Source organism: Mesorhizobium delmotii (assembly GCF_900149755.1).
Taxonomy (GTDB): Bacteria; Pseudomonadota; Alphaproteobacteria; order Rhizobiales; family Rhizobiaceae; genus Mesorhizobium; species Mesorhizobium delmotii.
This window is the reverse complement of sequence record NZ_FUIG01000046.1, coordinates 57,967-114,510: the sequence shown is the minus strand read 5'-3', so window position 1 is coordinate 114,510 and position 56,544 is coordinate 57,967. Positions and strand designations below refer to the sequence as shown.

Genomic DNA, 56,544 nt, shown 5'->3' with positions numbered 1-56,544 from the left:
CTGCGTGATTTATGTGCTTGGTCCCCATATGGACGCAGAAAATGCCGTAGAGACGTCCGCGAATGCTCTTCGCCTAATCGTCCATGCACTAGACAACGGCGCTACCGCCGCGAAGGGAGAGAGTGCTGGCGTCGCGCACGGTGCCGCCCGGTGGAAGCAGCTTGGTCGCGATGCTGAACACCATAAGGAAGGCGTGGCTTTGGCTCGCCTCTGCCGCCTTGCCTTCAGCAGGCGGCCTTTAAGTGACGGAGAGTTCCTCTGCAGCGTCGGCTTCCACCTTATCGGGCTGCCAGAGGTTTTCGTGCCAAGGAGCCTCTCGGATGATGAACTGGTGCTCAGCTCTATAATTGACAGCATTGCCGAGGAGATATTCACTGAAGGCGTTGAGATGGTTTTAGCCCGCCACGGTGCGATGTTGCTACCAATCGACGAGTATGACGAACACGACTTCAAATATAATCCCTACGGTGCCATCTACCTGAGCCCTGGCATCAAACTGGATTCCCAAATCAATTGAGCCATGGAGGAGGGTAACGCTGATGCGCGCCGACGTGGTGTCATGAGTAACCGAGGGCTGCCCTTCAAAACCCCGCCTGGCCGCGAAACAGCTCGGCACTGTCGAGCTTCGAAACCTCGATGACGGCTTGCGTCCGGCTGTAGACGTTGAGCTTGCGCAGGATCTCGGAGACATGCGCCTTGACGGTGGTTTCGCCGACCTGCAGCTCGTAGGCGATCTGCTTGTTGAGCAAGCCCTGGCGCAGCATCTGCAGCACCCGCAATTGCTGCGGCGTCAGTTTGGCAAGGCGCTGCACCATCTCGGCGCGGTCGGTGCTGTCGGCGTCCGGCGGCTGGCCTTCATAGGTTTCAGGCACGTAGATCGCACCGTCCATCACCGAGCGGATGGCAGCGGCCAGATCGCTCTTGCGCGCCGATTTCGGGATGAAGCCGGCCGCGCCATAGGACAGCGCCTCGGAAATGATCTTGGGCTCCTCATGCCCCGAAACGATGACCACCGGCAGGCGCGGATAACGGGTCCGAAGCTGCAGCAGCCCGTCGAAGCCATGCACATCAGGCATGCTGAGGTCGAGCAGCGCGAGATCGAATGGCTTCGCATCCGCCAGAAGCTCAAATGCCTCGGTGATCGAACGCGCCTCGACAGTATCGACATCCGGATAGGCCATTTGCACAGCGCTGTGCAGCGCCTCGCGAAACAGCGGGTGGTCGTCGATGATCAGAAACCGGGCGCGATCGTTGACTGCGGTCATGGCGTTTCGTTTCATTTCAGGCAGGATAGAATAGCCCAGTGACCATGGCCAGATTATTGGCAAATAGTACATCGCCATCCCTGGCCGAAGGGCGGAGATGGCAATTTTGGGACCACCATGCCTTGCCCGGCCGTCCAAATCGGCCGAATGTACAGGAATGAGCGACCTCGTCCTGCATAACTACTACCGCTCCTCCACCTCCTACCGGGTGCGGATCGCGCTGGAGATGAAGGGCCTGACCTACCAATATGTGCCGCATCATCTGCGCCACGGCGAGCATCTGGAGCCCGCCTATCTCTCGGTCAATCCACAGGGGCTGGTGCCGGCGCTGATCCTCGGCGACGGCACGCTGCTGACGCAATCGCTGGCTATCATCGAATTTCTCGATGAGACCAGGCCCGAACTGCCGCTTTTGCCGAAGGGCGCGCTTGGCCGGGCCCGCGTCAGGATGCTGGCGCAGATGGTCGCCTGCGACATCCATCCGGTGAACAATCTGCGCGTGCTGACCTCGCTGCGCACGCTGTTCGGCGCCGGCGACGAGGACGTCGCCAACTGGTTCCGGCACTGGGTGAACGAAGGTTTCCAGCCGCTTGAAAAGATTTTGACTTCCTCGCCTGAAACCGGGACATTCTGCCATGGCGACACGCCGGGGCTGGCCGACATCTGCCTGGTCGCACAGGTCACCAGCAATGCCCGTTTCGGCGTCGACATGACGCCCTACCCGACGATCACACGCATCCACGCCGCCTGCATGGCGCTGCCGGCCTTCCAAAAGGCGGCTCCGGAGAACCAGATCGATGCCGAATAGAGCGAGTTGGATTAAACCATGAGGAATTGCCGATGAAAGCCGTTGTCTTCGAAAAGTTCGGCGAGGTGCCGACGATCCAGACCGTTGCCGATCCGGAGCCGGCACTGGGCGGCGTTGTCATCAAGGTCGAGGCGACCGGGCTCTGCCGCAGCGACTGGCACGGCTGGATGGGCCATGACGATGGTATCCGCCTGCCGCATGTGCCTGGCCACGAGCTTGCCGGCGTCGTCGTGGCCGCCGGCACGCAGGTGACCCGCTGGAAGGCCGGCGAGCGTGTCACTGTGCCGTTCGCCGTCGGCTGCGGCCGTTGCTTCGAATGCAGCTCCGGCAACCATCAGGTCTGCGAACACCAGTCCCAGCCCGGCTTCACCGCCTGGGGCTCGTTCGCCGAATTTGTCGCCATCGACCATGCCGACACCAATCTGGTCCGCTTGCCAGACGAGATGGAATTCGCCACCGCCGCCAGCCTTGGCTGCCGCTTCGTCACCTCGTTCCGCGCCATTGTCGACCAGGGCCGGGTGACGCCCGGCGAATGGGTGGCCGTGCATGGCTGCGGCGGCGTCGGCCTGTCGGCGATCATGATCGCCAGCGCCATGGGCGCCAACGTGATTGCCATAGACCTGACCGACGAGAAGCTGGACTTCGCCAGCAAGATCGGCGCGGTGGCGACGATCAACGCCGCGAAGACGCCGAACGTGGTCAAGGCGGTCAAGCAGATCACCAATGGCGGCGCGCATATGTCGATGGACGCGCTCGGCCATCCGACGACCTCGTTCAACTCGATCGCGAACCTGCGCCGGCGCGGCCGCCATGTGCAGGTCGGGCTGATGCTCGGCGATCACGCCAGGCCGCAGATCCCGATGGACAAGGTGATCGCCTTCGAGCTCGAAATCCGCGGCAGCCACGGCATGCAGGCCCACCGCTACCAGGCGATGATGGAGATGATCCGCACCGGCAAGCTGAAGCCCGAGTTGCTGGTCGGCAAGCGGATCAGCCTCGAAGAGGCGCCGGCCGCGCTGATGGCGATGGGCGGCTTCGAAGGCATCGGCATCGGGGTGGTGACCAGGTTCTAGCCAAGTCGGCTCTCCCTTCTCCCCCTGTGGGAGAAGGTGGCCGCGAAGCGGTCGGATGAGGGGTGTTCCAGCTTGGCACGAGGGCGTTCCGGCCAGCACCCCTCAACCGTCTTGGCGCTGCGCGCCAATCCACCTTCTCCCACAAGGGGAGAAGGAAGAAGGGCCGGCGCCTATCCCGCATATCTCTTCGCACCGACCACGCAAAGCACGACGGCAGCAGTGACGGCAATCATGGCGGGACTGACCGGCTCGTGCAGCAGCGTTGCCGCCAGCCCAAGGCCGAAGAACGGCTGGAGAAGCTGCAACTGCCCGACCGCAGCGATGCCGCCTTGCGCCAGCCCGCGATACCAGAACACAAAACCGATCAGCATGCTGAACAGCGAGACATAGGCCAGGCCGATCCAGGCGGCGTTGCCGACATTTTCGAGCGACGGTGGCATGGTGATGAGCGTCAGGGCCAGCATGACCGGCAGCGACAACACCAGCGCCCATGAGATCACCTGCCAGCCGCCGAGTTTGCGGGACAGCGTTGCTCCTTCCGCATAGCCCAATCCGCACAGGATAATTGCGGCCAGCATCAGCATGTCGCCAAGCGGCGATGCCGTCACACCTTGCGTCACCGCAAAGCCGGCAACAAGGGCGCTGCCAAGGCACGAAAACAGCCAGAAAGCCGGTTTGGGGCGATCGCCGCCGCGGATGACGCCGAAGATCGCGGTCGCCAGCGGCAACAGGCCGACGAAGATGATGGAATGGGCCGAGGTGATGTGCTTGAGCGCCAACGCGGTCAGCAGCGGAAAGCCGACCACGACGCCAAGCGCCACGATGGCCAACGACAGCAGATCGCGCCGCTCCGGACGCTTCTGGCGAAAAGTGAGCAGGAGCGCGAGGCCGAGAATGCCTGCCGTGGCAGCACGGGCGACGGTTAGGAACGCCGGATCGAAATCCATGACAGCGACGCGCGTTGCCGGAAGCGATCCGCTGAAAATCAGCACGCCTACGAATCCGTTGATCCAGCCGCCCGCCGTCTTGTCCATCGCACGCTCCTGATGTTCTCGCCCTCTATCGGGCCGGACATGTGGCGCCACCAGAGACAATGAGGTACAGTTTGATAAAACTGTCATGGTAGATTGAGCAGTACGGATGGACGAGCAGGCGACGGCAAATGGGGGCAGCGGGACGCTTGTCGAAAGTGTCATGGCGACGATCAGGCACAGGATCGCCGCACGCAGCCTGACACCGGGAACCCGGCTGCCTTCGATCCGGGCTTTCGCGAAGACCATGCAGGTTTCCAAATCCACCGTGGTCGAGGCCTATGAACGTCTTGCGGCGGAAGGCATCATCCGCTCTCGTCCAGGTTCGGGTTTTTACGCCGCCGGACCGCTGGCTCCCTTGTCGCTGGCCGAGATCGGCCCCAGGCTTGATCGAGCTGTCGATCCGCTCTGGGTTTCGCGCCAGTCGCTGGAGGCCGGCGACGGCGTGCTCAAACCCGGCTGCGGCTGGCTGCCTGCCTCGTGGATGCCGGAGGCTGCGTTGCGCCGGGCCCTGCGGACAATGGCACGCGGCGATGATGTCACGCTGACGGATTACGGCACCCCGCTCGGGCTGCCGCCGCTGCGTCATCTGCTCGCACGGCGCATGGCAGAGCACGGCATCGAGGCATCTCCCGACCAGATCATGCTGACGGAATCGGGCACCCAGGCCATCGACCTCCTCTGCCGGTTCCTGCTCGAGCCGGGCGACACAGTGCTGGTGGACGATCCCTGCTATTTCAACTTCCATGCCCTGCTGCGCGCTCACCGGGCCAAGGTGGTCGGCGTTCCCTATACGCCGTCGGGACCGGATATCGAGCTGTTTGGGCAGGCGCTGATCGAGCACCGGCCGCGCCTCTACATCACCAATTCTGCGCTTCACAATCCAACGGGTGCAATTCTGTCGCCGGTCGTCGCCCATCGATTGCTCAAGCTCGCCGACCAATCGGATCTGACGATCATCGAAGACGATATCTTTGCCGACTTCGAACACACGCCCGCGCCCAGGCTGGCGGCGTTCGACGGTCTTGGTCGCGTCGTCCATATCGGCAGCTTTTCCAAGACGCTTTCGGCGTCGGTGCGCTGCGGCTTCATCGCGGCTCCGCATGACTGGATGGAAGGGCTGACCGACCTCAAGATCGCCACGTCCTTCGGCAGCGGCAGGCTTGCCTCCGAACTGGTGCTGACGCTGCTGAAGGACGGCAGCTATCGCAAGCACGTGGATTTGCTGCGCACGCGGCTTTCACGCGCCATGGCTGAGACAAGCACCCGCCTGAAGGCGATCGGGATCGTGCCGTGGATCGACCGGCCGACCGGCATGTTTTTATGGTGCAGCCTGCCGGAAGGCGTGGATGCAGCGGAAACAGCCCGCCGCGCCTTGTCGGCCAATGTCGTGCTGGCGCCCGGCAATGCGTTCAGCCTGTCCCAAACTGCCAGCCGTTTCCTGCGCTTCAACGCCGCGCAGTCGGCAGACGAGAGAATCTTCAGGACGCTTGAAGAGGCAATGTCGCGTTGATTTTCGCTGTCACGAAGATGCAGGCCCTGGCGCTTCGCCCCTCAGGCCCTTGCCCGCCTCCGGCGCTCATAGAGCATGACGAGCGTTTCGGCGGTCAGCGCCGGCTTCTGCTCACCTTCGATCTCGACAGTGTTGGCCGCCTTCATCAGATACTGGCCGGGGCCTTTGTCCTCCATGGACAAAAGCGTGATGCGCAGCCTGATGCGCGCGCCGGCCCTGACCGGGGCCAGGAACCGCACCTTGTCGAAGCCATAGTTGAAGACGGCTTGCGTGTTTTCGGGCACGATGCCCATGTCGAGCGCCAGCGCGCCGATGATCGACAGGGTTAGATAGCCATGCGCGATGGTGGCGCGGAACGGGCTCTGCCGCTTCGCCCGCTCTGGATCGACATGGATCCATTGGCGGTCGCCCGTGCATTCGGCGAACTGGTCGATGCGGCTCTGGTCAACCGTCGTCCACTCCGACACGCCAAGCTCCTGCCCTGTCATCGTCCTGAGCTGTTCGTAGGTCGGCGGCGTCCTCAGCCGTGTTTGCGTCATTCCTGCTTTCCCGATCGCTTGCCCTGCCTCCGGACCACGAACCGGCCGCCTCTGTCAATTCGCTCCGCGCGTTCCGCTGCGGTATCCTCGGCCGGATGCCTGTGTCCAGCGCCGGAAACAGGTTCATCCGAGCAAGAGAAACTTTGTGCGCCTCGCCGGGGCCAAAGACCAACAATACGGCTTTCAGCAGCCGGAAATGACGGGAGAAAAGTCCGCCTGCTTTGGCTTGGGAACAGCCTACTTCTTATCGTAGCTGCTGCGGATTTCCTCCATCGCCTCCTTGATACGCTCGCGCAGGATCTCGACCGATTCGGTGCCGGATTTCCTGGCCAGTTCGGCCACCTCGCCGGCATTCTTCAATGCGGTCTCGAAGGATTTCCTGGCGAACGCCGCTTGCTTGGCCATCAACTCCCGAGGATCGCCCGGCGCCCTGTAGCTCTGCGCCATATCGGCGATCTCGTGCAGTGTGTCCTGCAGCATCTCGCGTTGCCTGGACAGCAGCGACGACGCTCCGGCGGCACTCGCCCTGGCTGATTTTTCCAGTGCCTCGAGGTTCTTGCGATGATGGTTGAGGATCGCCTCGACATCGACGTTCGGCAGCTTCAGGTCGCGGCCGAACCTGCCGAACATGTCCATGAAGGTGTCGGATTCCGGTCGCTTTGCCATGGTGGCGTCTCCCCTGTTGCTGCGAATGCGGCAGCTGAAGAGAACAATAGGGCACTGGAGCCTCACGGTCCATTCGGCCGCGCAACACATCGCGCCTCAGCCGACGAGGAACAGCCGTTCCACCGTATGGAGCACCACGCCGGCAAGGCCGCCGATGACCATGCCGTTGAAGCGGATATATTGCAGGTCCCTGCCGATGTTCATCTCGATCAGCCTGGTGAGTTGGGCAAGGTCCCAGCGCTTGACCTGATCGGCGATGAATTTCGAGACGCCGCTCTTCTGGCTTTCGACGAAAGAAGACAGCGCCACGACGAACCCCTGGTTCATGTCGGCCCTGATCTGCGCGTCGCCAGCAAGATGGCGGCCGACCTCGACGAACATGTTGGCGAGATGGGCGCGGATCATCGAATTCGGCGCCTTGGCGTCCTGCTCGATGAACACACTGAGGCTTTCCCACATGTCGCCGGCCAGCGCCTTCAGCTCCGGCCGGGCGAGGAAATCGCGCTTCAGTTTCTCGGCGCGCTTGGCGTATTGTTTGGATGTCCTCAGCCGCTCGACGAAGGTCAGGACAAAACGGTCGAATTCGGCGCGCATCGGGTGATCGGGATCGGCCCTCACTTCATCGAGCAGCGAACCAGCCGAGGCGACGATCTTCTTCAGCAGATAGGCGTCGGCGCGAAACAGGTTGAACAGCGACGGCAGTTCCTCGCGGATCTTCTCGCGCATCGTCGCCAGCGCCTGCTCGTCGCTCAGGAACCGGCCGACGACCTTGGTGAATTCGTCGAACAGTCTTTGGTGGCGGCGGTCGTCGGTCAGCGCCGACAGCAACTCGGCGGCGAGCGGCGCCAGCGGCACCTTTTCGATCTGCTCCAGCATGCGGCTGGTGACGAAGCCGCGCAGGCCCGACTGCTCCACGGCCGCCAGTGTCTGCGGCACCAGCCGGCCGACGAAATGCGACAGATCGGCGGCGCGGTTGGGGTCGGCCAGCCAGTCCGCCACGAGCGCGGAAAAGTCGACCTCGGCAAGCTTTTCGCGTACCGGCTCGGGCGCCAGGAAATTGACCTCGATGAAGCGGCCGAGATTGTCGGCGATGCGGTTCTGGTTCTCCGGAATGATGGCGGTGTGCGGGATCGGCAGGCCGAGCGGCCGTCTGAACAGCGCGACCACCGCATACCAGTCGGCCAGCCCGCCGATCGTCGCCGCCTCGGCGAAAGCGGCGACGAAACCCAGCCACGGATAGTGGCCCTCGAACGACTTGGCCACCGCAAAGACGAGGACGCAGAGCGCGAGCGCTGCGGTGGCGACGAACTTGGTGCGCCGAAGCGCCGAAAGCTTGGCGTCCGCGTCGGCATCGAACCGGGCGGATGCCAAAGTCGGTGCTGATTGTGACATGGATGAACTGCTCCTGGGTCGATCTCGCGGACTTAATTTAGTAATCTGCCCACCCGAATGCGCGCCATATTAGGATTATGGTTTGCACGACCGCGCACACAAACCTGACAAAAAACTTCATCTATTATGCGGTGCTTGTCTGGAATTATTCCAAGGTATGGGCCATATTAGGCCTGAGCTACTGCTTCGTGAGGACAAAATGCGGCTGACACGCCAGACCAACTACGCCATGCGCATCCTGATGTATTGCGCCGCGAATACCGATCGGCTGAGCCGCATCCCGGAGATCGCGGCCGCCTACTCGGTGTCTGAACTTTTTCTCTTCAAGATCCTGCAGCCTTTGGTCGAGCATGGTCTGGTCGAGACGGTGCGCGGCAGAAACGGCGGTGTCAGGCTCGGCCGCCCGGCCGAATCGATCACCCTGTTCGACGTCGTGCGCGTGACCGAAGAGAGCTTCGCCATGGCCGAATGCTTCGAGAACGACGCCGCCGAATGTCCGCTGGTCGACAGTTGCGCACTGAATTCGGCGCTGCGCGAGGCGCTCAATGCGTTCTTCGCCGTCCTCGAGCGCTATACGATCGCCGACATGGTGGCGGCGCGCCCGAACGTGCGGCACCTGCTCGGCATCGACATGCTGGTGCAAAGGGCGCCGGCCGCCTGAATTTGCCCTTTACCTCTCCGAGCGTTTGCGCTGCCCCTCACCTGCCTGCCGGCATCCTCTCCCCGTATAGTGACGGGGAGAGGGACGATGTCATCGACGGTTTCGCCAATCTCCATCGTTGCAAAAAGGCCGGCAGGGCGATGAGGGGCAGCGCCGACTTCGACAATTGGCGCGTCAATGCCGGAAACGCAGGAAAAGGCCTAAGCCGCGGACTGCGGCAGGACGAACGGCATGTCTCCGGCCGGCAGCACGCCGACCCTCAGCCGGCAATCGAACACTCTTTCGATCAGATCGTCGCTCAGCACGTGCTGCGGTGAGCCGGTGGCGGCAAGCCTGCCGCGGTGCATGACGAAAACCCGGTCGGCATACATCGCCGTCAAATTAAGGTCGTGCAGGATGGCGACCACGCCGCCGCCCCTTCTGGCGAAATCGCGGGCGATGTTCATGATGATCAATTGGTGCTTGATGTCGAGGCTGGAAACCGGCTCGTCGAGGAAGAGATAGCGCGGTTTGCCGTCGAGGACCGGCGCCCAGACCTGGCAGAGCACACGGGCCAGCTGCACGCGCTGCTGTTCGCCGCCCGAAAGCTCCTGGTAGAAACGGCCGGCAAAGCCATGGAGATCGACCCGCGCCAGCGCCCGTTCGGGCAGGCGCTCGTCCTCGCCGGGCAGCGCGCCCGAGCGCCCGCCGAGCAGGCCGAGCCTGACGATCTCGCGCACCGTGAAGGGAAAGGACAGCGTCGTCGCCTGCGGCAGCACGGCGCGCAGCATGGCTGCCTCGACTGGTTTCACCACCGACAGGTCGCGGCCGTTGATGGTGACCTCTCCCAAATAGGCAAGATCGCCGGACAGCGCCCTCAGGAACGTCGTCTTGCCCGAACCGTTGGGACCGACGATGGCCGCGATCTCGCCGGGCCGCATGTCGAAATCGACATTGGCGACGATGCCCTTGCCGCCGATCGCCACCGAGACATCCCGTGCTTCGATCATGCCCGCACTTCGATCATGAAAAGTCCTCTCACAGGTCCCCCCTCTCACATGTCAATGACGCCACGCTTGCGCAGAAGGATCCAGAGGAAGAATGGAGCGCCGGCGATCGCGGTGACGATGCCGATCGGCAGCTCGGCCGGCGCCACGATGGTGCGGGCGACGGCATCAGCTAGCAGCAGCAGGCAAGCACCAAGCAAAGCCGAGGCCGGCAGCAGGTAACGGTTGTCCGGGCCGATAGCCAGGCGCAGCAGATGCGGCACGACGATGCCGACAAAGCCGATGCCGCCGCTGACGGCAACAGACGCCCCGACCGCCGCCGAAACGCCGATGATTGCAGTGTATTTCAGCCGCTGCACCGGGATGCCGAGATGGCCGGCGGTGGCCTCGCCCAGCGCCAGTGCGTTGAGGCCGCGCGCCAGGAACGGCATCGCCGCCAGCGCCAGCACGATCACAGGCCCGACGGAACCGATCTTTTGCCAGGTCGCGCCGGCAAGCGAGCCGAGTTGCCAAAAGGTCAGATCGCGCAACTGCCGGTCGTCGGCCATGAAGATCAGGATGCCGGTCAGCGCCATGGCAAGGGCGGCGAGCGCAATGCCGGCAAGCAGCATGATGGCGACCGAGGTTCGGCCTTGCCTGGTGGCGACCTGATAGAGCATCAATGTCGTCGCCAGCCCGCCGCAGAACGCCGCCAGCGGCAGAGCGAGTGTGCCCAGCACCGCAACTACCGGCGCCAGCACCGTCGCGCCAAGCACGATGACCGCCACCGCGCCGAGGCTCGCTCCCGCCGAAACACCGATGAGACCGGGATCTGCCAGCGGATTGCGGAACAGCCCTTGCATGACCGCGCCGGAGACGGCAAGCGCCGCGCCGATCAGCACACCGAGAATGACGCGCGGCAGGCGGATGTCGTAGACGATCAGGCGGTCGCGCGCGCTCAGCGCCTCATTGCCGGGTGCTGCACCCAACAGCCAATCGCCAACGACGCTGACGGCCGAGGCATCGGATGCGCCTGAGGTCAGCGACAGCAGGACGGCAACGGCAAGCCCCAGGCACAAAAGCAGGATGGCGTTGCGCGCGCGCCCCGAACGGTCACCGTCGGATGCTGCCGCCATAGTGCCCGCACCAGCGATCGATTGATCCACCATTGGGTGCCCGCTCAGTCCGCGGCCTGCCCCCCATAAAGCGAGGCGGCAAGGTCGCGGATGACGTCGGCGGTGCGCGGCCCGAAGCCGAGCAGATAGCCGCCATCCATGCGGACCAACTTGCGCTCCGCATCCGCCGGTGTCGACAATATGGCCGGGTTCGCGAACAATTCGTCATCCGATGCGGCAGGACCGGCATTGTTCATCATCAGGATCACGTCGGGCCTGGCGGTGATGACAGCCTCGTCGGACAATTGCTTGTAGCCGGAGAAGCCCTCAACCGCGTTGACACCGCCGGAAAGCTTGATGATGCCGTCGGCGGCAGTGTCGCTGCCGGAAGCGAGGATCTTGCCGCCCTGCATCGACAGCACGAACAGGACGCGCTTGCGGTCCTTGATCGAAGCGGTCTGCTTTTCGGCGGCCTTCAGCTTGGCATCGATCTCGGCTGCCAGCGCATCGGCCTTGGCGTCGGCGCCAAGCGCCTTGCCGACGATGCGGATCTTTTCGAGAATGCCTTCATGGTCGTAGCGCTCGGGCACCTCGATGAGCGGGATGCTCGTCTTCTTCAGCACGTCGACGGCTTGCTTCGGCCCGCTGCCGTGCAGCGCCAGGATGCCCGACGGATTGACCGACAGGACGCCTTCCGGCGACAGCTGGCGCATGTAGCCGACGTCAGGCAGCTTTAGCGCCGCCTCGGGATAACGGCTGGTCGAATCGCGAGCGACCAGCCGATCCTGCTCGCCGAGCGCAAAGACGATCTCGGTGATCGAACCGCCGATGGCCGCTATCTTCGACGGGTCCGCAAAGGCCTCCGTGCCATCGGTGGCACGGGCCGGCAGCAATGCGGCAAAGGCCAGGGAAAGGCCGATCGCCGGCCCAAGCGCCATTCTGAAAACACCCGCCCGTTTAAGCAAAGGAGCCATTGTCGTTGTCCTCAGGCTGCGGTCGGGCTTGGAATGCGCGGCAGGTTCTCTGCCAGAAACCGCCAGTCCTCGCGCTCGCTTTCACCTTCGTGGCGCCTGCCGAAGAACTGGATGATCATCTTGCCGTCGGCGCCATAGGCTTCGAGAGACGTGACATGGCCGTCCTTGGTCGGCTTGCGCACGGCCCAGACCTCGTGGATGTGGTCGGTTCGCAGATGCAGGTGGAAGGTCTCGTCCAGCACGTTGATCCATGGCCCCATCGGCTTGATCGACTTGATCGGGCCCGAATGGATCTGGATGCAGCCGCGATTGCCGACAAAGCACATGATCGGCATCTCACCCTCGGCGGCGTGATGAAACATGGCGCTGACGGCATCATTGTCGAGCAGCCAGGCGTAATCCTGGCCGACCATGCGCATCGCCTGGCGGCGGTCGAGCTTCAGCGTCTTCAGCATGCCGAAGAACTGATGCACGTCGGTCAGCCGGCTCCAGCGGTCGCGCAGATCGTCGACATCAGCGGAAGCGTCGGAAGTCTCGGCCTCGTTTTCAAGCCCGCCTTCTGAAATCGCAACAGTCGACTCCTGGTTCGGCGATTCGAGTTCGGCCACCAGCTTCTGATAGGCATAGAGGTTGGACGCCGGCCGCAGATGCACCTTATGCACCGCCTCGCCTGTCGCATCGAAGAACTGCAGGCTGCGCCTGATATCGCCGCCGTCGCGCTTTTCGACGGCAAAGCCGTGCGCCCAGACTTTCGGGAAGATGCGCAGGTCGATGTTCTCGCCAAGCACCATGGCATTGTGGTTGCCGGTGACGACCTTGTCGTAGACACCGATCTTCTCGTGCACAGCGCTTTCATTGCGCGTCAGCGCCATGACCTCGCCGACGGCCTCGAGGCCGGTCAGAAGATCGTTGACGCGCGGTTCGACGCGGACGACGCCGTCGCCGCAATGCGCCGCGACCAGCTCGGCCTCCGAAATGCCAAGCTGGGCGGCGAGATCGCGCTCGCGCGTCTTCGGATTGTCTGCCCGCGCCCGCCGGATCTCGTGCGGCGCGGGCTTTACGCGCTGGTCCATATTTTTATTACCTACTTGTTGAGGATGAGCTTGCCCTGGCGGGTGATCTTCAGCCGGTAGAGCGCTCCGTGATGCTCGATGCCGATCTCGTGCTCGCCCTGGAACAGCGTGTTGCTGGACAGGGTCCTCACCGTCAACGGGACCCGATCGAAACGAGCCGAATTGTCGTCGGAACGGCGGACGCGATAGCGAAAGTCACTGGGATTGTGCGTGTTCATCTGGTTCGATCCCTTTCCTGGGCCGGGCGTCTGGCTAGGCGTTGCGTAGATGCCGATTCATTTCTTGACTTGAATAATCATGTTTATTAGTCAGTGCAATACCGGAGTAAGTGAGTCAAGATTTAAGACGCCGGGAACGACGAAAAATGCCAGCAAGCGCCAAGCCAGCCAGCATCGAACCTGGACTTTGGAGTTGGGGCATGGGGTTGGCGAATTGGGGACGGCTGGGCCTGGCGAATAGCAGCCCAGGTCCGGCGCATAGAGGTCCGGCGCATCGGAGTCCGGCGCGTCGATCAATGGCAAAGGGCATGGCGGCACTGCTGGCGGGTGCTGCGGCGATCGCGCTGCTCACCCCGTCGGCCAGTGCTCAGTCGGCCAATGCTCAACAGGCCGCCCAACCTGCAACAGACCAGCAGCAGGCCGAGCCTGCGCAGACGCCTGAAGAGGTTGCGCCGGCCCCGGCAGGCGCAACGCTGCTCGACCAGATCCTGGTCATCAGCCGCACCGGCGAGACGGCGATCGATTCCCTGGCTTCGGCCAGCCATGTCGATCAGGAGCAATTGGAACGCCGCATGGCGACGACGCCTAACGAAATGCTGTTGGGTGTGCCGGGTGTAGCGGTCCAGGCGGACGCAAGGCGCGTCAGCTCCAGCATCAACATCCGTGGCTTGCAGGATTTCGGCCGCGTCGCAGTGATCGTCGACGGTGCGCGGCAAAATTTCCAGCGCTCCGACCACGGCACGCAATCCACCTTCTATATCGACCCGGAGCTCATCAAATCCGTCGACGTCATCCGCGGCCCGGTCGCCAACACCTACGGCTCAGGCGCCATCGGCGGCGTCGTCCTGTTCGAGACCAAGGACGCGGAAGACTATCTTCGCGACGGCGAGACATGGGCGGCGTCCGCGACCGGGCGCTACGAGAGCAACGGCGAAGGCTGGACCACCAGTGCTGCCGGCACCTACCGTTTCAACGAAAACTGGGATGTCCTCGGCAACATCGTCTACCGCGACTATGACGACTACAAGGATGGCGGCGGCGATACGGTGAACGGCACCGGCTTCGATGTCTTGCGCGGCCTGCTGAAGTCGACCATCCGCCCCAGCGAAAACAGCGAACTAAAGCTGGGCTGGAATGGCACGAGCGACGGCTGGAACGAAATCAGCGGCGGCACGCCGGTGAATGACGTCGACCTGGAGGCGAATACCTTCACGGCGCGCTACAACATCACCGATGAGGACAAGAGCTGGCTCGATCTCCACGTCAACGCCTCCTACAACAAGACCAAGCTGGAGATGACAAGCCTCGTTCCGCAAAACCGGTTTGATCCAGTCACCGGTCTTCCCATCGTCCTGCCGGCGGGTTCGATGTCGACTTTCGATGTCGGCACTTCGGGCATCGACATCTGGAACACCTCGCGGTTCGAGACCGCCGGCATTGCGCACGAGCTGACCTATGGTGGCGATTGGGTTGGCGATGATGTCGAGACGGGTGGCGCCGCAGGCGGCGACAGTTTCTATACCCCGTCGGGCAAGCGAAACGTTTCCGGCGCCTACATCCAGGACAAGCTCACCTGGGACTGGCTCGAAATTATCGCCGGCCTGCGCTACGACAGCTACAAGCTGGAAAGCGATGTCGGCGAAACCTCCGGCGACCGGCTGTCGCCGCGCATCACTGTCGGCGTCTCGCCGTTCGAAACCGCCAGCCTTTCGGGGCTGCAACTCTACGGCACCTATGCGGAGGGATATCGCTCGCCGTCGCTGTCGGAAACCCTCATCAGTGGCAACCATCCGGCAGGCGTCAGCTTTCCGTTTCTCCCCAATCCCGATCTGAAGCCTGAAACCGGCAAGACCGTCGAATTCGGTGTCAACTACAAGCAGGACGACATCGTCGAAGCCGGCGACGCGTTTCGTTTCAAGGCGGCCTACTTCAACAACGACGTCGAAGACTACATCGACGGCGTCACCCTGTCGGCCTTCGACCCGACCAGCGGCTGCCCGTTCGGCCCCGGCATCCCGATCTGTTTCCAGTACCAGAATTTTGCAAAAGCCAAGATCCGCGGCTTCGAAATGGAAGGCGTCTATGACGCCGGCTGGGGTTTCGCCGGGCTTTCGGCGTCGATCATCGATGGCCACACCATCTCCTATGACGGCGACCGCGCGGACCTCGTCACCGTCCCCTCTTCCCAGGTCACCGCGCAAGTCGGCTTCCGCTTTCTGGAGGACAAGCTGACTGTCGGCGGCGAGGTGCAGTACAATGGCAAGCCGAAGGGCAATCCAGTGGCCAAGGACTACACGCTGGTCAACGCCTTCGCCAGCTACCAGGCGACCGACAATTTCAAGGTCGATTTCCGCGCCGACAATTTGTTCGACGTCAAATACACCAACCCGTTGAATGCATCGGCCACGAGTGTAATTTACGAGCCCGGCGTCACGCTCAAGCTGGCGGCGACAATGCGGTTTGGAGGCTGACGACAATGAAACGCTTGACGGCACCGCTTCGCCTGCTGACCTCGGTGCTGGCGATGCCGCTTGTGCTGGGTCCGGCGTGGGCGCAACAGTCCGCGCCGGCCCCTGCTCTCACGCTTGAACTCAATGGCGCACAACCCTCCGACAAGGGCTGCCGTCTGACCTTCGTGGTCAACAACACGCTCGGCGCCGACCTCTCGAAGGCGGCGTTCGAGATCGCGCTGTTCAACGAGGCCGGCGTCGTCGACCGGCTGACCGTGCTCGACTTCAAGGACCTGCCGGCGGGCAAGACCAAGGTGACGCGTTTCGATCTTGCCGGCGCCGACTGCGCCAAGGTCAGCCGCGTGCTGATCAACAGCGCGACCGAATGCGCCGGCACCGGCATCCAGCCGGACGCTTGCATGCGTGGACTGAAGACCGAGACCAAGACCGGCATCGCCTTCGGGGTCTGAAAAGACGGTGGGACTGGAGCCCGCACTCGCACGAAACATAGTGGTGTGGTCCGCTGCCTGTTGCCGCTAGGGCAAATGATGTTGATTTGACAAGTCCGCGCCGGTTGCGGCAGGTCTCGCCGCGAGCCATGCAGAACATTAGTCCCCTCCCCGACGCCGATGGCGAACTGGCGATTGCGCCGACCGGACCGCTTGCGCCTGCCCGACCGTCAGCCATGAGCCGCAAATGGACGGCGGCGATCGTCGCCTCCTGCCTGTTTCATGCTGCGGTGGCGGCCGCTTTTCTCATCGCACCTGCCGGCACGTTTGATGCCGGGGACGCAATCGAGATGGAAGGCGCCGATCAAACCGGCGCCAACGTGGTCGGCAGCGACTTGGACGGTCGCGTCCCGGGCGCGATGACCGTCACCCTGGTGCCCGACCCGCAGCCGGCCAAACCTGAGGTCAAGCCCGAGCCGCCTGCCGACCGGCCCACCGGGGACCGGCCCATCAGGGAAATGGCCGCGCAACCCCCCGCGCCCTTGTCGCAGATTGTCGAACAATCCACTGCCGCGCCAGACATGATGGCCGACACCCCGCGTCTGGACGAGCAGAGCGTGGCGCCGAAGATCGAAACGCCGGCAGAGCCGGCTGCTCCGGCCGAAAGCACCGAGGCACCCCCTGTCGATGTCGGACAGCCGCCAATCCCGACGCCAAGGCCGAGCCCGACACCAGGTCCTGGCGGAGCCGACGAAACGAACGAGGCCCGCGGCGCGGCGGATGGCGAGGAACGCGCCGCGGTGGCTTCCAGCAAGGGCAAGGAGCAGGCAGCGGCAGGCAATGCGATAGAATCCCGCTACAGCGGTGAAGTTCAGAAGAAGCTTGCCCGCGCCAACCGTCGTGTTTCGAAAGCGATACAGGCGAGCGCTCGCAACAATGCCAGGGTCGTTTTCGTTGTCATGGCCGACGGCAGCATCAGCGACATACAGCTTGCCCAAAGCTCAGGTTCTGCGGAGCTTGATCAATTCGCGTTGACACTGGTGCGCAAGCAAGCGCCGTTCCCTCCCATTCCAACCGAAACCGGCAAGTCAAGCTGGGTGTTTAAAGCGCGGATTGGTCCATTTTAACACCCTGCGCCTCATCGTTTCAGGCATTCCAACACACATCATAAACTGCAGTCACGAAAGGACGGCCAATGTACATCGCCATGAATCGCTTCAAGGTCCAGAATGGCTCGGAAGCCGCTTTCGAGGACGTCTGGAAGAACCGTGATTCCAGCCTGTCGGAAATGAAGGGTTTCAAGGAATTTCATCTGCTGCGCGGTCCGGTCAACGAGGCCGAAGGCTACACGCTGTTCGCCTCGCACACGGTGTGGGCGAGCCATGAGGATTTTGTCGCCTGGACCAAATCCGAGAACTTTCGCGCCGCGCACCGCAACGCCGGCTCCACCAAGGTGCATTATCTCGGCCATCCGCAGTTCGAAGGCTTTTCGGTCGTCGAGGGCGCGTGAGTAGTCTCAGGCGACCCATGGTTCCCTTGGGCCTTTGCCGAACGATCGCCGCAGCGCCCTGACGAAATAGGCGCCGTCGGCGAAGCTGCCAATCTCCCCCCTTGTGGGGGAGATGCCCGGCAGGGCAGAGGGGGGCGCTGTCCCGCCGGCCTGCTGATCAAAGGCATGCCTGCTCCCACCATGACTCTTTCGCAGAACTTGACGCGCACAACTCGATCAATTTGCAGACCGCAACGCTCGGCACATGGCGGGCAGAAAAAAGCAAAGCCGGCGATCCTTCACGCCCCCCTCTGTCCTGCCGGACATCTCCCCCTCGAGGGCCCTCGAGGGGGGAGATTGGCTGTCACCTTGGCATTCGCCAATCTCCTGCCCGCGATGAGCGAGCCCTGGCCGACCTTCACGCCGCGGCCAGCAGGCTGGCATTGCCGCCCGCAGCCGTGGTGTCGACGCAGACGGCGCGCTCATGTGCATAGGCCGCCGGGTTGAGCACTTCGCTGACTAGCGGCACGATCGGGCCGGCGCGGTCGGCGATCACCTTGCGCACGATACGCGCGGCCTCGGGCGTGCCGGAAAAGGCGACGACGTCGACACGCAGCGCGCGTGCCTCGACCGGGTCGGGCCGGCCGTCGATGGCCGCCAGCGGCAGGCCCTTGCCGGTCAGCGGCGACAGTGCTGCCGGCGCACCGGGCGCGACGGCCAGCACCCCATTGCCGGCCGCCAGCGCCTGGATGGTCTGGGCAAGCAGCGTGTCGGCGTCCGGTCCGAGGCAGAGCACGCGGCCGCGCGGCGACAGCGACAGCGTATTGGCCTCGCCGGTCGGTCCGGGCAAATCGACCTGGCCGAAATCGATGCTGGCGGCGGCACCGATGGCCGCAGCACCCTTGCCGCGCAAATGCTTCCTCAGCACCGCAATGCGGTCCGACCGCGTCGACCAGACGCCCAGCGCCGGGTCCGGCAGATTGTCGGCGAGTTCGGTCGCCGTCACCTTGCGGCCATCAAGAATAGGCGTGCCCGCCTGCGGCCCCTTGCGGAAGCGCCTGAGATAGTGCGGCCCACCGGCCTTCGGTCCGGTGCCGGAAAGCCCTTCGCCGCCGAACGGCTGCGAGCCGACCACGGCGCCGATCTGGTTGCGGTTGACATAGATGTTGCCGGCATGGATGCCGTCGACGAAATGCTGGGCGCGGCCTTCGATGCGGGTGTGCAGGCCGAAGGTCAGGCCATAACCCTTGCGGTTGATCGCGGCGATGACCCCGTCGATATCGTCGGCGTCAAAGCTGGCGACGTGCAGCACCGGCCCGAACACCTCGCGCTCCATGTCCTCGATGCCTTTGACCCGGAAGACATGCGGCGCGACGAAGCGGCCATCCTTCGGCGCTTCGAGCTTGGCGATCAACCGGCCCTGCAGGCCCATGTCAGTGCAATAGTCGCGGATCGATTTTTGTGCCTCGTCGTCGATGACCGGGCCGACATCGGTCGAGATCCGCCAGGGATCGCCGAGGCTGAGCGCTTCCATCGCGCCCTTCAGCATCTCCAGCATCTTCTTCTCGACGTCCTTCTGCACATAGAGCACACGCAGCGCCGAGCAGCGCTGGCCGGCACTCTGGAAGGCCGAGGCAAGGATGTCGCGAACCGCTTGTTCGGGAAGCGCGGTGGAATCGACGATCATCGCATTCAACCCGCCGGTTTCGGCGATCAGCATGGCATCGGGCGCTGCAGTCTCGGCCAGTTGCTTTTCAATCAGCTTGGCGACCTCGGTCGAGCCGGTGAAGCAGACGCCGGCAATGCGTGGGTCGGCGGTCAGCGGGCCACCGACCGAGGGGCCGTCGCCGGGCAGAAGCTGGATGACGTCTTCCGGCACACCGGCTTGGTGCAGCAATTCGACGGCTCGGAAGGCAATCAGCGGCGTCTGTTCGGCCGGCTTGGCGATGACCGAATTGCCGGTCACGAGTGCTGCCGCGATCTGGCCGGTGAAGATGGCGAGCGGAAAATTCCACGGCGAGATGCAGGCGATCGCCCCGCGCGCTTCGGTGCCGATCTCGGCATTGGCCGCTTCGGCAGCGTAGTAGCGCAGGAAGTCGACCGCTTCGCGCACTTCGGCGACGCCGTCGGCCAGCGATTTGCCGGCCTCGCGGGCGGCGAGCGCGAAGAACTCGATGGCATTGGCCTCATAGAGGTCGGCGGCGCGATTGAGGATGGCGGCGCGCTCGGCGACGGCGCGCTTCGCCCATGCCGGCTGCGCCTCCACGGCGATGCGCACAGCGGTCGCGACCTGCTTGGCGGTGGCCTCGCTGACCGTGCCGACCACCTCGTCGGGCTTTGCCGGGTTGACCACCGGACGCTGCTTGCCATAGCCGGCGGCCCGGGTGATCGGCTTGGCGTGCCAGCGATCCGGCCCGGCGAATTCAGCCCTGGCCTTGTCGATCGCGGCCAGCGTCACCGGATCGGTGATGTCGAACCCCCTCGAGTTGCGGCGGGCAGGACCGAAGATCGCCGACGGGCTGGGGATCGCCGGATTGGCGGCGGGATCCTGTTTCTCGACCGTCTCGAGCGGGTCGCGAGCAATATCCTCCGGCTCGACCTCCTCGTCGGTGAGCTGGTGGACGAAGGAAGAATTGGCGCCGTTCTCGAGCAGCCGGCGGACCAGATAGGCAAGCAGGTCGGAATGCGCGCCGACCGGCGCATAGATGCGGCAGCGCGTACCCTCGGCCCGCCGCACCGTCTCATGCAGCGCCTCGCCCATGCCATGCAGGCGCTGGAACTCGAAGGAGTCACGATCCCCGGCCATCGACAGGACGGCGGCGACGGTGTGGGCGTTGTGGGTGGCGAATTGCGGATAGATGCGGTCGGTCATCGACAGCAGCTTTTTCGCGCAGGCGAGGTAGGACACGTCGGTGTTGGCCTTGCGGGTGAAGACCGGATAGCCGTCGAGCCCGAGCGTCTGCGCTCGCTTGATCTCGGTGTCCCAATAGGCGCCCTTGACCAGCCGCACCATGATGGTGCGGTCGTGCTTCTTCGCCAGCGCATAGAGCCAGTCGATGACGAAGGCAGCGCGCGGACCATAGGCCTGGACGACGACGCCAAAACCGTCCCAGCCGGCGAGTTCCGGCTCCGCCAGCACCCGTTCGATGATTTCGAGCGACAGGTCGAGGCGGTCGGCTTCCTCGGCGTCGACGTTGAGGCCCATGCGCGAATGGCGCGCCGCCAGCGCCAGCGACAAAAGCCGCTCGGCCATCACAGGCAGCATCTTTTCCTTTTGCGTCACTTCATAGCGCGGGTGCAGCGCCGAGAGCTTGACCGAGATGCCGTGGTTCTGGCGGATGTCGGGACCATTGGCGCCGGCGTCGAGCGACGAGATGGCGTCGGCATAGGCCTTGAGATAGCGCAAGGCGTCGGCCTCGGTGCGAGCCGCTTCGCCCAGCATATCGAAGGAATAGAGATAGCCTTTCTGGGTCATCGGCCGGCCGCGCTTGACGGCCTCGGCAATGGTGCGGCCGAGCACGAACTGCTCGCCCATTTCGCGCATGGCGGCAGCGACCGCCCTGCGGATGACCGGCTCGCCCAGCCGGCGCACCATGGCGCGCAGCGTGCCTTCGATGCCGTCCTCGCCTTCCTCGAGCACTCGACCGGTCAGCATCAGCGCCCAGGTCGACGCATTGACGAAAATCGAGCTCGAGCCGCCCGAATGCGCCGACCAGTCATGCGGCGCGATCTTGTCGGCGATGAGATCGTCCATCGTCTCGGTGTCGGGTACCCGAAGCAGCGCTTCGGCCAGGCACATCAGCGCCACGCCCTCCTTGGTGGAGAGGCCGTAAGCGGACAGGAAGACCTCCATCAGCCGCGGATCGGACGAGCCGCGCACCGCCCGCACCAGATCGGCGGCGCGGGCCGAGATTGCCTTCCGCTCTTTCGTCGAAAGCCCTGTCGCCTCGGCCAGCCGCTTCACGGCCTCGTCTTCGTCAGGCAAATAATTGGCACGGATCTGCTGGCGGATGGCATCGAGCGCTGGCATGACGGTCCTGTAGAGAGTGAGCATCAGGGAGCGGTCCGGCGGTCACCGGACCGAATGGCGCAAGCTAGCACAAAGCGTGGTTTCGGTCGGTCCAAAGAAATCGACACGGCAGGTCGATTGAACTATCATGGGCCTGATTTTCCACCAACTTGACCACAGAATCGATGAACGAAGACCAATTGGACCGCATCGACAGGAACATCCTGTCGGCGCTGGGCAGCGACGGCCGGCTTTCCATGTCGGAACTCGCGGCAAAGGTCGGCCTGTCGAAGACGCCGGTGCAGGCGCGGGTCAAGCGGCTGGAAAAGGACGGTATCATCCGCGGCTACCAGGCGATCATCGATCGCGAGCGCATGGGCGAAGGCCATGTCGCCTTCGTCCAGGTGAAATTGTCCGACACCCGCTCGGCCGCGCTCGACGCCTTCAACCGCGCCGTGCAGACGGTGCCGGAGATCGAGCAATGCCACATGATGGCGTCGAGCTTCGATTATCTCCTGAAAGTCCGCACCACCGACATCGCCGCCTACCGCCGCGTGCTCGGCGAGCGCATCTCGGCCCTGCCCCACGTCGCCCAGACCTCGACCTTCGTAGCGATGGAGACGGTGAAGGATAGGTAGGCGTTCACCGAGCTCGTCAGTTCATCCGGCTCGTTCAAGACGCTCCTGAATTTGCCCCTCCATTGCCCTCAGGAAATGGTCGGACGTCGATGTCCATCCAAAGAGTATCTGCACGAGCGTAATTGAGGCGTCATGGTTGCTCCTTGGGGAGTCCAACGCGATGGGCTCGCTCGTGCAATCCGTCAGCAGGATGCAGTGATAGTCCCTGAAAAAGGCGTCCCGAATTGTCGACTCCACACACACGCTGGTCGTGCATCCTGTCACGATGAGCTGTTTGATGCCTGCGGTCTTCAGAACAGCATCGAGTTCGGTCTCGTAGAAGCCGCTGAACCGGGTTTTGTAGAGGACAACATCCCCCGCCTCCGGCTTTAGGTCGCTGACGATATCCGTTCCCCAGGTGTCGCGGATCAGAATCCGGCTCTCGCTGCCGTCCGGCGCTGTCATGCTCTCACCGACCCCAAAGATCTGGAGATGTCGGAGACGATTGGGAGCATCCGATGTCCCGAGATCCGAAAGGTCGGAATGATACCCCATCTTCAGATAGATGATGGGCAGTCTCAATTTGCGAGCGGCCGCTATTACGCTTGCAGTAGGGCCGACAGCCCGTTGAATCCCGGAGATATCGATGCCGGCTCTGTCGAACATCCCGCCTTTCGAGCCGAAGTCATTCTGCATGTCCACGACGAGAACTGCAGTCTTGGCCGGATCAATTGAAACAGGTTGAGGCTTTGCGTCGATGACAAGTGGCTGCATTTTTATCCTCCCACAGCCTGAGGTGTCGCACTTTGCGCCTTGGTTATCATGATCAGCGACCCTGCATTGTGTCAACAAAAGGGGGCTACATCGGTGCTTGGCGGCCCAGACAGTGGTCCGCTCTTGTCGAAAACAAACCCAACGTCACTCCGCCAGCGTCTTCAAAAACGCCACCAGCGCCGCGCGCTCGCGGTCCGAAAGCTGCAGCGGGTGGACCTCGGATACACCCTCGACACTGGCCGGCGCCTTCGAATAATGCGCCACCACCTCGTCCAGCGAGGAAAATTGCCCGGCATGCATGTAGGGGGGGCGGGTGGCGGCGCCGCGCAGCGACGGCGTCTTGTAGGCGCGGACGAGTTCCGGCCCGGCCTTGACCATGAAGCGCAACTCGCCGCAGGCGCTGGCGTCGCCATCGCGAAACGCGCCGAAACAGTTGAACGGATCGGCCTCGACCTGCGCCACCGCGTCTGTGCGGCCGCGATCCGGCGGCAGATTCGCCACCGGCGGCACGCCGGTGTTGTGAAAACCGCCGTCGGTGAAACGCGGCCCGGTATGGCACGTCACGCAATTGGCCTTGCCGATGAACAGTTTTAGCCCGAGGATTTCTTCGGGCGACAAGGCATCGTCGCCCTGCGGCGCCTCGGTATCCAAAGCGGCGGCGAACCGGTCGAAGCGCGTCTGCGGTAGCGCAATCGATCGCTCGAAGGCGGCGATCGCCTTGCCGATATTGGCGAAGACGCGGTTGACGTCCTCGGCTTGCGCATCGGACATGGCATTCCAGGCAGCCTTCTCGGCATCGCTGCCGAGCGGACTGGCATTGGCCGGCACATTTGAAAGGTCGGGCAGCGGCCCGAAGATGCGCTCGTAGCGCTCGCCGAATCGCGCCTTGATATAGTGCGCGTAGGCGGCGCGGTTGCCGGCCTGCTCCAGCGGATTTTCCAGCGGCGCCAGCGCCTGCGCCCAGAGACTGTCGCGCCGCCCGTCCCAGAAAAACCATGCGTCATGCGCAACGCCGGCTAGCGGCATGGTGCGCCGGTTGGTGCGGCCGACACCAACCGCTCGCGGCAGATCGTCCTGGAACTGCCGGTCGATCTTGTGGCAGGTCGAGCAGGAAACCTTGCCGTCGCCGCTCAGCCCGACGTCGAAGAACAGCGTCGCGCCGAGCGCGGCGGCGGCCGGCACATCGGCGAAGCGATTGGTGGTGTCGGTTTTCAGCGGCGGCAGCGCTGACAGCGCCAGCGAGGCGATGGTCTTCTTTTCGACATCGGAAAACTCAGGCTTGCCGCAGCCGGCAAGCAGAGCCATCGCCAGCAGCGCAAAAAGTCGCGAAAAGCGGCTCATCTTGCTCCAGCGCTCAGAGCAACACATTGAAGACCACCGTGTCGGATCCGGCCGCCGCGGAAATGGCGAAATGCAGTTGCCACAATCCGCTCATTGTGAATTTCACCCCGCCGATGCGATAGCGGCCATCGCCCAGATAATCGGTCGCATGCGGGCTGGTCGGCAGACCGTGCCTGTGCTGCGGCATGCCGCCGGAAATCGTGATCGCAGCGCCCTCCACCGGAGTTCCCGCACCTGTCTTGAGGGTCAGCAGCCAGGATTGCAGCTCGCCTTGACGGACAACGCCCCGCTCCGGTTCGAAGCTGGCCACGAACAATCCGTTCGCCGTCCTTTTCGAGTGGCCAATTTCGGAACCGGCAAGCCGGGGCGCTTGCGGCGCGGTCAGAAAGACGGCGGCGAGAATGCCAGCCAGCAAGGTAGCCAGACCAAGACCTGCCAGAACATAACGCCATAACGATGCCAAACCGGTTCCTCTTCCGGAGATAACGTCTCGCTGCGCAGATTGCGTCCCGCCGTCCGCATGAGAAAACGCCGCTGGCGCAAAAATCCACCATGGCCAAGCATGGCGCTGCCGCTCGCAAAAAGCTACAGCACCGGGTCTTGGTTTTGTGCATGTCGTTATCCCAAAACCGCTGCGCAAGCTGTGGGCGATATGCACCAGGAGAGAGATTCATGACAGGAAACGGCGTCGCCTCGATCGGTGAATGCATGCTCGAACTTTCAGGCCAGGCGGGGCCGAACTGGCGCATGGGTTTTGCCGGCGACACGTTCAATACGCTGTGGGCGCTGCATGCGCTGAGCGGCGACCGGCCCGCGACCTATGTGTCGGCCTTTGGCGACGACCCGTTCTCGCGCGACCAGATTGCTTTCTTCGCGCAAAACGGCATCGGCATCGGCGCCAGCCCGATCATAGCAGGCGCACGGCCCGGTCTCTATGCGATCACACTGACCGGCGCCGAACGCTCCTTCACCTACTGGCGCGGCGATGCGGCCGCAAGGCAGCTTGCCTCTGACGCGGTTGCCTTGGCGAAAAGCCTTGAAAATCAGGCGCTTGTTTACTTTTCCGGAATCACTTTGGCAATTCTGGATGACGCCGCGCGCAACACGCTGCTGACCGCGGTGGCCAAGGCGCGCGCCGCCGGTTCGCTTGTCGCCTTCGATCCCAACTACCGGCCGCGGTTGTGGCACCGGCGCGAGGAAGCACAGACCGCGATCCTCGATGCCCTCGCAGTCACCGACATCGCGCTGCCGACCTTTCCCGACGAGCAGATGCTGTTCGGCGACGCAGCGCCGCAAGCAACCGCGCAACGGCTGGGCAAGCTGGTCGGCGAAGTCGTCGTCAAGAACGGCGAGGAGCCGGCGCTGATCGCCGCAAACGGGACCCCGCAACCCGTTCCGGCCGTGCATGTCGCCGCCCCCGTCGACACGACCGGCGCCGGCGATTCCTTCAATGGCGCCTATCTCGCCGCCCGGCTTGCCGGCCATCTCCCGACCGCGGCGGTGCTGCGCGCGCATCGCGTCGCCGCAGCCGTCGTCCAGGTGCGCGGCGCGCTGGCGCCATTCGAGACGTTAAGGGCGGCGTTCGAAGATTAGGGTCAAAACGCAATAAGTCTGGGCTGCCGCCAACGCCGACAAGCTTGCAGCCCAAGGCGGTCGCTAGTGGTGAAACCTGACGGTTGGTACCGGTCGTGGAAGACCGCTCCGGATTGCATTTCCGTTCACGTTCGCAATTAGAACGAGCAACCAGCGCTAATTCCGGTCGTTTGCGGTTATGGCAAACAAGGTCGCATGTACGTCCGCAAGCAAACTTCGGCCTTTGCGGCATTTGGGAGCTCACTTGACGACCGAAAACTCGAACTGTTCCCAGCGGTAAACGGCCTTGTATTCGTCGTCGCGCCCCGGCGTCCTGAACACATTGCGATAAATTGCTCCACAGCTTGTCAGCTCTTCGGGAAAGGCATCGCACAGGAAATTGCCTTGCACCCACGAGGTTCCTGTTCGGGTCCTCAGGCCAATGGTTTCGCTGACGGCGCCGTCGACGGAGGTCGTGCGCTGCATCGGCAGGAACTCGCCAAACGCTAATTTTCCGCGCGTTTCGTGGCCGAACATGAGAGACCTTATTTCCGCGCCTGTGAGCCGGTCCTTCGGATTCATGCCTGCCTTTGCCAATGCCGGCAGCTCGGGCACGCCTGCCTTGGTCAGGCCGGCCAAAAGGCGTTCGATATCGGCCGTATTCTTGAAAACCATGAAGTCCTGGGTGATCAGTTGGCTCGGCCCGTATTCTATTCGACGCGCAACAACCTTCCTAAATTTTTCCAAGGCGGCCGCGGCCTGGTCGGTGCGCCCAAGATGCCCATAGGCCGAAATGGCGACTTGCAGGGCATAGAATTTCGCCGGTGGGTCGGGCGATTCAAGGTCCATCTTCTCGATAGAGCGAACCGCGTCCTCGAATTTCCCTTGGCCGAACGCGGCTAGTCCGACCTGGTAGTGCCGGTAGTCCATCCACGAGATCGGGTCGACGCGCGCGGCCGCCTCGAGATAGCTCAGCGCTTCCTTCGGTCTGCCGTTGAAATTCAGGGCATTGGCCAGCGAGAGATAATTCCAGGTATCGCTGGGATCGAGCGCCACCGACTTCAGAAGAACGGTGACTGCTTCGTCCGAGTTGTGTGCGCGGACCATCAACTCGGCGACGAGCTGATAGTAGCCGGGCGAAGGATGTCGGGCGGCGAGCTTCAGGGTTTCGTGGACTTTGTCATAGGCCTCGGCTTGCGTAAGCCCCATCACCACGGCCCGGATGATATCCGCCTCCCAATAGGCCCAGGCGAGCTGGGCGTACGCCGCGCCGAAATCGGGGTCGAGTTGCACCGCGTGCTGGAAATGCTTCACAGCCTGCGCAAACTCCTCGGGGGTGTTGATACGGTTATAGATGTCCATCCCTTTGAGATAGACATCATAGGCCTCGGGACTGTTTGTGCCTCCCGAGCGGGCGGCCGGCGCAACGCTCACCAGGCGGAGTCGGAGCGCGCCTGCGATGCTGCCGACGACCTTGTCCTGCAGCGCGAACACGTCCGCCCACCGGCCGTCGAAGCGCTCCGCCCAGAGATGTCCGGACGTCGAGCTGTCGATCAGATGCGCATTGATTCGCATGTCGTCGCCGACGCGGCGAATCGAGCCTTTCAGCAGGTACCGGACGCCCAATGCCGCCGCAATCTCCTCCGGCTTCGGGTCCTTATCCTTGTAGGCGAAGGCCGCGCTGTGGGAGACGACGAAAAGACCCGGCACGCGCGCCAGTTCGGTCGTCAGGTCCTCTGTGAAGCCGTTGGCGAGATATTCTTGTTCCTTGTCATCGTTGAGATTGTCGAAGGGCAGGACGACTAGCGAGGGCCGGGTGTCGGCTGCCTCGCTGCCTGCCGGGACGGCAGGCTGTGCTGGCCTCTCCCACGGCTGCCACCATGCTGCTGCAAGGCCGAGAGCCAGGACGAGAACACCCGCCGCGACCGGAAAACGCCAGGCGCGTGGCTGGCGACGAGCATGGAGGATCTTGCCCGCTGCCGCGGAATCAAGCAATACGCGATACGCCTGAACTGGTTCGGCGATGTTTTTGACCCTCTGTTCGCCCATTGGCTCAAAGGCGAACGCCAGCTTCCTATCGACCTCCTTGGCCACTTTTCCCGAGATGCAGATGCCGCCCGGTTCCGCCAACTGCTGAAGTCTGGCCGCGATGTTGACCCCATCGCCATACCGGTCGTCGCCGTCGACGATCACCTCGCCGAGATTGATCCCGATCCTGACCCGGATCCGCTGGTCCTCGGGAACGGCGGCGTTCCGTTCCGCCAGCCCGCGCTGCAGCGAGACGGCACATTCGACGGCATCGACGACACTGCCGAATTCGGCCAGCATCCCATCGCCCATCAGCTTGAAGATATGGCCGTGGTGGCGGGCAATTTCGGGCTCGAACAGTTCCTTGCGTCCGGCACGTAGTCGCTCAAACGTACCGGCCTCGTCGCGCTCCATCAGAGTGGAATAGCCCACTACATCTGCGGCTAGAATCGCGGCAAGCTTGCGGTCCATTGGTGGCCTGGCCCCGGCGGATCATAGTATTGGTTGTTCCGATAAGAAACTGACCTCACCAGTACTCAGCAAACGCGTTCATTGATGGCTGATGCGGCGACGGTTGACCAATGTCGTATTCTACCACATTCGAGACATTAGAGCTTGCCTGCCGGAATGGCTCGTTTGGGTCAATATCGTTGGTTCCGATGAACGTCGGCTTTGGAGGCGCCACATAGCTCTGGGAACGACCGGTTCGGGTCACAACTTCCCGTTCGGACTCTCCGACGGAAGGATAGAAAGGGGTCGTGAGGCTGTATTCGCCTCGGGTACCAAGCGTTGGATTTTGACCGCTACCCGCGCTTTTCGATGACGCCATACAGGACGTTGCGGTTCTCGCCAAAGAACACCTGCGCCTCGACGGTGTTGCGGTCGACGCTGGCATTGATGATGTTCCACATATCGGCCTCCGATCGCAGCAGCAACACCCAGTCCATGAACGTCTCCCAATACCCGGCGTCAGGATTGCCCTCCGCGTAGTTCGCGAAGAGGAATGTCCCGTTCGGCTTCAACATCTGCAGGCAGGTTTTCGTGAGTTTCACGGCGACGTTGTGCGCAAGGTAGTCGTAAAGGCCGGAGGCGTAAATGAAATCGAACTTGCCGAGCTTGTGACCCCGCGTGAGCACGGTTCGTACCGAGCCGTCGATGGCCTCTACCGCGGTGCCCTGGAAGTCGCGCGTGATCAATCCAACGCTCTGAGGATCCTGATCGAGCGCAACCCAGCGCTTGAGACGGCCCTCCCGTAAGGCGGCCGACCGATTGGCCTCCCTTAGATGGCCGGCCGCAATCGCCAGGACCTCGGCTTGCGGGCCATTTTCGGTCGCAATCTTATCGACATATCGGGTCAGAAGATCACGCCGTTCCCGTGCCGCGATGGACGACGGCACATCCTTGGTATGGCTATAGAGCGCCTTGCCGGTCTCCGAGGCGTTTGCCACGCTCTCGGCCACGTGCGGATCGCAATAGATGTAGTCGAGCAACTGGGCGTCGCCGGAATAACCTCTGGGCTTGTCATGGGACCACCGCGTGAGCGGATCCTCAAGAAAGTACTCCAGGACCGGGTGGTTCTGCACTACCGGTATCAATGCCTGCCAAACGTCGGGATGAACCTTGGAACGCGTCGCGCTGAGGTACGACGTCAGACGACGAATGATCTCGGCGGGGTCCTTTCGTTGCTCGATTTGCTGGTGTGTCGCGTGGAGAATGAGCGCAAGCTCTACGCGAGCAGTTTCGAACGCTTCGCTATGATGCTCGAGCTTTCCTCGAGGGAGACTGGTGGCGATCATCTCGGCAGTAATCAGACTTTTGCCATCAAGGATGGTTTCCACCGCATGACTCCATAGTTACAATTGGATAGTTACAATTAGTTAGCTATTGCGTAAAATTTTATCTTTGCCAAGGCACATCCCCGGCATTTTAGCGGTGTCGTTAATTTCCCGCCAACCATGCTAGGTCTTTGGACCCCTTGCGGGCCGGATTCCGGATACGAGTTAACGGAAACCTATTGGCGCGACTGCATATTGCTTGCCAGGCGCCGCAATCGCTGTCGCGCCTGGGGAGTCGGCCGGCGTGGGGGCAGAAGCTAGAAATGAGTTCGGAATACAAAGCCCCGTTCAAATGGGGTTTAGCGTGACGAACGAATGCGCGTCATCCGCATTGGCCGATATGGTCCATGCGGAACCGCTTGAGCTGCGGTACGAGCCGCGGTCCGACGAGCTCCGCAGCCTCTACTGGGAGGAAGGCCAAGCGAAGCGAAGGATGGACGCCAGGCCAGGGCTTTGGATCGCCGTCGCCATCTATCTGCTGTTTTCGGCAACGGATCTGCTGCTGATTCCGGATGTGGCAATCTATACGATCACGGCGCGCTTCGCGGTCGGAGTGACTGCACTCTTGATCCTGGAAGCACAACTTCGCCGGGGGGTCGGAACGGAATGGATTGACGTGACTTGCGCCGCAGCCATCATCTTTGGCTATGTTGGTTGGTTGTGCCCGGCGGTTATCAGCGCGGACAAGGAAAGCGTCTCTTATTATATGGTCTTCGGTACTATCTTCATGATGGGCGCCAATCTTTTCTTCACATTCAGGTTTAATCTATCCATTGTAACTTCTGCTATAATCTTGTGTGTATTATACACCGTGAACTATTTCGTACCTTCTACGCTAACATACAAAATAGTATTAGGAATTTTTTACATTTCGTGTTTCATATTCACGTCGTATGTAAACTGGAGGTTGAACGAAGAACGTTACAACGTCTTCCTGAACGCCTTGGAAGCTAAAATCCAGCACAAGGAAGCCACCGAGCGCGGACAGGCGCTGTTGAATCTGTCGAGAACCGATCCGCTTACGGGTCTGGAGAATCGGCGGGCGATTGACGAGAAGCTGCGGGACTACTGGAGCGACTGGCAAAGGTCTGGCAGCAGTTTTGTGGCGATCCTCATCGACGTGGACTTCTTCAAAAGGTTCAATGACTATTACGGACATCAAGAGGGCGACCGCTGCCTGATTCTTGTCGCCAACGCCCTTGCCGATATGATTAAGCAGTACAACGGCTCAATCGGCCGCTACGGCGGTGAGGAATTCATTGTCCTGGCTCGGATGGAAAAAAGAGAACAGGTCGCAGATATTGCGGAAGCCATTCGAAGCACGGTGGAGAACCTCGCGCTTCCCCACGAGCAGCGCAGAGACGGTATCTCGGTTGTGACGGTGAGCGTTGGCGCTGCACTCACCAGGCCGCAGATTGGCGCCAAGCTGGAAAAAATCATCCACGAGGCCGATCGCGCCCTCTATCTGGCAAAAGCAGGCGGTCGAAATTGTACCTGGCTGTTCGATCCAAACGATCCCCAGAGCAGCGACGAGAGCGAGAATATTGCGGCTTTGCTGAAGATCGCGATTGGCCAGGATCTCGTTTCACTCGTTTATCAGCCTATCCAGAATGTCGCGTCGGGCCGAGTTGAAGCCGTCGAGGCTCTGATGCGCCTCAAAATGCTGGACGGTACATCGGTTCCGCCTAGCCTGTTCATTCCCGTCGCGGAACGAACTGGTGCGGTCCTGGCGCTCGGGCGCTGGGCAATAAGGACAGTGTGCGCTGAGCTTCTGGCGGACGATCACGTCGGTGTCGTCAGCGTCAACGTCTCTCCGATTCAGCTCAAGACGCCCGGCTTCGCGGCTTCTGTTGCGACCATTTTGAGCGAGACTGGCGTAGCCGGCAGCAGGCTGGCCCTCGAAATCACCGAAGGGCTGGAGATGGAGATGCACTCCGGCATTCTTCGCTGCATCAGCGACCTGAAGCTGCTAGGGATCAGGATATGGCTTGATGACTTCGGGACCGGCTTCGCGGGCCTGTCATGGCTTCGTCTAATCGATTTCGATACGGTGAAGGTCGACCGCTCGTTTCTGCATGACTGCGGTACCCCGAGGGGCAAGGCGATGCTGCAGGACATTATTGCCCTGGTCCGAAATCGCGGCCATAAAATCCTGGTCGAAGGGGTCGAAACCGACGAGCAGATGGCCATTGTACGCGAATTTGACATAGATAAAATCCAAGGCTTCCACGTCGGCCGCCCTGCCCCCGCCGCCAGTTTCCGGGCGAGACCGATCACCTATAAACGCCCATTTTCGGTCGTTAAGTCCGCATGAACAGCGGCGGAGCGACCTGCGCTCCTGCAAGCGATCGCCCCGCTCTCCCTCTGCAGATGATCCAGCGGCTGGCCGAGAATCTTGCCGTTTGAAATCGGCCGGCGGGAACGAGCACAGGGGCGTAGAGTCGAGATGTGGCGCGGTGGCGGTAGGTTGAACATATCTGTTTGCCGCCTCTTTCGTCTGGCGGTGCCTCACTGGTTCGACCATGGCTCCGTTTCCACACCCCGCTCATCGAACCGGACATGCAGATCTCCCGCATCCGGCTCTCGGACAAGATCTCACGCCTTCGCCCACGGCACATCGCGCCCAAGCCGCGTCAGACGTACGAGCCCAATATGCTCGTAAAGGTGCGAGTCTGGATAAGCCCCGCCCTTGCGTCGTCTGGTCTTGTGCTTGAGGCGCAACCACCGACGCAACCGCACCGCTGTGTAGCTGTCGAGCGCTCGGTATGCTCTGCTGGTGGTCCCTACAGAGAAGTAGTTGGCCCACCCACGCAATGCCCGGTTCACCTTAGCCACCAGCTTTGTGGTCTCTTGCCATGTCGTTCGGCGTTCGGTGAGCGCGAGGATATTCTCCACAGCCCGCCTGATGCTTTTCTTCGACGGCCGGTAGCCCAGACGGGCTTTGCCAGTTGTCGGAGAGTACATCCGTCCAAACGAGTAGCCCAGAAAGTCGAACTCGCCTTCCGGAACCTTGCAGATTCGTGTTTTGTCCTCGTTCACCGTCAGCTTCAGCTTGCCCATGATCGCGCGCAGTTGATGCAGCGCCGCTTCGGCGTTACCCCTCCTGCACAGGATCACAAGGTCGTCGGCATAGGTGACGAGGCGAGTGCCGAGGCTTTGCTCAAGGCCGAGCTTCTTCCATCCCAACACGAACCGGCGCATGTACAGATTTGCCAGCAATGGTGAGATGGGTGAGCCCTGCGGGATGCCGCGCCGGTTGTCCCGCGCCTCGGTCGTGCGTGTCTTCCGTCCTCGATCATCGGTTTCTTCGACAGGGCATTCCAGCCACATCTTGATGAGATGCAGCACGCGCCGATCAACGATCCGGCGCGCTACTGACTTCATCAGTTCGGCATGGGGAATGCTCCCGAAGTAGTCCGCGAGGTCGGCGTCCACCACTTCCGGATGACCACGGAACAGCAGCTCCTCCACCTCGATCACCGCCCGCTGGGCATTGCGCCCGGCACGATAAGCATAGATTTCCGGTGGAAGGTCGGCATCAAAGATCGGCTCCAGCACCAGCATCGCTGCTGTCATGCAGACCCGATCCCGCACGGTCGAGATGCCCAGCGGCCTGAGTTTGCCGTTGGCCTTCGGTATGAACACGCGTCTGATCGGTTCCGGTCGGTAAGTCTCCTGCCTGAGCGCAAGCGCCAGTTCGCCGAGCCATCGCTCAAGCCCGTACGCGTCGATATCCGCGAAGTCCTGACCATCCACACCCGGCGCGCCCTTGTTGGAGCGGCACTGGGCATAGGCATGCGCAAGAATATCGTCGCGGCTGATCTTGTCGTACAGGGCGTAGAAGCGATAACCGGCTTCTGCCTTCGCTTTCGCGTGTAACGCCATCTGCAGTTTCTGGACACTTTTCGGAGTTGATAGGTTTCCCAATCTCCGGTCCCTCTCCACTTGTTGCGTTCGTCTTGAACTGAGGCCCCTTCCCTCCACCGGCATTACCCGGCTTCCCCGGTACTACGCGCCTCTCCGCCACCCCAGCGCGCCCGGCCTGTCCCTCGCGGGCGTCCAGTTGATCATCCCTGACCACGTCCTGGGGCTTCCCGTGTTGCGTGCGCTTTCCTTGTGTACATGCTGCCGCCAGTACCCCGGTGCAGCGAAAGTGGGTTCAATCGTCGCTCACACTCACCCATTTCGTGTCAGCCTTCCCCACAATGGCTGGTGGGTCGGCCTGCACATCGTCCTTTTCGAGGCTTGCTCAGCGTTCACTCACGTTGCGGCCTGCACACTCGCGCGGTCACCTACGTGACCACTATCCGAAGGCTTCAGACATTTTGTCTCCTCCATGCCTGCTCCGGTTGCTTCCGGCTGGAGCATCTTGCCGGGTGGGACTTGCACCCACTGGAAAGCGCCGCCTTGTCACGGCGCACGCCATTAGCGGTCGTTGCTGACCCTCTCATTCAATGTCGGCAGTTCGTGGGGAAGCCGTCGTTCCAGGTCCGTCTTAGTGCTTTGCTCAACGTGGCCAGCGGTCGACTTTGCCAACAGGAGCATGAATGTGAGTCGCGATGCGAAGTGGTTGTTCCCGTTGGTTGCTTGTAAGGAGCAAATTCGCACCACATCAATTTGCCGACGGCCCCTCCCCGAATAGATGCGGTTGCGAGTCGATTGCGAAACAATCCGTTTAATGCTAATGCAAATCATTCTCATTTGCATTTGTGGTGACGGTTATGTCCGAGGTCAGCATGTGGTTCCGCGAAAAGATCAGCAGGCGTGGGCTGCTGTGGGGCGGCCTGGCGGCCGGAGGCTCGGCGATAGCGGGAACGGCAGCTGGCCAATCGGTCCATTCCGGCCATGGGGCGGCGTCGGCCGCGGACGCTGCACCGCCTCCAGCGCATTTGGCCGCCCACGGATCGATGATCACCGTCGGAGACGTGGACAACGAGCGCAACGGTTTCGATCCTTCCCGGATCGTGACGGACTGGGAAACGGGCTCGGTGTCGACGCTTCCCGACGGACGAATCCTTCGGACTTTCGAGATCGAGGCGGTTGACAAGGAAATCGAAATCGCGCCGGGGATCATGTTCCCGGCCTGGACCTACAACGGGCGGGTGCCCGGGCCCGCGCTCAGGGCGACCGAAGGCGAGCACCTGCGGATGGTCTTCCGCAACTCCGGCTCGCATCCCCACTCCATGCACTTCCACGGCATCCATGCCGCAAGGATGGACGGCGTCCCCGGTGCAGGCTTGATCGATCCGGGAGAAGAATTCGTCTACGAGTTCGATGCCAGGCCCTTCGGCTGCCATCTCTATCACTGTCATGCGCTGCCCCTGAAGCGGCATATCCACAAGGGCATGTACGGCCTTTTCGTAATCGACCCGGATCCGGCCCGCCATCCGGAGCTTGCCAATGTCGCCCGTTCCCGCTTGCTCGGCACGCCCGAGAACGCCGAATGGCAGGAATTCGCCATGGTGATGAACGGCTTCGACACCAACTTCGACAACGGGAACGAAGTCTATGCGGTGAATACCGTCGCACACGCGTACATGAAGCGGCCGATCAGGATCGTCCGCAACCGCCCAGTCCGCATCTATCTGGCCAATGTCGTCGAGTTCGATCCCATCAACTCGTTCCACTTGCACGCCAACTTCTTCGACTATTTCGAACAGGGGACGACGCTCACGCCGACCTTGAGGACGGTCGACCTGATCACTCAGGTGCAGGCGCAGCGCGGAATCCTCGAGTTTACCTACAAGGATCACGAGACCGGTCTCTACATGTTCCACCCGCATCAGTCGGAGTTCACCGAACTCGGCTGGACGGGCATGTTCGACGTGGTGGAGGCGGTCGCATGAACGAGGTCTCGCACATCGCCGCCGCCGACCCGACCGCTCCCGTCGGCTCCGGAAAGTCGCGCGCCGCTTTGCTGTGGCTGATCCTGCCGCTTGCCGCCCTCGGCCTGGCGATCACCTGGCTGCTGGTCTCTGACCCGCTCAGAAACTTCGGGAACGGCGCTCCGCCTGTGGAGAGCCTGACTTTCGAGCGGACGATCCTTTCGTCCGACGGCATCCGCGTCCTCGTCCGCGCCGGCGGCTCGGAGCCGATGACGATCGCCCAGGTCCAGGTTGACGACGCATACTGGCAGTTCACGCAGGAACCCGCAGGACCGCTCGCCCGCGGCGCTACGGCATGGATCCACCTGCCCTTCCCCTGGGTGCTGGGGGAGGCGCATGCCATCAACATCGTCACCAACACCGGAACGACGTTCGAGCACGAGATCGCGGTCGCCGTGCCTACCCCGACGCGGGATGCAAGGAGCCTCGCCTCCCAGGCGCTGCTAGGCGTGTTTGTCGGCCTTGTTCCAGTCGCCATCGGAATGATGTTTTTTCCAGCGCTGCGCGGAGTCGGCCGCAACGGCATGAATTTCCTGCTCGCCCTGACTGTCGGCCTGCTGGCGTTCCTGTTAGTCGACGCCACGGCTGAAGCTTTCGAACTGGCGGCCGAGTCCGCCGCAATATTCCAGGGACAGGCCATGGTCGTCCTCGCAGCCGCTGCGAGTTTCCTCCTGCTGATGGCGGCCGGCCGCCGGGACGGAGTACCGACCGGACTTGCGCTCGCCACCTTCATCGCGCTTGGAATCGGCCTGCACAATCTTGGCGAGGGGCTGGCCATCGGCGCTGCGTTCGCGGCAGGCGCGGCCGGATTGGGCACTTTCCTGGTGTTGGGCTTCATGCTGCACAACATCACCGAAGGCATCGGCATTTCCGCGCCGATGCTGAAGAAGCGCCCGCCTCTGTGGACCTTCGTCGGCTTGGCGCTTCTGGCGGGCGGTCCCGCCGTCATCGGACTTTGGATCGGAAGCCTGGCCTATGCGCCGCAGTGGTCGGCGCTGGCTCTCGCGGTCGGAGCGGGAGCCATTCTGCAGGTCATCGTCGAAGTCACTGCGTACCTGATGAGGTTGGACGGGAGAGGCCCTGCGGCGCTTACAGCGCCAGCCACGATGGCGGGATTGGCCGCAGGCGTTTCGTTCATGTATGTGACCGCTATGCTCGTCAAAGTCTGATCTGCCGCGGCGACAGCTTGTCCGGTCGCTCCTGCCGGATTGTCGCCTGTGAACTGCGGGCGCGGAGATCGGTTGCGGCAAATAAAAAAGGTCGGCTTGGGTCCAGCGTGCGTCGCCCCGGCTACCCGGCGTCAATCGACCGACAACCTTGCCGTTTGAATCGGCCGGCGAGCACAGAGCGCCGGTTCCGGACATTCGCGACCGCTCCTCGTAGCGGCGCTTCGCGCTACGGTCGATCGGGGACCCTCAGACCGACCGCCGACGCCCGTCGGATCCACCGGAACAGGCCTGGCTCATTGCTTCGTGTTCGCCTCCCGGAACGCCGCCTCTCCGGCGTCCGACACCTCGGCCCACTTCTTGTCGGCCGCTGGATCCGCGGCGTAGCTGTCATGCCAGTTCCACCACTTGTAGGTCGGGGTCTGGGGATAGCCCTCGGGCGAGTCCTCCCAGACCTCCTGCCGGCCCAGCGGGGTGATGTCGAGGTAGTTCCAGGTGCCTCCCATCTGCTCGTCGCCGCGGTTGTTGATGAAGTAGGTACGGAATACGCGGTCGCCGTCGCGGATGAACACGTTGTGGCCGTGCCACTCGTCCACGCCGAAATCGGCGTCGAAGCTGTCGGTGAGAGTGAACCACGGCATCTCCCAGCCCATCCGCGCCTTCAGCCGCGCGATATCAGCCTGAGGCGCGCGCGAGACGAAGACGAGGGTTGTATCACGGGCGTTCAGATGGGCGACATGGGCGACCTGGTCGGCCACCATGGAGCAGCCGCGGCAGGCATGGTCGGGCCAGCCGAACACTCCCGGCTCGAAAAAGGCGCGGTAGACGATCAGCTGGCGCCGACCGTCGAATAGGTCGAGCAGGCTGGCCTTTCCGTCAGGCCCCTCGAACGCATAGGTCTTCTCCACCGCCATCCACGGCATCCGCCGGCGCTCGGCGGCCAGCGCGTCACGGGCGCGGGTCTGCGCCTTTTCCTTCACGAGCAGCTGCTCGCGGGCCGCCTCCCACGCCTGCGGCGACACGACGGGTGGCGTGTGCATGGCAGGCTGTCCGCTTTTCCGTCCGCTCTTGGCTGATGAAGTCATGGCGTTGATACCTCCTGATTTGGGCGAATTTCCCGCGTCTCATGGCTGACACGCGGTTCCATTCGCTGCTCATCGCTCGTTGTTGGGCATGAGGTAGTTTGGCACCGGAAAGCGAACCGTGGGAGTAACAAGTGTGACGCTATTCCGATGCCGTCTTGACCGGCCAGCATCTGAAACCCTCCGCACGAAAAGACATCGGCATTTCAGATAGTTCCATCGGAACAAGAAAGCGGTACGGGACGTTACTTGAGGTCGGGGATACCGTCACGAGTAACACACTGGCCACAGCGGCGGACACGGCTGAGCACTTAAAGGAACGAACCACCGGCAAACTCAGGACGTTTGCCAAACGCAATTCGCAACTCGACGGAAACGCAGTTTGATCGCCAGCGTCCTCGGTCCCACCCCGAACACCAGATTGTCCGGCCGACCACGAAGCTCCGAAATGGCTTCGCCGATCGACAAAATTCTGGCTGGCGACGCCCCCCTGAAACTGGAAATCGGGGGAGCCGATTGGTGGACGGTTCATCGCGGCTTGTCGCCTATCCTGGGTACGGCCATTCACAACGGTCATGAGATCCGCGGTGCCGTCGAGGCGTTGCTGGCGATCTCCGACGACGACCGGTTGCGGGAGGAAGATCCTTTCACCGAGTTCGTCATTCGAGATGTACCCAACCGTATCGTATTCCACCGGTCGCGTTTCGAGGTCGACCTCAACCGCGCTCGCGAGGCGGCGGTCTACCTCTCATCCGAACAGGCCTGGGGCATGGACATCTGGAGCGAGAAACCCGCGCCCGAAACGGTCGAGGATTCGCTCCGTGTGCACGACGACTATTATTCGATGCTAAGACAGGTTTTACGCGGGCTTGAAGAGCGCCATGGACGTTTCGTCGTGCTCGACATTCACAGCTACAATCACCGTCGTGGCGGGCCAGACGCGGCGCCATCCGATCCGGAAACCGCGCCCGATATCAACATCGGCACCTTCTCTATGGACCGTGAACGATGGGCACATGTCGTTGAACCGTTCATAGCCGCGTTGCGCATGTTCGAGTTCCGCGGGCGCCGGATGGACGTGCGCGAGAATGTCGCTTTTGAAGGCAGGGGCGAGCAAACGCGGTTCATTCACGAAGCCTTCCCGGAGACCGGCTGTGCTGTCGCCGTCGAGTTAAAAAAATTCTTCATGGACGAATGGACCGGATTGCCCGATCAGGCCGCGCTGGTCGCGATGCGTGCTATGATCCGTTCAACGCTGCCGATCCTGGAGGATAGACTGCAAGCGACGAGATGAGCAAAGCGCGAGTAAGCGACAGGCCGGCGAAAGCGCTCGATATGGCGCTTGTAGAAGATGTTCTCGCCGATATCGACGCTGGGAAACCGGTTCGGCGAGATCTTGAAGGTGGCGGGCGCCTCCACATCGATCGCGCGCTTCCCTTCCTTTGCGTTCATTTGATCGACGGGCGTGAAGACGATGCGGCGCGGGATGTGGCATCGTCCAACGCGTCTTACCTTATCACTCCCGATCTGGATGCCGCCGTTCTGGTAATCGAAGCCATAGGCTCCGCCATGGCGAAACGCTTCGGCGCCTTCGTGCTGCTGGACGTCGGCGAGTTGGAACGGGATAGGCTACTCAGTGATGACGCCCCGTTTCTTCCACCTTTCGAGATCACGCTTTCCGCCACCGATCAACGAGCGATCCGCACTGCCCTCGACAGCTTTGCTTCGGCGGTCGAGAGCGTGGAGGTCAAGTTCCGTTCTCCGCGTCTCGATAAACGTCGTTCAGCGGACGACCCGCACGCGCGCCTTGCTGCGCGTCTCATTGGCCTTCCCTGTCTCACCGTGCGTTTCGCGCCGATCTATCGACAGCCCGACTCCGACGAGATCTATCCCGATCTGCGGGCAAGACTGATCGCCAATATCTTCGATGCCGGACTGCAGGCCATTGCCGCCTTCGTCAAAGCCACCGGCATTCTGAGCCTGCCAACGCACCGCGCGCTCGGAAGGCAGGCCTTCGTCGACTCAGTCAGCCGCGCCGATCGGAGCATCGACGACATCGTGGCGACCTTCGACTTTCTTCTGGCTGTAACACCGATCAACGCCGACGCGGCGTGGCGGGAATTCGAGGCCAGCAGATTCCAGCATGCGCCAAGGTTCCTCTATCGGCCGCTGGCCGTTCAGGTGGATGTCGAGAAGAGCAAGCTCTTCTCGATCGACTTCGATCGCTTTGAGGATCCCGTGCTTTTCAACCTATATCGCGAAAAGCAGCAGGAACTCGATCTGCAACTTTCGATGCTCTCCGCCCGGGAGACGACACGTTTCGTCGAGTTGGGCCGCGCGCTCTACGGGCGTGTCGAGCCTGCATTGTTTGATGCTGCGAAAGACATTCTGGCGAAAACGGCGAATGCAGGAGGCAACCAGGTGGGGGATGGCGAGCACGGCGAAAGCGCCGATTGCTTTTTCGTAGAGCGCCAGGCGCGTTCGATGATCGAAATCTATCGCAGGCAGCATTCCGGTTTCGAACCGATTATCGAATTGCGCGACGATCTGCCGGCTGGCCTGATGGTTTCGGGTTCCCGCCTTCTAATCTCACGCAGTACAAACATGGCGCGCCACAGGGTCGAGGCGCTGCTCAGCCATGAGATCGGTGTCCATCTGCTGACCTACTTCAATGGGTCGGCTCAAGGGCTGCGCCTCTTCCGATCGGGCCTTGCCGGATATGAGGGCGTGCAGGAAGGGCTCGCGGTCTTCGCCGAGTATCTGGCAGGCGGCATGACAAGAGGGCGTGTGCGTCTCATCGCCGCTCGCGTGGTTGCTTGCGCGGCCATGCTCGAGGGTGCATCGTTCCAGGAAACCTTCCTGGTTCTGGTTCGCGACTACGGTTTCACCGAAATTGGCGCTTTCAATCTGACCCTTAGGCTATTTCGTGGTGGTGGCCTCGCGAAGGACGCGATCTACCTGCGCGGCCTCTTCGAGGTGCTCGACCATCTCGGAAAGGGCGGAGCGCTCGATCCGTTCTGGATGGGGAAGATTTCGGCGTCGCATTTTGGTGTCATGCAGGAATTGAACCTGCGCGGCCTGCTCAGGGCGCCAGAGATAACGCCTGCCTTTTTGTTCGATCCGCAGGCAGAGCGGCGTCTCGAAAAGGCACGATCGGGGCTCTCGCCAGTCGAAATGATCGCAACCTAGGGGCTCTTGATGCGCATTGCATTCTTCGTCAATTCGATCGAACGCGAAACGCCTCACTATACAACCACCTTGCTCGCACTGGGGGCGCTCAGCCGCGGTCACGAAATCTCCTATCTGACGCCCGACGATTTCGTGCTGCGTCCCGACGACAGCCTCATGGTCCGCGCTATCACTTTGCCGAGCTCGACTTACAAGAAGCCGGAGACGCTGTACAAGGATTTGCAGAGCGACAGGACCGAGATCAAGACGATCGACGTTCGCGAGATCGACATCATCTTTCTGCGGAACGACCCCTCGCTGGACGCCGCCGATCGCCCGTGGGCAGTGAATGTCGGCGCGATGTTCGGGCGCCTTGCGGCCGAGCGCGGCGCGCTCGTCGTCAACGATCCGGGTGGGCTGGCCCTCGCTCAAAACAAGCTCTACTTCCAGGACTTTCCCAAAGCCGTGCGACCGGTCACGCTGATTTCCAAGAGCATCGAAGAGATCCGCGCCTTCATCAAGCAGCAGCCCAAAGGCGCTATCGTCAAGCCACTGCAGGGATCCGGCGGCAGGAACGTCTTCAAGATCGACTCGCCAAAGGACGCCAACCTCAACCAGATCTTCGAAGCGGTCAGCGGGGAAGGCTATCTGATTGCGCAGGGCTACCTGCCCGAAGCCAAGGCCGGCGATGTCCGTCTCTTCGTGATGAATGGAAAGGCGCTGGAACGCGACGGCAAATATGCCGCCTTTCGCCGCGTGCCTGCAAAGGGCGAGGTTCGCTCCAACATCCACGTCGCGGGCACCGCCGAGCGGGTGGAGGTAACGAACACCATGCTTTCCGTCGCCGAGATGGTGCGACCGAAACTCGTTCAGGACGGGATGTTCCTCGTTGGGCTCGATATTGTCGGAGACAAGCTCCTGGAGATCAATGTGTTCACTCCTGGCGGGCTTTCGAGCATGTCGGAAATGTACCAAACAAATTTTGCCGAGAGCGTGATCATCTCCCTCGAAAACAAGCTTTCAATACGAGCCGCTTATCCCGCCTCGATGTCCAATCGAGAACTCGCTGCATTATGAATTGTCGAGGCATTGGAACCGGCGACATGCCTCGAGTCCGCTGTTCCCCTCTTCATTGGCGGCGCTAGACAGATGGATCCGACGTTGGCTTGATCGTGCCAGATTGGTTCGTTCCGACCTTCTCTAAAGCCGCCCTTCGATCTAAGACCCTCGAAGTAGACAGTCGGCTCATGCCAGGGAAAGGCATCGAACAGGGATGAACTATCGACACGCGTTCCATGCAGGCAACCACACCGAGGTTTTCAAGCATGGCGCTTTGACGCTCATTCTTGAACACCTATTGCAGAAACCCGCCCCGTTCGCCGTACTTGATACACATGGGGGTATCGGCATCTACGACCTGTTCTCAGAAGAAGCTCTGCGAACCAACGAACGGGATGCGGGGGTGAATAAGGTCTTTGGCAAGAAACTTTCGTCGGCGCCCATGTACTTGAAGACTCTCGAAGACCTCATCGCACAATCCCTAGGAGTCTATCCCGGCTCACCGGAGCGAGTCAGGCATGCCTTGCGGGAGAAGGACCGCCTTATCGTGTGTGAGTTGCATCCAGAGGACGGTTCGCTGTTGAAGGAGCGATACCGGAAGGACCGTCGTGTTTCCGTCCACCAGAGAGACGGCTACGAGGCAGTCGGGGCGATGCTGCCGCCCCCGGAACAGAGGGGATTGGTTTTCATAGACCCTCCATTTGAGCGAAAGGGCGAAACGGATCAGATCGCGACTGCGCTTCAATCGGGGTATCGCAATTGGGCAACTGGTATCTACGCGATCTGGTACCCCATAAAAGATGCCATCTTGGGTGACCGCATCGCCAATGCCGCTGTCGGCGCTGGCTTCAAAAACGTGCTTCGTACTGAGTTCTGTCCGTACCGGCGTGACGGCGTCACTTTGGCGGGTAGCGGTCTGGCTATCTGCAATCCTCCCTGGATGATCGACAACAGGCTCCAGCGCCTCTGCCAGGAACTCGCCGCGCTTCTTGGCGGTACTCGCACAACTTCGGCTCTTAAGGCGGGGGATAAGGCGCTCGGCGCCGTCCCGAATAATTCGGGCTTTTGGGACATACGAAAGTTCATAACGAAGGCAGCAAAGGGCCTCGACGGTGCGACGCAAGTGCCAATTCAGAGTTCGATTGGTGGCGCATTATTGGACGCGCGAGATGCCGCCAGCAAGGCGCCGACATCGCAGGCGTTCTCGACGCGTTGAAGATTGAGCGCGCCGATCTGGTCGCCCACGATATCGGCAACATGGTCGGCTACGCCTTCGCTGTGCAGAACCCGCAGCGGGTGACCCGCTTCGTGCTGATCGACGCGCCGGTTCCAGGGATCGGGCCGTGGGAGGAGGTTCTCAAGAACCCGCTCCTCTGGCACTTCCGTTTCGGTGGGCCCGACATGGAGCGGTTGGTCGCAGGGCGGGAGCGGATCTATCTCGACCGCTTTTGGAACGAGTTCTCGGCCAATCCAGCACGGTTCACCGAAGGCTCGCGGGCCCACTATGCCAAGCTCTACGCCCAGCCGGGCGCCATGCGCGCCGGCTTCGCGCAGTTCGCGGCGTTCGACCAGGACGCCATCGACAACAAGGCCTCACTGGCCGCCAACGGCAAGCTGTCCATGCCGGTGCTGGCCATCGGCGGCGAGAAGTCGTTCGGACCGATGATGGCCACGGTCATGCCTTCGCCGCGAGCGACGTCACCGAGGGTGTAGTCCCCGACTCCGGCCACTGGATCATGGAGGAGAATCCGCAGGCGACGGTTGCGATGGTCCGCGGTTTCCTCGGGTCGAGGCCATGAGCCTCGGACAGGGGGCCGCCTGGGTCGCCGCCCTGATCGTGTGCACAGCGCCGATCGCAGCCGCGTCGCAGGAGCTGAGGCTGACGCCCGCCGAGATCGCCGCCGCGCTCGCGAAGGGCGGCGCCGGAGCCGGGACGTCGGGCGTCGCCGGCATCCAGACGACGGTCCTCTATCGCGATCCCACGAAGCCGGTGCTCTACGTCATCGAGATCCGCATACCGGCGAATACCCGCATCGCCGCGCACCGGCACCGAGACGACCGCACTGCCGTGGTGGTGTCGGGAACCTGGTGGTTCGGCTATGGGCTCGCAGCAGACGAGGCCGCCGTCAAACCGCTTCCGCCAGGCAGCTTCTACGCCGAGCCGGCCGGCCGAGCCACTTCGCCCTTACCCGGGCCGAGCCCGTGGTCGCCTACATCAGCGGCGTGGGCCCCACCGACACCCAATTCACCGATCCCGCGGGGACGCCGAACCCTTAAGGCCGCTCGACCGCTTCAACCCAACGCCGGAGACACCTATGGCTTCGCCCCGCACCATTCGCGACCCGCTCGCCGACCAACTGCTTACACCGGAAAATGCTGCTCTGGTGATCATCGACTTCCAGCCCGTCCAGGTCGCTTCCGTCGTCTCCATGGAGCGGCGCGAACTGGTGGCCAACGTCGTCGCGGTGGCTAAGACCGCCAGGCTTTATGGCCTGCCCATCGTGCTCTCGACCGTGAATGTCGCCACGGGGCGCAACCAGCCGACAATCCGGCAGCTGACCGAGGTTCTCGGCGATGTCGAGCCCATTGATCGGACGTCGATAAACGCCTGGGAGGACGTGGACTTCCTGGCTGCGGTGAAGGCGACGGGCCGGCACAAGCTGATCATGGTGGCCCTCTGGACCGAAGTCTGCCTGGTCTTCCCGGCGCTTGACGCGCTTCGGGAAGGCTATGAGGTCTTTCACGTCGTGGACGCCGTCGCTGGCACGTCCGAGGAAGCTCATCGCGCCGGTCTGGAGCGAATTGCCCAGGCGGGCGGGCAACCGATCACCTGGATTCAACTGGCCTGCGAGCTGCAGCGTGATTGGGCGCGGGAAAAGACGACCGCCGGCTTCTCAGAGATCGTCTTCGCCTCCATCCACCCCTGAGCGCCGGCCCGGCGCATCGATTGAGGTCTCCGAGATGGCGATCTGCTGCTGCCGCTAAGCGGTCGTCCACCGCAGCTGCGTCAACGGCCGCTAGCCACCCCCTTGGGGACGTTGGACAGCCGGGCCAGCAAAGTCCGCAACGGGTCAGGAACGCTGGTTCCGCTGAATGTCGGCTTTCAAGATTGCGATATCGCTGCCAGAATGACCGCTTCGGGTCAACTTGCATCATCCCGGCTATCGGCCTTCAAATGTCCGAGAAGGGTCCGAACTCGATCGCTGACAGTGATTGGGTTCCGATCCGAGAGCGTCGCGCGTCCAATGCAAGCGCAAAGGACGCTCTTTGAACTTTGCGCATGATCCTTTCCGGACCGAAGGTCGGCACAGCAAAAGCCGGTACCGGCTTCCGGGCTCAGGCGCCAGGCAGTCGGAACCGGTATTCCGTCACATGGTGGTAGATCTGGCCCGGCCATAGCGTGGCCTGTGGGAAATACGGCCGGTTCGGCGCGTCCGGCCAGACCTGCGGCTCCAGGCAGAAGCCCGAAAAAGCCTTGTAATGACGTCGTTCGAGCCCCGGCGAAGGCGGCGCCAGATACTGGCCGGTATAGAGCTGGACGCCCGGTTCCGTGGTCCAGAGCTCCATCTCGACGCCGGAATTTGCCCCTTGCGCCCATGACGCCAGCTTGAGCGGCCCGCGCGTCGAGGCAAGGCAGAAATTCAGGTCGTAGGGGAGCTGCTTGCCCTCACCCTCCATGCGCAGCGGCCGCGCCTGGCGGAAATCGAATGGCGTGTCGTCGACCGGCTTCACCACGCCGGTCGGGATCAGGTCGCCATCGACTGGAAGATAGGCGCCGGCGTTCAGCATCAGCCGGTGGTCGAGGATGTCGCCGGCGCCGCCGTCATCCAGGTTGAAATAGGAATGCTGGGTGAGGTTGCACAACGTCGGCTCCTCGCAGGTGGCGGTCATCTCGACGCTGAGCGTGCCGGGGATTTTCAGCCTGTAGGTGCAGGTCACGTCGAGCGCGCCGGGGAAGCCCATCGTGCCGTCGGGATCATGCAGCGTCAGCGTGACAAAATCCTTGCCATGCAGCGAAACCTCCCAAGCCCGGTGCGAAAAACCTTGCGAGCCGCCATGCAGCGTGTGTTTGTCGAGAAAGTTGCGCTCGGTCTGGTAGCGCTGGCCGGCGATGGTGAAACGGCCATCGCGGATGCGGTTGGCATAGCGTCCGACGACGGCGCCGAAGAAGGCCGTGTCCGTCTCATAGGGCTTGAAACTGCTATAGCCGAGCACCAGCGGCGCATCGTGGCCGGCTAGGCGCAGATCCTGGATGATGGCGCCCAGCCCGATGATGTTGGCGGTGAGGCCGCCGCCGCGGATGCTGAAGCGGCGGATGGCCTCGCCAGCTTGCGTCGTGCCAAAAACCTCGCCGTCCTTCATCGCCATGTCCGAAACGCCAGTTGGTTGATCGATCCCGGCTGGCCGCCTTTCGGCCGGCTTGGGTCTGTTGATAGTCGACAGGCCCTGCCCGATCAGAGGCCGAGGCCGCCGATGCAGACATATTTGGTGTCGAGATAATCCTCGATGCCCTGATGTCCGCCTTCCTTGCCGAGGCCCGATTCCTTGACGCCGCCGAACGGCGCCTCAGGCGTGGTGATGAGGCCTTCATTGACGCCGACCATGCCGTATTTCAGCCCTTCCATAACCCGGAAGGCGCGGCCGAGATCGCCGGTGTAGAAATAACAGGCGAGGCCGAATTCGGTATCGTTGGCGAGTGCCACGGCTTCCTCTTCGGTTTCGAACTTGAACACCGGCGCGACCGGGCCAAAGATCTCTTCCTTCATGAAGCGCATCTTCGGCGTCGCATCGGCGATCACCGTCGGCTGGAAGAACGAACCGCCCAGCGCATGGCGCTTGCCGCCGGCGACGACCTTGCCGCCCTTGGCGGTGGCGTCGGCGATCAGTTCCTCGACCTTTTCCACCGCCTTCTCGTCGATCAGCGGCCCCTGCTGCACGCCGTCATCGAGGCCGGAACCGACCTTCAGCCCGTTGCTGGCGGCGGCGAGCTGTTCGACGAACTTGTCGTAAACGCCGGCCTGAACCAGGAAGCGATTGGTGCAGACACAGGTCTGGCCGGAATTGCGGTATTTGGCGGTGATGGCGCCGGCAACGGCACGCTCGATGTCGGCGTCGTCGAAGACGAGGAACGGGGCGTTGCCGCCGAGTTCCATCGACACTTTCTTGACAGTGACGGACGACTTCTGGATCAGGATCTTGCCGACCTCGGTCGAACCGGTGAAGGTGATCTTCTTGACCAGAGGGTTGCCGCAGATCTCGTCGCCGATCTCACCGGCGGCGCCGGTCAGGATGTTGATGACACCCTTGGGGAAGCCGACTTCCTCGGCGAGCGCGCCCCAGGCGAGGCCTGAATAAGGCGTCTGCGAGGCCGGCTTGACCACCGCGGTGCAGCCGGCGGCAAGTGCTGGGCCGAGCTTGCGGGCCAGCATCGAGGACGGGAAATTCCACGGCGTGATGGCGGCGATGACGCCGACAGGCTCCTTGGTCACCAGGATGCGGCGGTCCGCCCAGGGCGACGGCACGACATCGCCATAGGTACGGCGGCCTTCTTCGGCGAACCACAATATGTAGGACGCGGCCGAACCGATCTCGCCCTTCGATTCGAACAGCGACTTGCCCTGCTCGATGGTGAGCAGTTCGGCCAGCACATCCTGATTGTCCATCATCGCGTCATGCAGCTTGCGCAACAGCTTCGAACGCTCGAGCGCGGTGGTCTTGCGCCATGTCTTGAAGGCGGCGTCGGCGGCTTCGATGGCGCGGCGCGTCTCGACCTTGCCCGACTTCGGCACGGTGCCGATCTTGAGGCCGGTGGCCGGATTGTTGACGTCGACCGTCTGGCCGCTATCGGCCTGCACCCACTCGCCATTGATGAGATTGGCCTGGCGCATGAAATGGCTGGTTTTCTGAAGCATGGTCTAGCCTCCGTTCGGCGCGCTGACGGGCCGCTATCTGGATTTCTTTGACGGGCGTGCGCACTGGCATCGATGCCGGCACGCCTGGAGCCACTGCTCTTTACCTAGGGCAAGCCCCGCAATCAATCGCAAGATGGCATATAGGGTTTGGGCCAGCCAAAGCGAGGCCGATTTGCGCCCCAAATTGCTATCCAAACACGTTGCTATCCAAACACGTGGACCACCACCGTCAGCCAAAAGGCCGTGGTGACGACAGCGCAGGCGGTGGCGATGGTCATCTGGTTCGATGCCAATGCCTGGCCGGTGTTGAACTGCGTCGCGATCAGGTAGGAATTGACCCCGGATGGCAGCGCGGCGGCCACGACCGCGACCTTCGCTGACAGCGGCGGCAGGCCGAACAGCCAGACCAGGCCGAGCGCGACGGCCGGCATCAGCATCAGCTTCAGCGCCGACAGCGCCAGCGCCGGCCGCACGTTGCCGGAGATGCCGAAACGGCACAGGCCAAGCCCCATGGCAAACAGCGCGACCGGTCCGGCGATATTGGCCAGCGCGTCGACCAGCCGGACGGCCAGCGCCGGCAATGGCAGGCCGGTGATACGCCATACCCATCCGGCCAGGATGCCGATGATCAGCGGATTGGAGAGCAGCTTTCGAAAGAAGCGCCGGATGATGCGCAGCGGATGCACATGCTCGTCACCGCGGCCAAAGATTTCAAACAGGATGATCGACGCCATGATCATCGTCGGCAGATGCACGGAAATCAGCAGCGACAGCACTTCGAACCCACTTGGCCCGAATGTGCCGAGGACGAATGGAATGCCGAGCAGGACGAGATTGGAAAAAGCCGACGACACGCCGCCGACGACCCCCGCACGCGCGTCGCGCCCGAACACCCGCGTGATGACCAGGTGGCCTGCGGCCCATGTGACTGCGGCCGCCGCGAAATAGGCTCCCCAGAACAACCAGGGCGCGGTGCCATGGAAATCGGCGTTGACCATGGTGCGGAACAGAAGCAGCGGCATCGCCACCCCGACGGCGAATTCGGCGATGGCCTCGCCCGCCTCGGCCTTCAGATAGCCGGTGAGCCCGGCCAGATAGCCGAGCGCGACAAGGCCGAAGACAAAAAGGACGGTTTCGATGAGTGGAGACATTTTTCTCCTGATAGGCGAGCCGGCATTGCAGCGCAATCGCCCCGCCTTGCGAAGCGGCCTGCCCTCGCCAACAACCGGGCTTGGTCATGCCTTGTTTTTCAGCCGGCTTTGCCGTCCCTATATGCGGTCACCGGAACCCACCTCCGGTGACCGGAAAAGGACGCCTGATGCTTCGATCTGTGCTGGCTCTATTGCTGCTCGTCATTCCCGCCGCGGCCCATGCGACCGAAGCCGGCTGGGCGCTGTTGCGCGACGGCGGACATGTCGTGCTGCTTCGCCATGCCATGGTCACAGGCACCACCGATCCGGCGAATTTCGACATCGAGAAATGCGCCACCCAGGTCAATCTCTCGGTGCGCGGCAAGCAGCAGGCGCGCAAGATCGGCGCGCTGTTCGACGCCCGCGCAGCGCCGGTCGAGCGCGTGCTGTCCAGCCGCTATTGCCGCAGCCTCGACACGGCCCGCACGGCTTTCAGAGAAGAGCCCGAACCCTTCGCCCCGCTTGACCTGCTGAAGACCGACGCCAGCGAGAAAGCCGCCCAGCTCGAGGCGGTCATGAACGAGATCCGCGCCTATTCCGGCTCCGACAATGTGGTCATGGTCACCCATCTGGAAAACATAATGGCGCTCACCGGCATCTCGCCGCGCGAAGGCGAAGCCGTGATCGTCGAGCCGCAAGGCGACGGCCTGCGCGTGCTCGGCCGCGTCACCTTTTAATCTGCGCATTGGGTCACGGCTTCCCCTTCAATTTTCTCCGAAGGAAGGCGGAGAAGGGTCGAACCCGGTATTCAGCTTAGGGTACCAGCGCTAGATTTTCACCACTCGCGAACGGCTTTCAGTGCGAGCGTCGCCTGCTGGAGCTGCGTTAGTCAGTCGGAGGCTAATGGTATTTTTAATGGAACGCTAATATACATGGATGCTCGAACGGGCGGCGGCCTGCCAAACTTGAGGAATGCCATGCGAAGATTCATCTTCACGGCAATGTGTATCGCCGCCGCAACAGCCGCTAGCGCCCATGATTGGTACGAAGACAAGGTTGACCCGCAGACGAAATTCCGGTGTTGCGGTGGTTCTGATTGCCGTGCCATACCTCGGTCTTCGGTGCGGTCCAGGATCGACGGTGGTTACACTTACTTGCCGCATAATTTCAACATCCCACGGGACCGTGTGCAGGAATCCCCAGACGGCCAATACCATATCTGCGAGAATACCTATGTCGTAACTAATCAGCTGTATTGGCGCTGCTTTTTCGCACCTCGTGCCACGGTCTCTCTACTTCTCCCACGTTAAGGTAAATATTGCGCGTCGCTGCCGGGATCGACATCGGCAAGGTGCGCAGCTGTGGCAAATTCGGTCGCGCCGCCCGCTGCCCTGAACGGACGTTCGCGTTCGCTACACGGGAAAGCATTCTATAGCGGATTGTCCGGTCCTGGCGCACCTGGCTCGTTCCAGCAACCACTGCGGATGACGGCTAACTACCCGCTGTCTAGCGTTAGATTTCGCACTTGCAGCCACGCATCGATACGGAGCTTCCATGCCTCGATCATGTGCGCGAACGCGTCCTCCGTCAGCTCGGACAGATACGATATTCCTGCCGTGCTCAAGGCAGTGAAAGTGTAGGCAATCGACGCCTCCGTGCCTCCGTCAGCGGTCGGGCGGCAGGCCACCTCGACAAATCCGAAACGCGAATCCGGCGTCACCCGGACATAGCGGATGCGATGCGCCAAGGGGTCCCAGTCCGTGCAGGCCCAGAGCGTGGTCTCATCACCGTGAGCGGTCCTGAAGACCATGCCCTGGCGCGTCTCCCCGTCTTGTGGATGCAGAAATTCCGGATCCCAGCCGTCCACCCACAGGGTCTCCCCAGTCGGCGTGAACAGCGGAAAGACGCGGTCGACCGGCCCCGAAAGCACGATGCTATGAGTGCGCTCAAGATGGTTCGTCACTCGTCCTCCCCGCTCGTTTCCGAAAAACGGTGGCTGTCTGCCGCACTGAGCTCCAGCCCGTAGATGCGCTTCAATTGGCCGATTGTTTCCAGGGTCGTCGGGGAAAACGGCGTCTGGCCTTCGAAGGCATGCAGCACGATGCCCTCGATGAGGTCACCCAGGCTCATGTCGCGATGCTCGGCCAAGGCCTTGAGCACCTTCACCAATCGTTTTTCCAGGCGCACCCCGGTCTGCACGCGTTCTATCATTCTCACATTTTACCATGGTACGTTGGTACCAACAACCACTTGCCCCGGGCCAATCGTAGGTGTTGCAAAAATACCACCGCTGAAGGAAGCCGCGTCCAGCCACAACTATGCCGCTTGCGACAACCGGTCGCAGCGGCTATAGGCGCGCTCCCGGTCACGAAAACCGAAGCGAGCACAAAGGTTGGAGCTTTTGCCTCCGCCCGCGCAGCCGGCATTGCCGACCTGTGTACGGCGCCGTTTCGGGGATTGGGATCGCGGATGTAGCTCAGCGGAAGAGCGCCGGACTTGGTCCGGAGGTCGGGGGTTCAATTCCCTTCATCTGCACTTCGGATAGCTCAGTTGGTTAGAGCATCAGATCGATAATCTGACTGTCGAAGGTTCAAATCCTTCTCCATTGGCCTCGAAAGCCAGCACCTTCAGGTGGTGTTATCTGAAACGGTCCGGGGACTGGAATGCGAAAGACCTGACGGACGGCCCACGCCCTTGGGCGCGGGCCGGACCCGAAAGTCTGACGCCATCGGCTCGCGGCCAGGCCCGCGGTGACGATCAAGGCGCACCAATGCCGGCAAGGGAGGTCAAGGCCTCCGGCGCCCGCTTCGGTGCCTCGCGATCCGCTCCCGAAGGCTCGCCACGGGCGGATGCCACCGGTCCCCGGATCGTTCGTGCCCGGAGTGAAGCAAGAAGCGACGTGAAACGAGAAACGAAAGGACGATCGACGCATGATTTGACGCCTCGGAAGGGGCCATGCCCGACAGGATGAAGACCATGACGACCATTCTCGATAGGATTCTTGGGCGCGAGCGCGTCCTCGTAAGGGAAAACGAACGTGCCATCACGCTCTACAAGGGTGAGATCAAGGCTGTTCTGGTGCCGGGCGAGCATTGGCTCGCCAACCGGCGTCGGAGCCTTGAAGTGTCGCGGCACGATCTGAAGAACCCGGAATTCGTTTCGGCGTACGAGAAGGCGTTGTTCGACAAGCTCCCGGATGCGGCCGCGCGTCATTTCACCGTCGTTCGCACCGGGCGCACGGAAGTTGCAGTCATCGAGCGTGACGGCGGCCTCCATGCCGTTCTGGCGCCGGACCGCAAGCTCGTCCTGTGGACGGATGCCGGACCGTGGAAGGTGACGGTGATCGATACCGCCACTGACCTCGCGATCGATCCGGCTGTGATGCGCCGGCTCGGCCAGGCCCGAAAGGCGGAGCTGATGTCCGTCCATCCGGTCGTGGACGGGCAGGCCGGACTGCTGTTCGTCGACGGCGCCCTCGTGCGGACGCTGACGGCGGGCGTGCACGGCTTCTGGAACGTCGGGCGCATGGTGCAGATCAAGGTCGTCGACCTCAAGCGCCAGTCGCTCGACGTCGCCGGGCAGGAAGTGCTGACCAAGGATCGTGTCACGATCCGCGTCAACATCGCCGCCGAATACCGTGTCGTCGATGCGGTGCAGGCGGTGAGTGCTGTGAAGGACTTCTCCGAAGCCCTCTACCGCGCCCTGCAATACACCTTCCGCAAGACGCTTGGCGCGCTGACGCTCGATCAGATCCTCGAAAAGAAGGTGACGGTCGATGAGGAAGCCGCCGGGAAGGTCCGTGCCGACATGGCCGAGATCGGGATAGAGGTCAGCGATATCACCCTCAAGGATGTCATCCTGCCGGGCGAGATGCGCGAGATCCTCAACCAGGTGGTGTCGGCCGAGAAGCAGGCCGAGGCCAACGTCATCCGCCGTCGCGAGGAGACGAACGCCACGCGTTCGCTGCTCAACACGGCCAAGGTGATGGCCGAGAACCCGGTGATGCTGCGGCTGAAGGAGCTCGAAGCTCTGGAAACCATCGCCGGCAAGGTCGAGCGGCTGACCGTCCACAACGGAACGGGCGGGCTGCTGAACGACCTGGTCAAGCTCCGCGACAGCTGAGCGGAAGCAACATCATGGGAAGGGTCGCCGGGCCAACTGGCGGCTCTTCTTGCGTTTACGAAGTGGGTATCCCATCTGCGCCCGGCGTTCAGGTCTTTTCCTGCCCGGAAAAACCGATTAGACAGCGCCCAAACACATGCGGACAGATTCCGCCCGCAACCGAAGGAAAAGCCCTTGTCCACCACGTTCGACAAAGTCGCCAAGATCATCGCCGACACCAGTGAGATTGATATCGACACGATCACCCCTGAAAGCCACACTATCGACGATCTCGGCATCGACAGCCTCGACTTCCTCGACATCGTCTTTGCCATCGACAAGGAATTCGGCATCAAGGTGCCGCTGGAAAAGTGGACGCAAGAGGTCAATGACGGCAAGGCCTCGACCGACGAATACTTCGTCATGAAGAACCTGTGCGCCAAGATCGACGCACTGGTCATGGCCAAGAACGCCTAAAATGGTTCGTTTTCAAGCCTGACCCACAATAGCCGCCCATGAACGCCCACGACGTCGTCATATCAGGCATCGGCCTTGTCTCTTCGCTGGGAGAAGGCCCGGATGCGCATTGGCGCAAACTCGTCCAGCCCGGCCTGGAACCGGTGCTCGAAGCCGCGCGCTTCTCGCCCTACACCGTCCACCCGCTGCCGGAGATCGACTGGAATCTGCAGATCGCCAAGCGCGGCGACCAGCGGCAGATGGAAACCTGGCAGCGGCTCGGCACCTACGCCGCCGGCATGGCGCTGGACGACGCCGGCATCAAGGGCAATGACGAACTCTGCACGACCATGGACATGGTGGTGGCTGCCGGCGGCGGCGAGCGCGACGAGGCGGTCGACGCCGATATTCTCGCCGCCTCGGAAAGCCGCAACGACCGCGACGTGCTGCTCAACGAGAAACTGACAACCGAATTGCGGCCGACGCTGTTTCTGGCGCAGCTTTCCAACCTGCTGGCCGGCAACATCTCGATCGTCCACAAGGTGACCGGCTCGTCGCGCACCTTCATGGGCGAGGAAGGCGCCGGCGTCGCCGCCGTCGAGACGGCCGCCGCGCGCATCCGCTCCGGCCAGTCGACGCATATACTGGTCGGCGGCGCGTTCCAGACCGAACATTCCGACATGCTGCTTGGCTACGAATTGGCCGGCTACCTGCATCGCGGCCCCTGGAGACCGGTCTGGCAGAGACAGGGCCTGGACGGCGGCGGCGTGGTGACTGGGTCAGGCGGCGCGTTTCTCGTCCTGGAACAGCGCGAACATGCGATCAGCCGCGGGCGAAAGATCTATGCCGAACTCGGCCCGGTCATATCCGGACGCGCAAAACGCCGGCAGGGCGAACTCGATGGCGAGATTGCCGCGCTGCTCAGGCAGGCGGCATTGCCGAACGGCGAGTTGCTGACGATTTCAGGCGCTTCGGGTGCCCATGCCGCTACTGCTGCCGAGAAATCGGCGCTCGACGCCAATCCGGCGATTGCCGCACGCGGCTTTTCGACGCTGACCGGCCACATGAAGGAAGCGCAATTTCCCTTCGCCGTGGCGCTGGCGGCACTGGCTGTCGAACGCAAGGCCGCCTACCCGGCATTTGACGCCGCCACCGAAAAGCCGTTCGACGGCGTTCCCAGGACCGTCCTTGCAACGGCAATCGGCTATCACCAATTCGAAGGTTTGGCGTTGGTCAACGCCGCCTAGAGCATCGGACCGAAAAGTGTGAAGTGCGGTTTTCGGATGATTCCGATGCTCCAATAAAGGAACAGGTCCAGGACAAGTCATGACCAATCTGAACGACCACATGGGCAGGCCGACCGTCGCCGTCACCGGTATCGGCGTGGTGACTTCGCTGGGCGTCGGCAAGGCCGACAATTGGGCAGCGCTCACCGCGGGCAAGTCCGGCATCCATCCGATCACCCGCTTTCCGGTCGACCATCTGAACACCCGCATCTCCGGCATGGTCGATTTCCTGCCGTCGAGCTCAAAGGGCGCCAGCCTTCTTACCTACGATCTAGCCGAGATCGCCGCGCAGGAAGCCGTGGCCGAAGCCGGCCTTGATTCGGGCGATTTCGGCGGGCCGCTTTTCCTCGCCTCGCCGCCGGTCGAACTCGACTGGAGCGAGCGCTTTTCGCTCTACAATTCCGACAAGCACGACATCGGCGCCGAACGGCTGCTTCGCGTGGCGCGCGGCTTGAAGGGACTCGATGTCTTCGAGACCACCCAGTTCGGTTCGATCGCCGACCGGCTCGCCGACCGTTTCGGGACGCGCGGGCTGCCGATCACGCTGTCGACGGCCTGCGCCTCGGGCGCCACCTCGATCCAGCTCGGCGTCGAGGCGATCCGCCGCGGCGAATGCGACCGGGCGCTGTCGATCGGCGCCGACGGCTCGGCGACCGCCGAGGCGCTGATCCGTTTCTCGCTGCTTTCCGCACTCTCCACGCACAACGACATCCCCGAAAAGGCGTCGAAGCCGTTCTCCAAGGATCGCGACGGCTTCGTGCTGGCCGAAGGCTCGGGCGCGCTTGTGCTGGAATCGCTGGAGGCCGCATTGGCCCGCGGCGCGACCATTCTCGGCATCCTGCGCGGCTGCGGCGAGAAGGCCGACGATTTCCACCGCACCCGCTCGAAGCCGGACGGCTCACCGGCGATCGCGGCGGTTCGCGCCGCCCTCGCCGATGCCGGCTTGGGCGAGGACGAGATCGATTATGTCAACGCCCACGGCACCTCGACGCCGGAAAACGACAAGATGGAGCATCTGTCGCTGTCGACCGTCTTCGGCGAGCGGATCGGCTCGATGCCGATCTCGTCGAACAAGTCGATGATCGGCCACACGCTGTCGGCGGCCGGCGCCGTCGAAGCCGCGTTTTCGCTGATGACCATGCGCGAAAGCGTCATCCCGCCGACCATCAATTACGACAATCCCGATCCGGCGATCGTGCTCGACGTGGTGCCGAACCAGAAGCGCAACGCCGAGGTCGGCACGGTGCTGTCGAACTCCTTCGGCTTCGGCGGCCAGAACACCTGCCTTGTCATGGCGCGGGAACCAGTCTAATGCATGTCGCCCAAAAGTGCGAAGCGGTTTTGGGACAACGACATGCATAAAAAACAAAAGCTTAAAGCGCGTCGGCTGAATCCTTTTCATCGCGCCGCGCTATAAGCGAGCCTTTTCCCGCTCAACAGAA

At 62.4% G+C, this 56,544-nt stretch carries 47 protein-coding genes, 2 tRNA genes and 1 pseudogene (1 of these 50 only partly in view); 27 read left to right on the top strand and 23 right to left on the bottom strand.

The window, feature by feature from the left end; genetic code table 11:
• Positions 1 to 517, top strand: partial view of a hypothetical protein gene (locus tag BQ8482_RS28005; RefSeq protein ID WP_123150552.1) — the 3' portion only. 245 nt of this gene lie to the left of the window's left edge; the window shows 517 of its 762 coding nt (coding positions 246-762); its start codon lies beyond the left edge, outside the window; the stop codon is at positions 515 to 517.
• A 64-nt stretch (positions 518 to 581) separates the two neighbouring features.
• Here BQ8482_RS28005 and BQ8482_RS28000 read toward each other — a convergent pair whose 3' ends face one another.
• Complete coding sequence (locus BQ8482_RS28000; RefSeq protein ID WP_095521992.1) at positions 582 to 1,265, bottom strand: response regulator; 684 nt, start codon at positions 1,263 to 1,265, stop codon at positions 582 to 584.
• Positions 1,266 to 1,422: 157 nt separating this feature from the next.
• Between BQ8482_RS28000 and maiA the strand changes: the two genes are divergently transcribed.
• Positions 1,423 to 2,073 carry a maleylacetoacetate isomerase gene (gene maiA, locus BQ8482_RS27995; protein ID WP_123150551.1) on the top strand — a complete coding sequence of 217 codons (651 nt, stop codon included), beginning with the start codon at positions 1,423 to 1,425 and terminating at the stop codon, positions 2,071 to 2,073.
• A 32-nt stretch (positions 2,074 to 2,105) separates the two neighbouring features.
• Positions 2,106 to 3,146 (top strand): zinc-dependent alcohol dehydrogenase family protein, encoded by a 1,041-nt coding sequence (locus BQ8482_RS27990; RefSeq protein WP_123150550.1) that lies wholly within the window; start codon positions 2,106 to 2,108, stop codon positions 3,144 to 3,146.
• 170 nt (positions 3,147 to 3,316) lie between these two features.
• Here BQ8482_RS27990 and BQ8482_RS27985 read toward each other — a convergent pair whose 3' ends face one another.
• A complete protein-coding gene (locus BQ8482_RS27985; RefSeq protein ID WP_123150549.1) occupies positions 3,317 to 4,180 on the bottom strand; it encodes a DMT family transporter in 864 nt (287 codons plus the stop codon).
• A 106-nt stretch (positions 4,181 to 4,286) separates the two neighbouring features.
• On the opposite strand from BQ8482_RS27985, the gene BQ8482_RS27980 reads away from it, so the two are divergent.
• The gene (locus tag BQ8482_RS27980) at positions 4,287 to 5,690 is read left to right on the top strand and encodes an aminotransferase-like domain-containing protein (RefSeq protein WP_123150548.1); all 1,404 of its coding nucleotides are present in this window, start codon (positions 4,287 to 4,289) and stop codon (positions 5,688 to 5,690) included.
• Positions 5,691 to 5,731: 41 nt separating this feature from the next.
• On the opposite strand, the gene BQ8482_RS27975 is transcribed toward BQ8482_RS27980, so the two are convergent.
• From BQ8482_RS27975 to BQ8482_RS27965, 3 genes are all read right to left on the bottom strand, one after another.
• The gene (locus tag BQ8482_RS27975; protein WP_123150547.1) at positions 5,732 to 6,229 is read right to left on the bottom strand and encodes a MaoC family dehydratase; all 498 of its coding nucleotides are present in this window, start codon (positions 6,227 to 6,229) and stop codon (positions 5,732 to 5,734) included.
• A 237-nt stretch (positions 6,230 to 6,466) separates the two neighbouring features.
• The gene (locus BQ8482_RS27970; protein ID WP_123150546.1) at positions 6,467 to 6,895 is read right to left on the bottom strand and encodes a phasin family protein; all 429 of its coding nucleotides are present in this window, start codon (positions 6,893 to 6,895) and stop codon (positions 6,467 to 6,469) included.
• Between the two features lie 96 nt (positions 6,896 to 6,991).
• Positions 6,992 to 8,287: a DUF445 domain-containing protein gene (locus BQ8482_RS27965; RefSeq protein ID WP_123150545.1), complete on the bottom strand. Its 1,296-nt coding sequence runs from the start codon at positions 8,285 to 8,287 to the stop codon at positions 6,992 to 6,994.
• A 199-nt stretch (positions 8,288 to 8,486) separates the two neighbouring features.
• On the opposite strand from BQ8482_RS27965, the gene rirA reads away from it, so the two are divergent.
• The gene (rirA, locus tag BQ8482_RS27960) at positions 8,487 to 8,948 is read left to right on the top strand and encodes an iron-responsive transcriptional regulator RirA (protein WP_027156154.1); all 462 of its coding nucleotides are present in this window, start codon (positions 8,487 to 8,489) and stop codon (positions 8,946 to 8,948) included.
• Between the two features lie 200 nt (positions 8,949 to 9,148).
• On the opposite strand, the gene BQ8482_RS27955 is transcribed toward rirA, so the two are convergent.
• The 5 genes from BQ8482_RS27955 to hemP are packed head-to-tail and all read right to left on the bottom strand — an operon-like array spanning position 9,149 to position 13,293.
• Positions 9,149 to 9,937, bottom strand: coding sequence for a heme ABC transporter ATP-binding protein (locus BQ8482_RS27955; RefSeq protein WP_123150544.1), 789 nt, complete (start codon positions 9,935 to 9,937; stop codon positions 9,149 to 9,151).
• Between the two features lie 44 nt (positions 9,938 to 9,981).
• Positions 9,982 to 11,082, bottom strand: coding sequence for a FecCD family ABC transporter permease (locus tag BQ8482_RS27950; protein ID WP_123150543.1), 1,101 nt, complete (start codon positions 11,080 to 11,082; stop codon positions 9,982 to 9,984).
• 11 nt (positions 11,083 to 11,093) lie between these two features.
• On the bottom strand, positions 11,094 to 12,002 hold the full coding sequence (locus BQ8482_RS27945; RefSeq protein WP_123150542.1) for a heme/hemin ABC transporter substrate-binding protein: 909 nt from the start codon (positions 12,000 to 12,002) through the stop codon (positions 11,094 to 11,096).
• Positions 12,003 to 12,013: 11 nt separating this feature from the next.
• A complete protein-coding gene (locus BQ8482_RS27940) occupies positions 12,014 to 13,075 on the bottom strand; it encodes a hemin-degrading factor (RefSeq protein ID WP_123150541.1) in 1,062 nt (353 codons plus the stop codon).
• Positions 13,076 to 13,086: 11 nt separating this feature from the next.
• Positions 13,087 to 13,293, bottom strand: a complete 207-nt coding sequence (hemP, locus tag BQ8482_RS27935; protein WP_095486642.1) for a hemin uptake protein HemP — start codon at positions 13,291 to 13,293, stop codon at positions 13,087 to 13,089.
• A 296-nt stretch (positions 13,294 to 13,589) separates the two neighbouring features.
• Here hemP and BQ8482_RS27930 point away from each other — a divergent pair, with 296 nt between their 5' ends.
• The 4 genes from BQ8482_RS27930 to hmuQ all read left to right on the top strand — a co-directional run bounded on the left by BQ8482_RS27930 (position 13,590) and on the right by hmuQ (position 17,702).
• On the top strand, positions 13,590 to 15,764 hold the full coding sequence (locus BQ8482_RS27930) for a TonB-dependent hemoglobin/transferrin/lactoferrin family receptor (protein ID WP_244603000.1): 2,175 nt from the start codon (positions 13,590 to 13,592) through the stop codon (positions 15,762 to 15,764).
• Positions 15,765 to 15,769: 5 nt separating this feature from the next.
• On the top strand, positions 15,770 to 16,213 hold the full coding sequence (locus BQ8482_RS27925; protein ID WP_123150539.1) for a hypothetical protein: 444 nt from the start codon (positions 15,770 to 15,772) through the stop codon (positions 16,211 to 16,213).
• 398 nt (positions 16,214 to 16,611) lie between these two features.
• Complete coding sequence (locus tag BQ8482_RS27920) at positions 16,612 to 17,319, top strand: energy transducer TonB family protein (RefSeq protein WP_244602999.1); 708 nt, start codon at positions 16,612 to 16,614, stop codon at positions 17,317 to 17,319.
• Between the two features lie 68 nt (positions 17,320 to 17,387).
• Complete coding sequence (gene hmuQ, locus BQ8482_RS27915) at positions 17,388 to 17,702, top strand: heme-degrading protein HmuQ (RefSeq protein WP_027156145.1); 315 nt, start codon at positions 17,388 to 17,390, stop codon at positions 17,700 to 17,702.
• Between the two features lie 397 nt (positions 17,703 to 18,099).
• Here hmuQ and putA read toward each other — a convergent pair whose 3' ends face one another.
• Positions 18,100 to 21,711, bottom strand: a complete 3,612-nt coding sequence (gene putA / locus BQ8482_RS27910; RefSeq protein ID WP_123150754.1) for a bifunctional proline dehydrogenase/L-glutamate gamma-semialdehyde dehydrogenase PutA — start codon at positions 21,709 to 21,711, stop codon at positions 18,100 to 18,102.
• A gap of 164 nt (positions 21,712 to 21,875) precedes the next feature.
• On the opposite strand from putA, the gene BQ8482_RS27905 reads away from it, so the two are divergent.
• The gene (locus BQ8482_RS27905; protein ID WP_123150538.1) at positions 21,876 to 22,328 is read left to right on the top strand and encodes an Lrp/AsnC family transcriptional regulator; all 453 of its coding nucleotides are present in this window, start codon (positions 21,876 to 21,878) and stop codon (positions 22,326 to 22,328) included.
• Positions 22,329 to 22,349: 21 nt separating this feature from the next.
• Here BQ8482_RS27905 and BQ8482_RS27900 read toward each other — a convergent pair whose 3' ends face one another.
• The 3 genes from BQ8482_RS27900 to BQ8482_RS27890 all read right to left on the bottom strand — a co-directional run bounded on the left by BQ8482_RS27900 (position 22,350) and on the right by BQ8482_RS27890 (position 24,885).
• Positions 22,350 to 23,081: a cysteine hydrolase family protein gene (locus tag BQ8482_RS27900; protein ID WP_123150537.1), complete on the bottom strand. Its 732-nt coding sequence runs from the start codon at positions 23,079 to 23,081 to the stop codon at positions 22,350 to 22,352.
• A gap of 144 nt (positions 23,082 to 23,225) precedes the next feature.
• The gene (locus BQ8482_RS27895; protein ID WP_123150536.1) at positions 23,226 to 24,422 is read right to left on the bottom strand and encodes a cytochrome-c peroxidase; all 1,197 of its coding nucleotides are present in this window, start codon (positions 24,420 to 24,422) and stop codon (positions 23,226 to 23,228) included.
• Between the two features lie 13 nt (positions 24,423 to 24,435).
• Positions 24,436 to 24,885: a FixH family protein gene (locus BQ8482_RS27890; protein ID WP_123150535.1), complete on the bottom strand. Its 450-nt coding sequence runs from the start codon at positions 24,883 to 24,885 to the stop codon at positions 24,436 to 24,438.
• Positions 24,886 to 25,094: 209 nt separating this feature from the next.
• Here BQ8482_RS27890 and BQ8482_RS27885 point away from each other — a divergent pair, with 209 nt between their 5' ends.
• Complete coding sequence (locus tag BQ8482_RS27885; RefSeq protein ID WP_123150534.1) at positions 25,095 to 26,015, top strand: sugar kinase; 921 nt, start codon at positions 25,095 to 25,097, stop codon at positions 26,013 to 26,015.
• Between the two features lie 240 nt (positions 26,016 to 26,255).
• Here the strand turns inward: BQ8482_RS27885 and BQ8482_RS27880 are convergent, their stop codons facing one another.
• Positions 26,256 to 28,493, bottom strand: coding sequence for an adenylate/guanylate cyclase domain-containing protein (locus BQ8482_RS27880; protein ID WP_123150533.1), 2,238 nt, complete (start codon positions 28,491 to 28,493; stop codon positions 26,256 to 26,258).
• 332 nt (positions 28,494 to 28,825) lie between these two features.
• Positions 28,826 to 29,860, bottom strand: coding sequence for a class I SAM-dependent methyltransferase (locus BQ8482_RS27875; protein ID WP_123150532.1), 1,035 nt, complete (start codon positions 29,858 to 29,860; stop codon positions 28,826 to 28,828).
• Between the two features lie 337 nt (positions 29,861 to 30,197).
• Between BQ8482_RS27875 and BQ8482_RS27870 the strand changes: the two genes are divergently transcribed.
• Positions 30,198 to 32,171 carry a putative bifunctional diguanylate cyclase/phosphodiesterase gene (locus tag BQ8482_RS27870; protein WP_244603022.1) on the top strand — a complete coding sequence of 658 codons (1,974 nt, stop codon included), beginning with the start codon at positions 30,198 to 30,200 and terminating at the stop codon, positions 32,169 to 32,171.
• 281 nt (positions 32,172 to 32,452) lie between these two features.
• Here the strand turns inward: BQ8482_RS27870 and ltrA are convergent, their stop codons facing one another.
• Complete coding sequence (ltrA, locus tag BQ8482_RS27865) at positions 32,453 to 33,742, bottom strand: group II intron reverse transcriptase/maturase (RefSeq protein ID WP_244602998.1); 1,290 nt, start codon at positions 33,740 to 33,742, stop codon at positions 32,453 to 32,455.
• Between the two features lie 836 nt (positions 33,743 to 34,578).
• Between ltrA and BQ8482_RS27855 the strand changes: the two genes are divergently transcribed.
• Positions 34,579 to 35,703, top strand: a complete 1,125-nt coding sequence (locus BQ8482_RS27855; protein ID WP_123150530.1) for a multicopper oxidase domain-containing protein — start codon at positions 34,579 to 34,581, stop codon at positions 35,701 to 35,703.
• Positions 35,700 to 36,911 (top strand): ZIP family metal transporter, encoded by a 1,212-nt coding sequence (locus tag BQ8482_RS27850; RefSeq protein WP_123150529.1) that lies wholly within the window; start codon positions 35,700 to 35,702, stop codon positions 36,909 to 36,911. Before BQ8482_RS27855 ends, BQ8482_RS27850 begins: the two co-directional genes overlap by 4 nt.
• Before the next feature lie 293 nt (positions 36,912 to 37,204).
• On the opposite strand, the gene BQ8482_RS27845 is transcribed toward BQ8482_RS27850, so the two are convergent.
• Entirely contained in the window at positions 37,205 to 37,993 is a 789-nt protein-coding gene (locus tag BQ8482_RS27845) for a DUF899 domain-containing protein (protein ID WP_165848744.1), read from the bottom strand.
• A gap of 445 nt (positions 37,994 to 38,438) precedes the next feature.
• Between BQ8482_RS27845 and BQ8482_RS27840 the strand changes: the two genes are divergently transcribed.
• The 6 genes and pseudogenes from BQ8482_RS27840 to BQ8482_RS27810 all read left to right on the top strand — a co-directional run bounded on the left by BQ8482_RS27840 (position 38,439) and on the right by BQ8482_RS27810 (position 45,144).
• A complete protein-coding gene (locus tag BQ8482_RS27840) occupies positions 38,439 to 39,284 on the top strand; it encodes an N-formylglutamate amidohydrolase (protein ID WP_123150528.1) in 846 nt (281 codons plus the stop codon).
• A complete protein-coding gene (locus tag BQ8482_RS27835; protein WP_123150527.1) occupies positions 39,281 to 41,179 on the top strand; it encodes a flavohemoglobin expression-modulating QEGLA motif protein in 1,899 nt (632 codons plus the stop codon). Before BQ8482_RS27840 ends, BQ8482_RS27835 begins: the two co-directional genes overlap by 4 nt.
• A 9-nt stretch (positions 41,180 to 41,188) precedes the next feature.
• Positions 41,189 to 42,235: a glutathione synthetase gene (locus BQ8482_RS27830; protein WP_123150526.1), complete on the top strand. Its 1,047-nt coding sequence runs from the start codon at positions 41,189 to 41,191 to the stop codon at positions 42,233 to 42,235.
• 196 nt (positions 42,236 to 42,431) lie between these two features.
• A complete protein-coding gene (locus BQ8482_RS27825) occupies positions 42,432 to 43,433 on the top strand; it encodes a 23S rRNA (adenine(2030)-N(6))-methyltransferase RlmJ (RefSeq protein ID WP_123150525.1) in 1,002 nt (333 codons plus the stop codon).
• Positions 43,397 to 44,016, top strand: a pseudogene (locus BQ8482_RS27820) (alpha/beta fold hydrolase); the annotation flags it as partial. The gene BQ8482_RS27825 and the pseudogene BQ8482_RS27820, both read left to right, overlap by 37 nt.
• A gap of 516 nt (positions 44,017 to 44,532) precedes the next feature.
• On the top strand, positions 44,533 to 45,144 hold the full coding sequence (locus BQ8482_RS27810; RefSeq protein WP_123150524.1) for a hydrolase: 612 nt from the start codon (positions 44,533 to 44,535) through the stop codon (positions 45,142 to 45,144).
• Positions 45,145 to 45,553: 409 nt separating this feature from the next.
• Here the strand turns inward: BQ8482_RS27810 and BQ8482_RS27805 are convergent, their stop codons facing one another.
• The 3 genes from BQ8482_RS27805 to BQ8482_RS27795 all read right to left on the bottom strand — a co-directional run bounded on the left by BQ8482_RS27805 (position 45,554) and on the right by BQ8482_RS27795 (position 49,280).
• The gene (locus BQ8482_RS27805; protein WP_123150523.1) at positions 45,554 to 46,585 is read right to left on the bottom strand and encodes an aldose epimerase family protein; all 1,032 of its coding nucleotides are present in this window, start codon (positions 46,583 to 46,585) and stop codon (positions 45,554 to 45,556) included.
• Positions 46,586 to 46,671: 86 nt separating this feature from the next.
• Positions 46,672 to 48,129 (bottom strand): NAD-dependent succinate-semialdehyde dehydrogenase, encoded by a 1,458-nt coding sequence (locus BQ8482_RS27800; RefSeq protein WP_123150522.1) that lies wholly within the window; start codon positions 48,127 to 48,129, stop codon positions 46,672 to 46,674.
• 203 nt (positions 48,130 to 48,332) lie between these two features.
• On the bottom strand, positions 48,333 to 49,280 hold the full coding sequence (locus BQ8482_RS27795) for an AEC family transporter (RefSeq protein ID WP_123150521.1): 948 nt from the start codon (positions 49,278 to 49,280) through the stop codon (positions 48,333 to 48,335).
• Between the two features lie 167 nt (positions 49,281 to 49,447).
• Between BQ8482_RS27795 and BQ8482_RS27790 the strand changes: the two genes are divergently transcribed.
• The gene (locus BQ8482_RS27790; RefSeq protein WP_123150751.1) at positions 49,448 to 49,996 is read left to right on the top strand and encodes a histidine phosphatase family protein; all 549 of its coding nucleotides are present in this window, start codon (positions 49,448 to 49,450) and stop codon (positions 49,994 to 49,996) included.
• Between the two features lie 758 nt (positions 49,997 to 50,754).
• Here the strand turns inward: BQ8482_RS27790 and BQ8482_RS27785 are convergent.
• Positions 50,755 to 51,222, bottom strand: coding sequence for an SRPBCC family protein (locus BQ8482_RS27785; protein WP_123150520.1), 468 nt, complete (start codon positions 51,220 to 51,222; stop codon positions 50,755 to 50,757).
• On the bottom strand, positions 51,219 to 51,458 hold the full coding sequence (locus tag BQ8482_RS27780) for a hypothetical protein (protein ID WP_244602997.1): 240 nt from the start codon (positions 51,456 to 51,458) through the stop codon (positions 51,219 to 51,221). Before BQ8482_RS27780 ends, BQ8482_RS27785 begins: the two co-directional genes overlap by 4 nt.
• Positions 51,459 to 51,724: 266 nt before the next feature.
• Between BQ8482_RS27780 and BQ8482_RS27775 the strand changes: the two genes are divergently transcribed.
• From BQ8482_RS27775 to BQ8482_RS27750, 6 genes are all read left to right on the top strand, one after another.
• A tRNA-Gln gene (locus BQ8482_RS27775) sits at positions 51,725 to 51,794 on the top strand.
• A 5-nt stretch (positions 51,795 to 51,799) separates the two neighbouring features.
• A tRNA-Ile gene (locus tag BQ8482_RS27770) sits at positions 51,800 to 51,868 on the top strand.
• A gap of 346 nt (positions 51,869 to 52,214) precedes the next feature.
• The gene (locus BQ8482_RS27765) at positions 52,215 to 53,381 is read left to right on the top strand and encodes a slipin family protein (RefSeq protein WP_244602996.1); all 1,167 of its coding nucleotides are present in this window, start codon (positions 52,215 to 52,217) and stop codon (positions 53,379 to 53,381) included.
• 174 nt (positions 53,382 to 53,555) lie between these two features.
• Positions 53,556 to 53,837, top strand: a complete 282-nt coding sequence (locus BQ8482_RS27760; protein ID WP_123150518.1) for an acyl carrier protein — start codon at positions 53,556 to 53,558, stop codon at positions 53,835 to 53,837.
• 38 nt (positions 53,838 to 53,875) lie between these two features.
• Positions 53,876 to 55,063, top strand: coding sequence for a beta-ketoacyl-ACP synthase (locus tag BQ8482_RS27755; RefSeq protein ID WP_123150517.1), 1,188 nt, complete (start codon positions 53,876 to 53,878; stop codon positions 55,061 to 55,063).
• A 79-nt stretch (positions 55,064 to 55,142) separates the two neighbouring features.
• A complete protein-coding gene (locus tag BQ8482_RS27750; protein ID WP_123150516.1) occupies positions 55,143 to 56,414 on the top strand; it encodes a beta-ketoacyl-ACP synthase in 1,272 nt (423 codons plus the stop codon).
• Positions 56,415 to 56,544: the final 130 nt, after the last annotated feature.

What these genes read in the sequence shown, in the direction of transcription:
- BQ8482_RS28000 (WP_095521992.1), bottom strand. Translation starts at nt 1,265, where the DNA reads ATGACCGCAGTCAACGATCGCGCCCGGTTTCTGATCATCGACGACCAC.
- maiA (WP_123150551.1), top strand. Translation starts at nt 1,423, where the DNA reads ATGAGCGACCTCGTCCTGCATAACTACTACCGCTCCTCCACCTCCTAC.
- BQ8482_RS27990 (WP_123150550.1), top strand. Translation starts at nt 2,106, where the DNA reads ATGAAAGCCGTTGTCTTCGAAAAGTTCGGCGAGGTGCCGACGATCCAG.
- BQ8482_RS27985 (WP_123150549.1), bottom strand. Translation starts at nt 4,180, where the DNA reads ATGGACAAGACGGCGGGCGGCTGGATCAACGGATTCGTAGGCGTGCTG.
- BQ8482_RS27980 (WP_123150548.1), top strand. Translation starts at nt 4,287, where the DNA reads ATGGACGAGCAGGCGACGGCAAATGGGGGCAGCGGGACGCTTGTCGAA.
- BQ8482_RS27975 (WP_123150547.1), bottom strand. Translation starts at nt 6,229, where the DNA reads ATGACGCAAACACGGCTGAGGACGCCGCCGACCTACGAACAGCTCAGG.
- BQ8482_RS27970 (WP_123150546.1), bottom strand. Translation starts at nt 6,895, where the DNA reads ATGGCAAAGCGACCGGAATCCGACACCTTCATGGACATGTTCGGCAGG.
- BQ8482_RS27965 (WP_123150545.1), bottom strand. Translation starts at nt 8,287, where the DNA reads ATGTCACAATCAGCACCGACTTTGGCATCCGCCCGGTTCGATGCCGAC.
- rirA (WP_027156154.1), top strand. Translation starts at nt 8,487, where the DNA reads ATGCGGCTGACACGCCAGACCAACTACGCCATGCGCATCCTGATGTAT.
- BQ8482_RS27955 (WP_123150544.1), bottom strand. Translation starts at nt 9,937, where the DNA reads ATGATCGAAGCACGGGATGTCTCGGTGGCGATCGGCGGCAAGGGCATC.
- BQ8482_RS27950 (WP_123150543.1), bottom strand. Translation starts at nt 11,082, where the DNA reads ATGGTGGATCAATCGATCGCTGGTGCGGGCACTATGGCGGCAGCATCC.
- BQ8482_RS27945 (WP_123150542.1), bottom strand. Translation starts at nt 12,002, where the DNA reads ATGGCTCCTTTGCTTAAACGGGCGGGTGTTTTCAGAATGGCGCTTGGG.
- BQ8482_RS27940 (WP_123150541.1), bottom strand. Translation starts at nt 13,075, where the DNA reads ATGGACCAGCGCGTAAAGCCCGCGCCGCACGAGATCCGGCGGGCGCGG.
- hemP (WP_095486642.1), bottom strand. Translation starts at nt 13,293, where the DNA reads ATGAACACGCACAATCCCAGTGACTTTCGCTATCGCGTCCGCCGTTCC.
- BQ8482_RS27930 (WP_244603000.1), top strand. Translation starts at nt 13,590, where the DNA reads ATGGCAAAGGGCATGGCGGCACTGCTGGCGGGTGCTGCGGCGATCGCG.
- BQ8482_RS27925 (WP_123150539.1), top strand. Translation starts at nt 15,770, where the DNA reads ATGAAACGCTTGACGGCACCGCTTCGCCTGCTGACCTCGGTGCTGGCG.
- BQ8482_RS27920 (WP_244602999.1), top strand. Translation starts at nt 16,612, where the DNA reads ATGACCGTCACCCTGGTGCCCGACCCGCAGCCGGCCAAACCTGAGGTC.
- hmuQ (WP_027156145.1), top strand. Translation starts at nt 17,388, where the DNA reads ATGTACATCGCCATGAATCGCTTCAAGGTCCAGAATGGCTCGGAAGCC.
- putA (WP_123150754.1), bottom strand. Translation starts at nt 21,711, where the DNA reads ATGCCAGCGCTCGATGCCATCCGCCAGCAGATCCGTGCCAATTATTTG.
- BQ8482_RS27905 (WP_123150538.1), top strand. Translation starts at nt 21,876, where the DNA reads ATGAACGAAGACCAATTGGACCGCATCGACAGGAACATCCTGTCGGCG.
- BQ8482_RS27900 (WP_123150537.1), bottom strand. Translation starts at nt 23,081, where the DNA reads ATGCAGCCACTTGTCATCGACGCAAAGCCTCAACCTGTTTCAATTGAT.
- BQ8482_RS27895 (WP_123150536.1), bottom strand. Translation starts at nt 24,422, where the DNA reads ATGAGCCGCTTTTCGCGACTTTTTGCGCTGCTGGCGATGGCTCTGCTT.
- BQ8482_RS27885 (WP_123150534.1), top strand. Translation starts at nt 25,095, where the DNA reads ATGACAGGAAACGGCGTCGCCTCGATCGGTGAATGCATGCTCGAACTT.
- BQ8482_RS27880 (WP_123150533.1), bottom strand. Translation starts at nt 28,493, where the DNA reads ATGGACCGCAAGCTTGCCGCGATTCTAGCCGCAGATGTAGTGGGCTAT.
- BQ8482_RS27870 (WP_244603022.1), top strand. Translation starts at nt 30,198, where the DNA reads ATGGTCCATGCGGAACCGCTTGAGCTGCGGTACGAGCCGCGGTCCGAC.
- ltrA (WP_244602998.1), bottom strand. Translation starts at nt 33,742, where the DNA reads ATGGCGTTACACGCGAAAGCGAAGGCAGAAGCCGGTTATCGCTTCTAC.
- BQ8482_RS27855 (WP_123150530.1), top strand. Translation starts at nt 34,579, where the DNA reads ATGTCCGAGGTCAGCATGTGGTTCCGCGAAAAGATCAGCAGGCGTGGG.
- BQ8482_RS27850 (WP_123150529.1), top strand. Translation starts at nt 35,700, where the DNA reads ATGAACGAGGTCTCGCACATCGCCGCCGCCGACCCGACCGCTCCCGTC.
- BQ8482_RS27845 (WP_165848744.1), bottom strand. Translation starts at nt 37,993, where the DNA reads ATGACTTCATCAGCCAAGAGCGGACGGAAAAGCGGACAGCCTGCCATG.
- BQ8482_RS27840 (WP_123150528.1), top strand. Translation starts at nt 38,439, where the DNA reads ATGGCTTCGCCGATCGACAAAATTCTGGCTGGCGACGCCCCCCTGAAA.
- BQ8482_RS27835 (WP_123150527.1), top strand. Translation starts at nt 39,281, where the DNA reads ATGAGCAAAGCGCGAGTAAGCGACAGGCCGGCGAAAGCGCTCGATATG.
- BQ8482_RS27830 (WP_123150526.1), top strand. Translation starts at nt 41,189, where the DNA reads ATGCGCATTGCATTCTTCGTCAATTCGATCGAACGCGAAACGCCTCAC.
- BQ8482_RS27825 (WP_123150525.1), top strand. Translation starts at nt 42,432, where the DNA reads ATGAACTATCGACACGCGTTCCATGCAGGCAACCACACCGAGGTTTTC.
- BQ8482_RS27810 (WP_123150524.1), top strand. Translation starts at nt 44,533, where the DNA reads ATGGCTTCGCCCCGCACCATTCGCGACCCGCTCGCCGACCAACTGCTT.
- BQ8482_RS27805 (WP_123150523.1), bottom strand. Translation starts at nt 46,585, where the DNA reads ATGGCGATGAAGGACGGCGAGGTTTTTGGCACGACGCAAGCTGGCGAG.
- BQ8482_RS27800 (WP_123150522.1), bottom strand. Translation starts at nt 48,129, where the DNA reads ATGCTTCAGAAAACCAGCCATTTCATGCGCCAGGCCAATCTCATCAAT.
- BQ8482_RS27795 (WP_123150521.1), bottom strand. Translation starts at nt 49,280, where the DNA reads ATGTCTCCACTCATCGAAACCGTCCTTTTTGTCTTCGGCCTTGTCGCG.
- BQ8482_RS27790 (WP_123150751.1), top strand. Translation starts at nt 49,448, where the DNA reads ATGCTTCGATCTGTGCTGGCTCTATTGCTGCTCGTCATTCCCGCCGCG.
- BQ8482_RS27765 (WP_244602996.1), top strand. Translation starts at nt 52,215, where the DNA reads ATGCCCGACAGGATGAAGACCATGACGACCATTCTCGATAGGATTCTT.
- BQ8482_RS27755 (WP_123150517.1), top strand. Translation starts at nt 53,876, where the DNA reads ATGAACGCCCACGACGTCGTCATATCAGGCATCGGCCTTGTCTCTTCG.
- BQ8482_RS27750 (WP_123150516.1), top strand. Translation starts at nt 55,143, where the DNA reads ATGACCAATCTGAACGACCACATGGGCAGGCCGACCGTCGCCGTCACC.